Genomic DNA, 43726 nt, shown 5'->3' on the forward strand with positions numbered 1-43726 from the left:
TGACATCGACGAAGGTTCCTGGGACAACTGCAAACTGGCCTGGATTGCGGCTCGCCGCAACGTGCCTGATGCTTGCGCTGCTAGCTTCATCCAAAAAGGCTACGACACCAACAACAACGGCAAATTGGATCCGCTGCCAGCTGATGGCGATTGGACCAAAGCCGATGGCTTTGACCGCAACGGCGATGGTGATTTGGCTGACTTCGGTGAAACTTTCATTCTGAAGGGTGGCAAACTGATGTCTCCACTGGCTGATTTTGTAGAATTCTTCTGCTGCGACCTCGCTGAGCGTGTAACAGTTGAACTCTGGGGTGAAGACGTTTACGGCAACAGCAACTACTGCTGGATGGACTTGTTGATCGAAGACAAAGTGGCACCAACCTGTTTGGCTCCATGGGATGTCACCGTTTATTGCGATGACAAAAACTTGGCTTTGATCGATAGCAAAGTGACTTCTGCTGCTGTATTTGGTGACATCACCATCCCATCGGGCAACGACTGTGCTGCTTTGGATACCACCTACACCACGGTGAAAAGTTTGAAGTGTGGTTATGGCTACATCGACCGGATTTGGACTTTGACCAAACAAACCGTCAAAGGGCCAATCAGTGTCACTTGTAAGCAACGGATTAATATTTTACCAGTACACGAATACAACATTTGTTTCCCCAAAGATGTGTCTACCGATTGTAAGACGCCAATCATTGATACGATTATCACTGACGAATTGGGTTGTGACATCTTGTCTGTAAACGTTACCGACAAGCGTTACGATGCATCTGACGATGAGTGCTACAAAATCTTCCGTACTTACTCCGTGATCAACTGGTGCACTTACGACGATCGTTGTGGTGACCCACTGTTGCAAACCAACATCACGATCATTCCTCGCGATGTATTTGGCAACTATGGCAAAGCGCCAATCTATGTATTGGTTCGTGACCGCGAGCGTGGCGTTCGTGATGGCGTTGAAGAGTTCTACATTTCTAAGGACTTGATCCATGCTAACGCTGATGACATCCGCTTCACTCCACCTTACTGCTCAGTAGCTGGTGAATTCTACCACAGCTTCATCTATACCCAGATCATCAAGGTATACGACGAGACTCGTCCAGTAGTAACTGGTGACCCAGGCAAATTCTGCATCCGCGAGGGTGGCGATTGTTTGGCCAACATCAAAATGGTGATCACGGGCAAGGACAATTGTTCTGACAAAGTAACTTTGGAAACACAGTTCCTGATGATTGCTCCAGGTCAAACTTTGGATGCAAGCAAAATGATCCTGTACGCTACTCCACGCTGGAGCACCAAAGACTTGGGCAACGGCCAGTTCGAGATCAACGTAGCCAACTTGCCAGAAGGCAAGCATGACCTGATCGTAGTAGTACGTGATGAGTGTGGTAACTTGAGCGTGGCAACCCGGATTCCATTCACGGTTGAAGACTGCAAAGGTCCAGCACCAATCTGTATCAACGGATTGAGCACTGAACTGATGCCTGATGGCACTGGTGGTGGCATGATGGCCGTTTGGGCTTCTGATTTTGTTGCATCGAAAATTTACGACTGCAACGGTCAAGGACCAGAAACCCTGAATGGTTTAAAACTGGTGACCAAATATTCGATTAACCGGGTAGGAAGCCCAGTGGTATCTACTCAAACTGGTTTGAACCTGACTTGTGCTGACAAAGGCAAGGTCATTTTAGTCGAAATCCATGCATGGGACAATGCGGGTAAGGATGACTTCTGTGTCACCTTCATCGAAGTTCAGGACAACCGCAGTGTATGTGCAGGCAGCGCTTCTCCAGCTTCCATTGCTGGGGTAATTGCAACTGAAGGCAATGCTAACCTGCAAGGTGCCAACATCACTTTGAGTGGTGCTGCTTCTCAGAATGCAACTACTGCTGCCAACGGTGGCTATTCCTTCATCAACCTGAGCAAGGGTGGTGACTTCACGGTAACGCCACAGTTGGACAAAAACCACCTCAACGGGGTATCAACCTTCGACCTGGTATTGATCCAAAAGCACATCCTGAATGTACAGGCTTTGAACAGCCCTTACAAAATGATTGCTGCTGACGTGAACAACTCTAAGTCAATCACTACTCTGGACTTGATTGCCCTGCGCAAATTGATTTTGAACATCGATACCCACTTTGCGAACAATACTTCCTGGAGATTTGTGGATGCTACTTACAACTTCCCCAATGCCAGCAACCCATGGTCTGCTGCATTCCCTGAATTAGTGAGCATCAATGATATTGTCACCAATATGACAGCAAACTTTGTAGCAATCAAAATTGGAGATGTCAACGCCAGTGCAAGTGTTAATGGTGCAGCGAGTGCAGAAATCCGCACGAGAAGCAACTTCGAGATCAAGGCACTGGAGCAAAACTTGAAAGTAGGCAATGAATACAAAGTTAGCTTTCAGGCTGAAGACTTGCCAAACATCCAGGGCTATCAGTTTGCACTGAACCTGGATCAAAGCAAGGTTGAACTTGTGGACATCGAGTACGGCGTAGCGAAGGCTGAGAACTTCGGCATCTTCAAAAACGAGGGCATCATCACCACTTCGTGGAACAATAAATATGAACCGGGAGCTTTGTTCACTTTGATACTCCGTGCGAAAGCGGATGCGAAGTTGAGCAGCACCTTGAGTTTGAACCGAGTGGTATCTCCCGAGGCCTATGATCAGCACAACGAACACCTCGGGATAGCTTTGACCTACGAAGGGATCAGTGCTGCCGAAGCCTATGAGTTGAAGCAGAACACCCCGAACCCCTTCAGCAATGAAACGGTGATTGGGTTCACCTTGCCGAAGGCGACGAAAGCGACCTTAACGGTCAGAGATGTGAAAGGTGCCTTGATTTACAAAGTGGAGGGCAACTACACCAAGGGTAACAATCAGGTGACCTTGAAAAAGGAGCAACTAGGTGCCAGTGGGGTCTTGTACTACACTTTGAGAACCAACGACTTTACCGCGACCAAGAAAATGATTGTTTTGCAATAAAGTGATCAAAGTTAGCAAATAGCAAAGGGCGCTTTCCACTGTATGGAGAGCGCCCTTCGTTATTGACAGAATATGTTTTTTGATCAATGTGCAACACTGCCTTTCACCATTCGGTGAATATTGTACATCAATCCGATCGCCACAATCATGGTAACCGCCACTACATAGCCCAGCATAGGGTAGTTTTCCAAATGACCATCCGCAGCTTGGTGCACAATCATACCGGCTATACCCGAGGCAAAGCCACCTGAAATTTGAGAAATCGAAGCGTTAATGCCCATAAAAGCACCCCGATCCGCAGGTGCAGGAATCGCACTCACCAGGGCTGTCGACGAAATCATCCGCGAAGTAATGCCGATGAACATGATCACACTCATTAAAATGATGATCCAAAGAGGAGTTACCCCAAAATTGCAGTACACGACCACAATGATGATGGTGAGAATCGACCCCGCCGTAAATACCTTTATACTCCCTACTGAATCAGTTAAAATCCCAATCAATGGCCCCGCTATCATGGAACAAATGCCCGTTACCAAATAAATAATGGGCAACTGATCGAAGGTGACGCCCAGATTGTTGATGGAAAAAGCACTACCAAAAGGCATCAACATAAAGCCACCCGTTGCCAGCAAAATCGTACCCGCAAAACCTTGTAAATAACGGGGCTTGGAAACCGTTTCCCAAAGGTGACTAAAGGCCGAATTGTCTTTTTGTAAGGCCAGGTGTGCGTTGATGGGTTTTAGATACAAGACAATCAGTATGAACATCGGAATACAAATCCCTACAATCAGTAAAAATGGCGCGTGCCAATCAAACCGGTTAGCGAGGTACAAACTAATGGGCAAACCCAAAATCTGACTCACGGCAAAAGCCATTTGTACAAAACCCATCACCTTGCCCCGCATTTCAATGGCAAATAAGTCGGTGATGATGGCAAAAACAATGGAGCCAATCACCCCACCAAAAACTCCGGTAACAATGCGGGCCATCAACAAAAGAAAATAAGTGGGGGCAATCCCACAAAGCAAGGTGCCCACAATAAAACCGGCATAAAAGAACAGCAGCAATTTTTTGCGGTCAAAACGATCGGCAAAACCAGCAGCCAATATTCCCGAAGCTCCGGCACTAAAAGCATAGGCTGAAACAACCAGTCCAAACTGGGTAGTGGTAATGTTTAGTTCTTCCAACAATTGTGCACCCAAAGGGGAAAGCACCATAAAATCAAGGATGATGGAAAATTGCAGGAATGCTAAAATGGCGATTACAAACCATTGATAAGGTGTGAATTTTAACAATGCTGATGACATAGTAGATAGGGTGCCTAGGTGGTTAATCGGGTAGTTCCTCAATGAGAAAACCCATGGATTGAACAGCGAGTATGATTTCTGACCAGTTGGTTTTGTTGCTTACCGTGCGCAGGATGCGATCACAATCACTGAGATCCACGGTGGCACGGGTGACCAACCCAGCTATCTTGAGTTGGTTACAAACGCGATTTGCTTCCGGGCGTTTGTTGATGTTCGTTTTGAATACGCCAATCTTGGGTGGTGTTGGCGTTTGGGAAGCAGAACTCTTTGGGAAGGTGACGGGTTTTTTTGCAAGCAGATACATCGAAGCCGAATTAATTGGAACAAATATAGGACGGTTTCGTAAAGAATACAAATATTTCGATGTAGTTTTGATATTATTGTGACGAAACCGATATATTTGTGACATGAATAAAACAGTGCAAATAGTAAATGAATGGGGTGCCTTTGAAGCAGCTCATCCAAACGCTGAAATAGAGGAATTTTGTCGCTACTACCTCACCATGCAAAGATCCAAGTTGGACCTTGGTGAAAATTTTGCAGGTAAGGGAACTCCGCCTATGCCAGCTGCTTATTTTATGAAACTCATCGGGTACATCGCTCGATTGTTCGAAGTTTACATCACCAGGGCGTTGTCAGATTTGCCGGAAATCAAACAAGCTGAGGACTTTTTTTTCCTGAACAACATCTACCACTCTGGGGAATGTCGCAAAACTGAGGTAGCTCAGCAACAATTGATGGGAATTTCCACCGGAATTGATACCCTCAATCGCTTGTTGGCCAACGAACTCATCGAAGAAAGAACCGATCCCAGTGACAAAAGAGCTCGTTTGGTCAAAGTCACGGAAAAAGGAATTGAAATACTTCACGAGTGTTATCGTCGTGCTGGGGTAGTGAATAATTTAATCTTTCACGACCTAAGTGTTGATGACATCAAGTTGGGGATTCAATTGTTGCGTGGGGTAGAAGCTAAACATTCGGCTTTGGCCATTGATACACGTGAATTGCAGATTGTAGAAATGTACGAAAAAGTACTGGGGCACAAACCTGATCAGTGTAAGCACCAATAAGTGAATTTTAGTTCCACTGAGTTTTAAGAAAAGTTGAAAAGTTGAAAAGAAGCTACCGCAGCGTTTTTGACAAGGTCATTGTCTAAGTCGCTGCGGTAGCTTCTTTTCAACATTTCAACCCTTCAACTATTCAACTTCCAACATTTCTTTCATCGCACCCAGCAAGTATTGCCAGTTCTGCTCGCTGTGCTCCATCACTTCGGCGGAACGGATGTTGTCCTGCTCAATGGTGACCAAGGTGCCCTGTTCATTTGGCTCAAAGGTATAGGTAATGGTTTGGTAGTTTTCGGGCAGATCGGGCAGTTCTGCTGCGGCAAAACTACTCCAGTAATTGTACTTCATCATGTGCGGCGGATCGAATGCCAAAACGGTGCCGTGGTCTTCAAAGGTCTGTTCTTCCCACTCGCCCCGATAAATGATGGGCGTACCAACTTGCCAGGTAGTAATCAGCTCTGAGTCCCAAAAGAGGGTTTTTACGGATTCGGGTTCGCTCAGCGCCGCAAAGACTTTTTCAATGGGTGCAGCAATTTCCATACTGGTTTTAAGCACAAATGGATATTTCATCTGGATGATTTTTCTGACAAAGTTAATCCCATCCACTGACAACCCTATGGCAGTCGCACAATACCTTTTTTAAAACTTACCATTTATAAACATCAACCTGGTATTCGCTGAGGGCGATGTGATCGCATTTGCGGAAAGGCTCGTTAGTCGAAACCAGTTTTTGAATGCGCGACACCCGAAAATCCCGGTATTCCTCCCGCTTCCAGCACCAAGCGATCAAGTGCCAGTTGAGGGAGTAAAAAATGAGCCCGATGGGTTCGACCTCGCGGTAACTGGCCTCTTGCGCCGCATTTTCGTACTGCAAACGCAGGCTATTTTTGGAAACAATAGCTGTTTGAATTTTTGCCAAATAGTCGTAATCATTCTCCAGGCAACTCGGGCGCAGGGCTTGCACACTCTCGTGCATGTGTTCCATTTTGTCCTTTTGGGCACTTTTGAGCACCGCTTTGACCTTGTTAAGGGCTGAAGTGTAATGACGTCGGATCCCCTGATCGGCAAAACGCATCACCAGCGGTTCCATCAAAGACAGGGCATTGGCTTCTTCATTGCTGAAGATGACGGGCGGTAAAAAATATCCTTGCATCACAAAATAACCCTGGCCGGGTTCAAACCCGACCGGAATCCCAATCTCGTCCAAAGCTCGAATGTCGCGATACACAGTACGCACACTGATTTCGAAGCGTTGAGCGATGGCTTCGGCGCTGAGGTGTTTTTTGGATTGCAGGGCGGTGACAATGCCCATGAGCCGATCTACCCGATTCATGTCAATAGGATTTGCGGTGAAAATACCATGAAAATGCCAATGTAAAAAACGAAAAGTTGAAAGATTATTGAATTTACTCAAAATTATTTTGGTAAAAAAAAACATCCCGAATTTTGACTTCCATCAAAATCCGGGATGCTATAAAGGGAAACGGATAACAGTCGGGTGATTAAAAGTGATTCATAAATAAGCTCTTAATTGAGCAGTTCTTTACCAAAACGAGATTCAATGATGCTCTTCAGTTTTTGACGAGCACGAGCCAAACGGCTTTTGATGTTGGATTCAGAAAGGCCAGTTTGCTGGCAAATTTCTTCAATGGAGCGCTCGTGGAAGTAAAACAGTTGCAATACTTCACTGTCGCTTTCGGGTAATTGTTCGATGGCTTGGCGCAAGAAGAAGGAAGTTTCTTGCTTTTCCATGTGATGGGCACCTTCGGCACGAACGCCAATTTGGATGCCATCGTTGATTTCTCCACTTTCGGTGAGTCCTTTGCGGTATTGCTTGCTACGCAAGCGGTTGAGCGAAACAGAAGCAGCAATTTTGCAGAGCCAAGAGCTGAGTTTGGCATCGCCCCGGAACTCGGGCAAAGCCTGGAAGGCCCGCAAAAAGGTGTCTTGAAATACTTCTTCAGCGTCATCATGCGTCTGGATGTAGCGGCCAATGGTAGCTCTCACCAGCTTCTGGTGTTTAGCAATCAATTGGGCGTAAGCTTTCTGATCGCCACGGATCGATTGTTGAATCAACGCAGCATCAGTAATAAGAGTAGTGTGGGTTTTGGATGTAAAACTTGAAAAAACGGTTGTCATGAGTCGGGTGTTTAAATAAGATCCTTCAAAGTTGTTGGGGCAGCCCTATGTGGTTGCCCTTCTATGGGTTTCTTCAATATGGGCAACCACATAGGGTTGCCCGTACGGCGATTTCATAATTCAAATTTAGTCGGTGTTAGTATGACGGTAAATCCAGGTTTCACCGTTGGCGGTTTTGGGTTTATATTTGGCGGTTTTTCAAAAAAAAATGCCATCATTTGCAATAAATGACAGCACAATTCGGCAATAATTGCACCTAAATGCAAGATTTTAACTAAATTTTTGCAATCTTCTCCAAAAATTCTGCTTTTTTCTGCTTGGAAACGGGCACGGAATGGCCATTGCGGGTGATGATCTCGCCTCCTTCTCCGCGGATGTATTTTTTGATGTGATTGAGGTTGATCAGGTAGGAGTGATGTACGCGGAGGAAACCACAGGGCACCAACATTTCCCCCACATCCTTAAGGGGTTTGGACAACATAATGGTTTCGTTGTGGAGGAAAAAGATTTTGGTGTAACTGCCCTCACTTTGGCAATGTACAATATCGGCAACTTCAACAAAGGTCAAACCTTCGGACGTAGAAAGGGCAATGGTTTTGGGGGCTTGCTCCGGTGCTTTGTTCAGGTTTTCCATGACTTCAAATTGTCGCCAATCCGGTTTGGCGGTTTTATCCTTGGCTTTTTGGACGGCTGCCACCAATTCCTCGGTATCAATGGGTTTAAGCAGGTAGTCGAGCGCGCTCAACTTGATGGCTTGTAGTGCATATTGATTGTAAGCCGTAGTAAAAATGACCTGAAATTGGAGTGGGCGGCATTGTTGCAGCAAATCGATGCCATTGAGGTAAGGCATTTCAATGTCCAAAAAAATTACATCGGGCGCTTCTTTGCGCAAGTGTTCCAACGCCTTGCGGGAGTCGTTGTACTCAGCAATCACTTCTACTTCCGGGCAGTGTTTACTCAGCAGAGACGATAGTACTTCGGTGCAGTACAGTTCATCGTCGATGAGGATTGCTTTCATGTAATTTTTGTTTTAATGGAAAAAATAAAAGGCCTTATTCCAATGGCAAAGTCAAACGGACTTTGGTGCCTGCTGCTTTACCTTCGGGGGTTACCAAATCTTCAATCAAAATCGAAGCTTCGGTTTGATAAATCTGGTTGATGATTTGAATGCGCTCGGCAGTCACATCCATGCCATGCGATTTTTGCGCAGTGGCCGACTTGCTTTTGAAGGCTCGGGCTGCCTCGCGCCCAACCCCATTGTCTTCTACTTCTACAACTAGCGCATTGTTTTCTTGAAATACCCTGACCTCCAGGTGGCATTCTTCGCCAGGTTTGGCTTCCTTGTGCATCAATCCATGCCAAATGGCATTTTCTACATAGGGTTGAATGATCATCGGCGGGATTTCCAGACAGGTGGGGTCGATGGCCGGGGAGATTTTCACATGGTAGGTAAAGCGATTGACAAAACGCATAGATTCCAGTTCCATGTACAAACGTAGTGCTTCCAATTCATCGCGCAGGGTGACCAGGTTAGAGCGGGAATTATCGAGCACCAAACGAATCAAACGGCTGAACTTGGTCAAATAAGCTGAAGCCGCATCCGGTTCATTGCGTTGAATGAAACGATTGATCGAATTGAGGCAATTGAATAAAAAATGGGGATTCATCTGTGAGCGCAGGGCAGCCATTTCCACCTCGGCCAGTCTTTTGTTGAATTCTGCTTTCATACGTTCTTCTTTCCGGATCTGCCAGGTACGCAAGCGGTAGGCAGCATAAATGAGGCCTCCAATGGCCAGGTTAATCAGGGCTATGAACCAGGGGGTACGCCAAAACGGAGGTTTGATCACAATGTCCAAAGTTGTAATGTGTTTGCTCCAGATGCCGTCGCTATTCCTTGCTTTTAGACAAAATTTGTATTTGCCGGGTGGCAGGTTGGAAAAGGTGGCTACCTTATTTTGTAAGGGTTCGGACCAGGTTTTATCCAGGTTTTCCAGATAATAGCTGAAGTAGGTGTTTTCGGGAAGGGTGTAACTGGGTGTAGCGAAGGTGATGCTAAAGATGTTTTGATTGGGTTTAAGGACAATTTTTTCCTGCCAATTTCCAATTTGTCCTGCTTCTTTCCAGGTTCTGCCTTCCAGCCTGAAATCGGTGATGATGGGATTTAAAGCTGTAATTTTGCGCAGCACCGAATCGGGGTGAAAATAAATAAAGCCCCGTTTGGTGCCCGAACAGACCACCCCGTTGGGCAATAAGGAAAAAGCATCCAGCGTAGCGTCTAATTTTAAACCATGTCTTTCATCAAAATTACGGACTTCCAAGGTCCGTGGATCTACCATCGAAATGCCACTGGCGGTCGCCAGCCAAAGCCGCCCTTGCTGGTCTTTACCCAATCCCTCAATTTGGGAGTTGGCCAGACCATTCACTTCAGTGAGGATCACAGGTTTCCCATGGGGATTGATTGCGGCCAGGCCTTGGCGGGTAGACACCCAAATTTTGTCTTCAAAATCGCTCTCAATCCCGGTCACATCTTGTACACTGAAAGGAGAGCCATCTTTGTTTTTTACCTCAAGTATCCGTTTCGCCTTGCGGGTTTTGATGTCGTAATCAAACACCCCATCGCCCATGGTACACATCCAGATGTGGCGACGAGCACGGTCGGCACAAAGCATATAGGCTTTATTGGGGTCATCCTTGAAGTTTTCACCCTCTAAATAGCTCAGGAGATTGGCCTTGCGGTCGTAGAACAAGGGCCCAACTCCCCATTTGGCCAGCCAGATGTTGCCATCGGCGTCTTCTTCCATGTCCGGTACCACTGGGTCAAGCCAGACACCCTGGGGTGGGGGAGCACTTCGTGCGGGGGTAAAACGGTGATTCACAAAATCGGCTTCATATAAAGTGCCATTGGCGGTAATCCAGGTCTTACCTTTGCTGTCGCGTAAAATTTTGCAAGTACCTGCCAGTCGTTTGGGCAATTTGCTGGTTATGTCTTCCGATGTTTTTTTGACTGGATCATAGGCATAAACGCCTCCACAATAGAAAGAGGAAACGTAATATTTCTGATCCTTTGGCTCAAAAAACACATCAAATACTGAATTGTCATAGTCGTACACCGGGTGTGCTTCTATAAAGGCATGTTTAAAACCTTGCAAACGAGGATCGAGTTTGACCAACCCGGCAGTAGTACCCATCCACAAAATACCTTCCCGATCGGTGTAAGCGCAAAGGGCAGTCCCCGTAGGAAAAGAGTAGGGGTCGTCGGGGATGTGTTTGGCTACGTAAAAAGAACCCGTTTTGAGGTTGTACAAACCGGGTGTATTCAAAAATAAGTAGTCGGAACCAAACCGCGCCATACTTTGTCCCGCGGAAATATAGTCCTGGATGTAAATTTCTTTGGGCGGCAGTTGCCCCCATTTTCCGGTAAGCACATCGAGGTAAAAGAACCCACTGCCAAAGGCGGTCATCCACACCCGTTCTTTGCTCTTTTCATAAAATATTGCACCAGGCCCGAAATTCCAGGAGCAATTTTTGAGCGGATAGTGGGTGAAATGACCGTCTTTGAGCCGCAGACTAAACAAGCCATGATCGCTGCTGAGCCATACTTCGTCTTTCGATTTGGGCGTGCTGATGTATATTTTGTTGCCTTTTTGAGCGCGAAACATGATGGGGCGATCTTCAACAGGCACATCAGGAGGAGTGATGACGCGTTGCTTACCATCTGGTTCTACGATCAAAACTTTCGTATGCCCTGAACTAATCACCGCCCGACCCGTATGATCAAAAGTAATGTAGCACCCCATCCGAAAACTGTGGTCAACGGCCGTTTCATCGTCGAGGGATAAGGGGGAAAAATCGTCAGAGAGTGGATTGTAAATGTCTATGCCCTTGTTGTTGGTGACCCAAATTCGCCCTTGAGGATCTTCGCCCAGGCCTGTGATGGAGGCACCCTGAAGCGCATTTTTAACTTTGACATTGGGTAAATACACTTTGAATTCGCGGCCATCAAAACGATTTAAGCCATTTGCGGTACCTACCCACAAAAAACCACGCTTGTCGCACAGAATGGCACGCACTTCATTGTGCGAAAGCCCATTGCGGGTGTTGAAATTTTCAAAATGAAAATCCTTTTGCGCTACCACGCTGGAGCACATCAATAGAAAAAACCACAAACAGGTGTTTATTACAAAAGCTTTCATAGGCGTTGAACCATACTTACAAACCTACAAAATCGGAAGACTTTTGTAAAAATCAAATTGATGGATGGTGGGTTTGGGTTTATACTTGGAGCTTGTTTAGGCTCTTTGGCGAGAAAAACGGGGATGATCCTTCTCAACATCGGGTGATCACCCCCTCAAAATGCTTACTAAACCCCTATTTGTGAGGGTTAGACAAGGAGAGGGTGGGGGAGGTTGCAAGAGAATTAAGTCGTTTTTGAGGAAATGCTGGATTGGCTCATACCTCCACCAATTTCTCCTTCACCCGCTGCGCAATCAACTCCGCATGATCCCGCGTATTTTCAATGAACAACTTATTGATCCTTGCCCCGGCACAAACCACTCCTGCCAGGTAAACATTCGGCAAATTGGTTTCCAGTGTTTCCGCATTGTGTACGGGCAGACAATCCCCCTCTGGCTCAATCTCGATGCCCAATTTTTGGAGGAAAGGGTAATTGGGTTGGTAGCCCGTCATGGCGAGTACGAAATCATTTTCAATCGTAAACTCGCCCTCAGGACCTTTTAGCACCACTTCGTTGGGTCGAATTTCGAGCACTTCCGTATTGAAATACGCTTTAATGGAGCCTTCCTTGATGCGGTTTTCGATGTTCGGCAAAATCCAGTACTTCACTTTGTCGTGGATCGCTTCGCCCCGGATGGCCATGGTCACCTGGGCACCTTTGTAGTAGGTTTCCAAGGCGACATCGCAGGCAGAGTTGCGGGCACCAATGACCAGTACTTTTTGGCCAACATAGGGGTGTGGATCGTCGAAATAGTGTTTGACTTTTGGCAAATCTTCCCCCGGCACATTCAACAATCGTGGCGTATCGTAAAAGCCAGTAGCCACCACTACACTGTTGGCATAATAATCGCCCTTGCTGGTTTGGACGTGATAAAGGAGTTCCTCATTGCGCTCCATGGACAACACTTTCTCATAATACCGCATGTTGAGCTGGTATTTTTCCACCAGACGGCGGTAGTATTCCAGGGCTTCGCGGCGGGTAGGTTTGTCGCTGTGCGAGATAAAAGGGGTGTTGCCAATTTCAAGGAGTTTGGAGGTCGAAAAAAAGGTCATGTTGACTGGGAAATGGTACAAGGAGTTGACCAGCACCCCTTTTTCCAAAATCAAATGGCTGAGCCCAGCTTCCGCAGCGGCAATACCACAGTTTATTCCAGTTGGACCACCTCCAATGATGATGAGATCGTATGTATTTTGCATCTTTGCAGACTTCATTTTGCAATTCAAGAACAAAGATAAGGTCATTCCTGTTTTGCTATCCGCTTAAATTTGTGTTATGATTGAGTCCTATTTTAAAGCCTTTGAGGCTTACCGCGCGCAACATCCTTTTGATGGGGAACCAACAGCCTTGTACACACCGGTCAACTACATCATGGAATTGGGGGGTAAACGCCTTCGGCCTATTTTGGCCTTGATGGGCTATGAACTGTTTAACCCCAACTACGCAGCAGCTTTGCCCCTGGCCTACGCCATCGAGATTTTTCACAACTTTTCCCTCGTCCACGACGACATCATGGATGCCGCACCATTGCGGCGTGGACAAGCGACGGTGCACACCAAATGGAATCCGAATACGGCCATTCTTTCCGGTGACGTGATGCTCATTTACGCCTACGATTATCTGTTGAGACTGGACGCTCCAAGTCGCATTGCCGAGGTTGTGCGGGTGTTCAACCGGGTTGCCCGCGAAGTGTGTGAAGGGCAACAAATGGACATGGACTTTGAAACCCGTCAGGATGTGAGCATCCCTGAATACCTCAGGATGATCGAGTTAAAAACTTCGGTTTTGATTGCTGGTGCTTTGGAAATGGCGGGCTTGGCAGCGGGTGCGAATGCAGAAGACGTCAAACACCTGTACGAGTTTGGGCGCAATGTGGGCATCGCCTTCCAACTACAGGATGATATTTTGGACACCTTCGGGGATGCGGATGCGGTAGGCAAACAGATCGGAGGCGATATTGTGCAGAACAAAAAAACCTTCCTGATCCTCAAAGCACTTGAAATTGGCTCTGCCGATGATCGCCAAAAACTTGAGGCCTGGATGAATACACCCACGGTGGATGGCCCAGCAAAAATTGTGCAGGTCAAAAGTCTACTCCAGCAATTAAATATTCAGCATTTAGCCCAACAACACAAGCAAGAATTCCAGGATCTGGCTTTTGCACACTTACAAGCTTTGAGTGTACCTGAGAAAAACCGCGCAGCCTTGGAAGCACTTGCACATGGGTTATTGGATCGTGCATTTTAAAGAATCCGAAACTTATTTGTTTACTTTTGATTCATATAACGGAAACCAGTCCTTATGGCAAATACAGAAATCCAATTTTTAGAAGGCCCGCGTTCACGTTGGCAAGAACTCAAGTTTACCCTAAAAGTATTTTGGGAATTTATTCGGGGCTTTCGGGCTTTGCATTTTGTAGGCCCATGTATCACGGTATTTGGTTCAGCACGATTCAAGGAGGATTCTAAAGATTACCAAGCAACCCGAGTCTTGGCGGGAGAATTGGCCAAACTGGGTTTCACCATCATGACTGGCGGTGGCCCTGGAATTATGGAAGCAGCCAATCGGGGTGCTAAGGATGTGGGTGGCCGCAGTGTAGGTTGCAACATCCGTTTGCCGATGGAGCAAGGCCACAATCCCTACCTGGATCATTGGGTGACCATTCGCTACTTTTTCGTCCGCAAAACCCTGCTCATCAAATATTCTTATGCCTTCGTGATCATGCCAGGTGGATTTGGGACCCTGGATGAATTTTTTGAAACCATTACTTTGATCCAGACCCATAAAATTTTTGATTTTCCGATTGTCATTTTTGATAAAACCTACCATAAAGCTATACTGGAGCACATCCAAATCATGAAGGATTATGGGGCGATTAGTCCTGAAGACCTCAATTTGTTTTTGGCTACGGATGATATTGCTGAAGCGGTGGCTTACATTCGGGACAAGACCATTACTCCCTTCAATTTAAAACCAGAGCGAAAAGCTAAAAAATGGTTGGGTGAGCGGGCTTGAGTCGGGGGGAGTGTTTGAATTGATCAAAACTGCGAAACTTTCCGAGTTACTGGCACTATGCCCGATCGAAAACCAAGCGCTGATCAATGCCTTGTACTTGCCTTTGATGGAAAAATCCTCGGAGCAGCTGATCAACAATGTTCACATTGACGTTGAACTGTTAAAAATACCAGCGCGAATCCTGGGCCTGGTACTTCCTCAAACCCATACTGCCCATCCAGAAGAATCCTACGTCGCCTCTCCCTACGGACAATACGTAGATTATGGCCGCTATGAAACGGCACTGGAATTGGGTAAACTCCGCTGGCTCAATGTGCTGGCCAATCGGGTATTTGATGTGTTGGGAAAAATTTGCCATTGGGCCAAATTTGATCAAGTGGTTTTGGTCGACAACCTGCTGTTCTCCACCAACCTGTATCCGAAAAAGCCGGACTATAATCTCTTGGCACTACGCCAATTTTTACAAAAACACTTTCCCGACCGGGCCATCGTATACCGCTCCATTTGCCCACAAGTGTATCCTGAGTGGCTCGCCCAATTGAAAAGCAATGGCTTCAAAGTGGTATTTAGCCGCCAGGTGTACTTGCTGGATGCGCCTGGGGGAGCACACCGTCGCAAACGCGCTTTGGATATTGATTCTCGCTTGGCGGCCAAACAAAAACACCTGCGCTGGGCTTTTCTTGAAAATCCTGATGATCAGCAACTCACCCGGGTTTTAGACTTGTACAATCAACTCTATTTGGAAAAATACGCCCGCTTGAATCCCCAATACACGCTGGAATATTTAAAAAACCTGATCGAAGGTGGAGTCATTCAGCTCAAAGCCCTGTGGCACGAATCCAATATCGTTGCCTTTACCGGCTATTTTATATTGGATGGAGTAATGATCAACCCTTTAATCGGTTATGATCGCAGTTATCCGCAAAAAGAGGGATTGTACCGCTTGCTGACCATGGAAACCATGTTGGAAGCCGAAAAGCGGGGCATGTTGCTCAACATGAGTTCGGGCGCAGCCCATTTTAAACGTTTGCGTGGAGCTGAAGCCCAACTGGAATTCAACCTGGTGTACGATCGTCATCTCCCCTGGTGGCGGCGCTTGCCCTGGACTTTGACGCGGATTATATCAGTGCCGACGATTTGGTTGGTGCGGCGGTATGGACTTTGAAGCGCATACTACCGAACAAAATTCAATTTGTCAAGTACAAAAAACAAAAGGGAGCCTCTTCCGAAGCTCCCTCTTATTTTCCCAAGGTCTCAATGCAATTACTTCACTGCCTCCTCACCGTGCATGATGCGGATTTGGTGGTTGATGGATTCGTCGTGGATGGCTTTCAACACCACGGTCACGAATTCTTCACTCAAACCTTTTTTACCACCCTGCTTCACTGCCTTTCCAAGGATTTCATTCCAGCGGCTGGTTTGTAGTACGGCGATGTTGTTTTCTTTCTTGTATTCACCGATTTTTTCGGCAATTTTCATCCGGCGGCCCAACAAGTTGATCATATTTTCGTCGATCTCGTCGATTTCGTGGCGCAGGTCGTTCATGTGCTGCACAAAGATCGGGTCGTTGGAGTTGGGCTGTGGGAAAGTCATGGACTCGATCATGACCTTGTACTGCGCGGGGGTAATTTGCTGCGCAGCATCACTCCAGGCCTGGTCGGGCGTAGGGTGTACTTCGGTCATGATGCCATCGAAGTTCAGGTCCATTGCCTTTTGAGCCACCTCTTGCAACGTATCGCGGCGACCACAGATGTGGCTATTGTCACAGATGATCTGGATGTCCGGGAAATTGCGGCGCAATTCAATGGCGATCTGCCAGTGGGGAACGTTGCGGTACGTGGTTTCGCCATGGAAAGAGAAACCGCGGTGGATCGCCGCCAAGCGGGTGATTCCAGCATTGTAAAAACGCTCGATGCCACCCATCCACAATTTGAGGTCGGGGTTTACCGGGTTTTTTACAATTACCGGGATGTCGGTTCCCTTCAGGGCATCGGCGATTTCCTGAACGGTAAATGGGTTAACCGTTGTACGGGCACCAATCCAGAGCACGTCAATTCCGGCTTTGAGTGCTTCAAAAACGTGCTCGCGGTTGCCCACCTCAGTGGTCACTTTCAGGCCGGTTTCTTCCTTGACTTTTTTCAGCCAGGCCAGACCAGGTGCACCTACGCCTTCAAACTCTCCCGGGCGGGTACGTGGTTTCCAAATCCCTGCGCGGAACAGGTCAATCATGCCATCGCTGGCCAGCTCACGAGCAGTTTGTAGGACTTGCTCTTCGGTTTCTGCGCTACAAGGCCCCGCAATCAGAATGGGTCTTTTATCAGCGCGTTCCAAAACGGGACGAAATGTCATTGCCATGGTACAAGAACTTAAGAGATGATTTTACGAATTTGATTTGCTTCAGTAATGAGTTGGTGAAAAGTATCGAAATCCTTTTTGATCAAAAGGCTGCGAAACTGCGAAAGCCGACTGATGTGCTCGTCGAGGACGTCCAGCACATTGTCGCGGTTTTGGCGGAAAATGGGAATCCAGGTATCCGGTGAACTTTTGGCCAAACGCACCGTGGAACTAAATCCCGTGCTGGCCAATTCAAAAATGCGCTCAGCGTCCTTTTCTTTGGCCAAAACGGTCAAGGCCAAGGCGAAGGAGCTGATGTGCGAAATGTGTGAAATGTAGGCGGTATGGATATCGTGCTCTACACTGTCGAAATGGGTGATGCTCATGGGGATGGAATGGTAAAGGTCTTCAACAAGTTGCACGGCGTCGGGATCGCTGTCGGCGGTATCACACAGCACCGTGTATTTTTGATCAAAAAGGTTGGGAACAGCCGCTTCAGGGCCGGAGTACTCCGTACCAGCCATCGGATGGGTAGCCACAAAACGCCGCCGCATGGGGTGGCCTTGAACCGATTCCAAAATAGGAACTTTGGTCGAGCCTACGTCAATCACCACCTGTTTGTCAGTAATTTTATCCAGCACCAAGGGGAGGACTTTGGTCATGGAATCTACTGGAGTGGCTACAATGATGATGTCGGATTGGGCAATGGCTTCATCGAGGGGCATGTCCTCGTCGATGAGCCTGCGACGGTAGGCTTTGTCGATGTTGTCCGGATTGATGTCGACACCGATGATGCGCTGTGCAAAGCCATTCTCCTTGAGGGAGATGGCGAGTGAGCCGCCGATGAGTCCGATGCCGATTATTGAGATGGTCATTGTCTGCTTCTTTATCCCACGGCTAAAGCCATGGGTTGATCTTGTTTTGTGGCCTCCCACGGATAAATCCGTGGGTTGGCGTAAATTTTGGACGGTGGAAGGCCAACACACCCACACGTTCACACTCATTCTTACGGATAAATCCGTGGGGTGGCTGCGTTAACTTCTAGCTGGCAATCTGGAATGGCTGCAAGGCTTTGTACTTGGCGATGAGGGTGTGGGCTTCCTGGAATACCTTAGCATCGCTGCACAGGGAGACTCGGATGTAGCCATTGCCTTGGGTGCCGAAGATTCCACCGGGTGTGATGAACACATTGGTGGCTTCCAGGATCGCATCGGAAAGGGTGTAGCCATCAGGGTAGTAGTTGGGGATTTTGGCCCAAACAAACATCCCAACTTGATGGGGATCGTAGCTGCATTCCAGCAAGTCGAGTAGTGCAAAAACTTCCTTGCGCCGAGCACGATAAACATCGTTGAGTTCCGTGTACCAGGAAGGTGGGTTTTGCAGGGCTTGTACTGCGGCTTCCTGAATCGGTTTGAACATGCCAGAGTCCATGTTGCTTTTGAAACGCACCACGGGTTCCAGGTATTCAGCAGCACCAGCCAGCATGCCGACCCGCCAGCCCGCCATATTGTGGGCCTTGCTGAGCGAGTTGAGTTCCAGGGCAACCTCCATCGCGCCGGGTACATTCAACAAACTCATGGGGTTTTCATTCAGGATAAAGGTGTAAGGATTGTCGTTGACCAGCAAGATTTTGTGGGCTTTGGCGAAAGCAACCAGCTCTTTGAAATAAGCTGGGTCAACCTGGGCACCCGTAGGCATATTGGGATAATTGACCCACATGATTTTGACCTTGCTCAAATCCTGTTTAGCCAGAGCATCCAAATCAGCCTGCCAGTTTTTTTCTTCCACCAAATCGTAATCCCTTACCGTAGCACCCGTCAACAAACTCACCGAACGGTACGTGGGGTATCCCGGATTGGGCACCAAAACCTCGTCACCCGCTTCCAAGTAGCTCATCGAGATGTGCATGATGCCTTCCTTGGAGCCAATCAGGGGTAATATCTCCGTATCAGGATTGAGCCGAACGCCAAAATACTCCCAATACCAATCAGCAAAAGCACGCCTCAACTCTGGAATGCCCTGATAACTTTGATAAGCGTGGGTATCCTGCCGTTTGGCTGAAGCGATTAAAGCGTCAACGGTAGCTTCACTCGGAGGCAAATCAGGGCTACCAATGCCCAGGTTGAGCACGTTTTTGCCCTCAGCCCGCATTTGTGCGATTTGTTTGAGCTTAAGCGAGAAGTAATATTCTTCTACATTGCCCATTCTACTTGCCGTCGAAATTATTGGTGTCATGTTTTAAAAGTTCGGAGGTTCCATAGTTCCAAGTTCCAGGGTTCGGGGTTCCAAAGTTCCAGGGTTTGTGGGCTAAAATTCGAATAATGTCCCTTGTTTGTAAGCGCCCAACAACTTCAGGTTGTGCGTAACCGGACGTAGCGCTTCATAAGCCTGATCTACACTTACATGCCCTTCGGCTACATAATCGATGAACAAGCGGTATTCCCAGGGGTGACCAATGATGGGCGCCGACTGGATTTTGGACATGTTGAAGTTGTACGCAGAAAGGATGGCCAGTACCTTATGCAAACTTCCTACGGTGTGGCTGACCGCAAAACTGATGGAAACTTTATCGGCATCAGGGTCGGTTATCGCTTGATCTGCGCGTTGTAGCACGAGAAAACGGGTATAATTTTTCTTGTTGGTTTCGATGCTTTCCGCCAGAATTTCCATTTCATACAAATCGGCGGCCAAGCTGCTAGCAATTGCACCAACATTCGTCAGGCCTTTTTCACGAATGTTGCGTGCGGAAAGTGCGGTGTCTTCGGTACGGATCAATTGAATATGGGGGTATTGACGGAAAAACTCCAAACATTGCTCGATGGCAACAGGGTGGGAGTGGACCTCGGTCAGGTCTTCAATTTTGACGCCAGGTAGCACCATCAGATTTTGTTTGACCCGCAGGTAAACTTCCCCAACGGCTAAAAGATTGGCTTGATCCAGGAGTTTGTAGTTGCTCATTAAGCTACCTGCCAGAGAGTTCTCAATGGCCATCAGGGCTGCGTCCATTTCTTCGCCTGCTTCCAGTTTTTCAACCAGCTCTTCAAAGGTCAAACAGGGAACGATGTCGATGGGACGGCTTTCGAAGCACAAACGTGCGGCAATTTCGTGGAAGGCACCCGGGAACCCCTGGATGCCCACTCTTAGGTTTGCCGCCTCTTGGTCGGCTTCTTTTTCTGATTCTGCAAGTAGCGTTTGCATGTGCCTTTTTTTACCCACAGATAAATATCCATGGCTTGGTTTCCCACGACTAAAGTCATGGGCTGGTTATGTGTTTGTGCCTCCCACGGCTAAAGCCATGGGTTGGTGGTGGCTGGATAATTTGGTTGGAGCTGGTGTATGGGCAAAAAAAAAGTCCCGTTTTGCGGGACTCTTTGTTTGATCTTCAGTTGTTGAACAACAAAATTCAGCAGTCCCTTATGATTGACCATAAAAGTAAAAGCTGAAAAAATAAAAGCTGTTGTTCGAGCGCATGATGATGCCGTTTTTTAAATGCTTCACAAACCTAGAGAATTCTATTTGGAAACGCAACCCCTAAAGATCAATTTTTTTAATTTTTTTACGATTTCAGAAGAAAGGAAGCTGGAAATAAACGATTAGGACTGATTTTTGAACGATTACTGGTCGATAATTGCCGTCTTTTGCGAAAAAATCGGATTTTAATTTGTTAATTTCGCGACTAACCGTATAAAATTAGGATCGTATGCGCGCAATTGACTCTTTGCTGAGCGAATATGGCGAAAGCCATCAGAACAAAATCAATAAAGCTTTTCACTGGATTTGTATTCCAGCCATTGTTTTTAGCTTGATGGGATTGTTGACTGCTATTCCCTCTGCTTACCTGAGTGCTTGGTTACCAGCACAATGGGCACCTTATTTCAACTGGGCGACGATTTTTCTCTTCGTCAACCTGATTTACTATTTCCGCCACTCACTTACCATTGCGATTGGCATGTTCTTGTTTGCTTCTTTTTGCATCATCGGCAACGTTTGGCTGCAACAAAACGTGAACATGCCGCTTTGGCAAACCGCCTTGATCATCTTTGTGGTGGCCTGGATTGGCCAGTTTATCGGCCACAAAATTGAAGGCAAGAAGCCCTCTTTTTTCAAAGACATTCAGTTTTTGATGGTTGGGCCAGCGTGGTTGTTGCACTTTTTGTACAAGAAGGCGGGAATTAAATATTAAGTGAAAAGCGAAAAGTGAATAGTGAAAAGCAGGTACACCATTTGGATTTCACCGTTGGGTATGTTTTTTTCACTTTTCACTTTTCACTTTTCACTTTTCACTCATCACTCATCACTTTTCACTTTTCACTTTTCACTTATTTCCCTAGTTTCCCCATCAACCAATTCGCCACCAATTCATTCTCCTCCGGGAAAGTCCAGTGCCCAGTTTCCTGGAACAACTTGAGTTCTTTGGGTGCAGTGATGGAATTGTAGACGGCCCACATAGAAGTGGGGGGACAAGTTTCGTCGTTGAAGCCCATTGAATAGAAGGTGGGGACTTTGAGCTGTTTGGCAAAATTCACCACATCGTAATACGCTGCCGTTTTGATTTTGGCCTCAGTGTTGTTTTGTGGATTGTTTTTGTCAAAAACATGTGGCCAGCCTCCCGCGCGATTTTTCAAATAACCTACCATATCCGCTAAGGCTGGATAAATTGGTGCGGACCATTTCACCCGTGGATCGAGCGCTGCGGTAACAATGGATAAAGCCCCACCTTGGCTACCACCCGTAACCGCCAAATTACTGCCGTCGTACTGGGGCAAACTCACCAAAAAATCATTGGCACGTACACAACCCAGGTAAACTCGCTTGTAGTAATAACGATCGCGGTCATCCAGATTATAGGCCCAGTAGCCACTGAGGTTGCTGCCCATCATGTCGTTGTACACGCTGGTTTCCATGGTGACAGGTACGCCATGAATGCCAATTTCCAGGGTGATTACGCCTCTTTCGGCGGTACGCACATCACCACCGTAAGGACGAGCGCCAGCACCGGGTACCCGTAGCAATGCGGGATATTTCCCTTCGGCTTTTGGTATACAAAGGATACCATACACCCGGGCACCAAATCTAAAGTTTTGAATGTTGACATGGTACACGTTGACTTTTTCGGTGCAACGCTCGGGGAGCAAAGTCATTTTGGCATCGAGGGGCATTTTGGCCAGCTCGGCCTTGGCACTCTCCCAAAAGCTATTAAAATCGCTTGGCAATTCAACAGCAGGCTGGATTTTGTCAGGATCAATACCCGCCGTGGCCAGGCCTCGGTATTCTTTGCCATCCACCAAGGTAGTGACAATGCAGCGCAAAAAGCCAGGTGTACTCATGCTGCCGCCAGCAATGGTGGTCATGCCCGTTTTGAGCGTAATGGTTTCTTGTTTGGTGGCGGGCATTTTTTCCGGGCCAATTTCGTAACGGATTTTTGCATCCTTGACCAAGTTGCCATTGCGGAAGATCGATACGCTGAAATTGACGTTTTCGCCAGTGCGGTATGTCCAGTTGTCGTGGTCAGTACCCACGATCACTTTGATGAGCCTTTCGACGGGCTGGGCCTGCAAGCTGATGCTGCTCAGCAGCAGACTGAAGAAGAGAAAGGAAAAAAAGAACTGCTTCATGATTGTAGATGTTTTTGTAAAAGAAGTCAATTTCTTTTACATTTGATTAAAAGCATTACTGTTAAAACCCGAAAGTCATGTTTGGTCAAAAAACGGCATTTGATTATACTATTGGGATAATGGCACTTCTGTTGATGTGCTTACAGGTTTACCTTGTTGTGCAATACTGGCCGGATTTGCCCGAACGTTTGCCTACGCATTATAACTTTCAGGGTAAACCCGATGCTTATGGGGCCAAATCGAGTATCTTGTTTTTACCTCTGTTGGGGGTGGGTATATTTGTGATGACGACAGTTGTGGCCATGTATCCGCAAAGTATGAACCTGCCAGTAAAAGTGACAGATGAAAACCGAGAGCAGCTCTATGCAAAGGGAACTCGTTTTGTACACATTTTGCGCTTCTTGATCAGTGTCTTGTTTGCCTATATATTGTGGGGCACGATTGGAGTCGGCCTGGGCTGGCAAAACCAATTGGATAACCGAATTTTGATTGGATTTTTGGGGTTAATGGCTTTGACCATGCTGTGGTTTTTTGTAGGGAAGGCTAAAAAATGAAATTGAATACTTGTTGATTAAATCATCCCGTCATGTTAAAAAAACTCTTCCTCCTGTTTTTGCTGCCCATTGGTTTGGTGCAGGCTCAGCGCACCGTAATCGTAGGTAAGTTCCCATATCAGCGCGATGTTCCTTTTTCCGTAGCATTCATTTCCAATCAGGTAATCTTGATTGATGAATGGGGCAAAGTGGCCGATACCAGCGATGCCCAAGGTCTTTTTCATCTGGAACTAAAGGTGGATAAACCGAGCATCATTCGATTTACGCAACGTGAAAACGTTGAGCTGTACATCCGTCCGGGAGATAGCTTATTGATAGAAATGATCAATGGGCGCAACGTTAGCTTTGGTGGGACGGCAGGCCGTGAAAACAATTTATTGTTCAGCCTGAATCGGCCTTTTATCCCGATTGAAACACAGGAAAACCCCCAAGAATACTCCGCGTTGATTGACACGCTCTTCCAAAAACAGCGTCAAAATTTAAAAACCTACCAAGCAGAGCAAGTTGACGAGGGCTTTGTATCCCTTTATACTGCAAAGGCTCAAGCTCAGTTTTTGGAGGATAAAATTAGGGTTTTGGAATTCATGCAAAAAGAAGCTTGGGAAGGAACTTTAAAGGATCGGGTGGAAAGACAAATTCGCAATTTACCTTTGGTAGATGAAGTTCACGCCGAGGCTTACATCAATGCCTTGCATCGCTTGTTTACCTTGGAAGTGCAACAAATAATGGGGGTAGACTGGTCGGCAAATGAGCGCAACGCCGAGATCGCCTATCCGCCGGGCTATCAGGATGTGTTTCGTAGGCACTGGCAAGAACGTTTGGCTGAATTGCCTAAACTGAAACAGTATTTTGAAATAGAAGAGTGGGTCGCGGAAATCCAGTTTTGCACCAAACTGGAAAAATTGCCACTGGCAGCTACGGCTTTGGAGCGAATTAAACAGGTTAAAGATTATCCCACCCTCCATCAAGAAATGGAGTTGGCATATCGGAAAAAGGTGATTCTCCTAAAAATGAAAAAGCTTCCAGCAATGGCCTGGCAAACTGCAAGCGGACAAGCTGTTGAAATGAATCCGAGCTCAGACCAGCGCACTTTGGTGGTGTTCTGGGATGCCAACAAAGCAGAAAGTGTAGCCGCTTTCCGGCAATTTCAGGAAAAAACAAGCATCCAATTTCTAGGTCGCTTACAGGATAGTGTGCTCAATACAATAAATCGGCAAAAGATCATTTGGGTACAAGTTGGTGCTGACCTTTCAAAATGGAAGCAAGTCATCGAAGAAGTACCGGTCATTTACCAAACGGAACACTATCTTATGAAAGAAATTGGCACTTTACAGCCTTACCTCTACGAAGATAAACTCCCAGTCGCGTTTAATTTGAAAGCAGACCAAACGATAGAAAGCATTACTAACCGCCCAACTGCAATTGACGTTCCTTCTTGGGTAGTTGAAACAGTGGGAGGAAGAATTATTTGGAGGCGTCAAAAGGAGTAATTTCAAAACGATACCCAACGCCGTGTACACTCACAATTTTAATGTTTTCATCCTCTTGCAACAACTTGCGCAAACGGGAAATGAATACGTCCAAGCTACGCCCGACCAGCATGCCTTCATCTTGCCAAATCGCTTCGAGGATGCGTTCGCGGTCTAGTACCTGGTTGGCATTTTGGATCAAATAGTTGAGGAGTTTGGCTTCGCGGAAGGTCAGGTTTTTCAGCTGGCCATTTACCCACAGGGTTTGATTGGCAAAGTCAAAGCTACTTTGACCAAAGCGGAGTTGCTTAGGGTCGTTTTCTTCCAATTGGGCCTCTTCTGGGATTGGATGCGTTTTTCTACGGTACAACACCGTTCCCAAAGCGGCAAGAAAAAGAAAACCACTCAATAGTAAAAAACTGGTTTTCCAGGGATTGGGCTGGGGGATCACTTTATCCAAAAAACTCAATTCGATGTTCAGACAATCGGCTGCGAGGTCGCGGCCACCACATGGTACCTCGCCGTCTAGTTCCAAATCGCTGGCGGAATAGCCCAGTATCAATTCATTGTCCTTGCAGCGCAGCACTGCAACGTTGTAATCCATCCGAATGCTTTGGCGCAACAAGGCTCGGCGTAAAATTTGCGGCAAACTATCGTAGTTGAAGGGGTGCTCCAAACGCAGTAACCAGGTATGGGCATCTTTTCTGCGCACTGGAGCAATGGTTGAAGTGCTGTCACCAGCCAAATCCAGCAGTCGGTCTCCTGTTTCGCGCAGGGCTAAATTGACCCGAGTAGACTCCAATGGAGGTGTATCGCCTTTATTATCCGGCCACCAAACTGCCGAAAGGATAAACACCGCCAGCACCACCAGACTCAGCGGCAATCCCCACCTTTTGATTTTTTCTGTGTTCATGCTACAAAATTAAGGTCTTTTGAGCTTCCAAAAACAGGTTTTACATTTCATTTACATTGTTTTACCCCGCTTTTACCCCCTTTACACTCCCTGCCCTTAGGTTTGTGGCATTGGAAGATAATTCCTCAATCGTCACAACTTTAAAATCAAAAAACTATGCGCATTTTTCAAATCTTGCTGTTTTGCTCTTTTTTTAGTGCCACTGTGTTGGTAGGGCAAAACGATTCTATATGGGTAGGGCAAAACGATTTTACCAATTGCACCGCCGTATTGCTGAACGATAAAATGGTGGTCAACGAATACACCCCTACGGGGAAATGTGAATTGGCCATAGATGCTAAAGGCATCTTTACGATTCAACCGGTCAGTCTGCAAGACAAAGGTGTGGTGATTCCGCAAGGCAAGCGCCCTTTCAAAATCGCTATTAAGGATTTTAATACCAAAACCATGACTTTATTTTCGGATCAAACGTATACGGAAATAGAGGTAAGCAAGGTATTGAGCCAATGTAGAAAAGGGGATCATATTGTATTCATCACCCTGGATCGTGAATTGGCCTTGCAGCACAATGAGGTATTGGTGAAGTAATTTCCGAGTAACGCAATATTTAAAAACCAAAGCGACATTCTTTTTCACAAAGAAAACACAAAGGTACACAGAGGACACAAAGACCGTCAACGCCTAACTTTGTGTCCTTTGAGTTCTCTTTTTTATCCTTTGTGAAAAAGAATGTCGCTTTGGTTTTGAGAAACAGAGCTGCATCAAAATCCGAAATCGTTTCCTCAGCGACATTGAACTGTGCTCAAAGCCCTTAACTTCGTCAAAAAAAACATGAAACCATTCATCTTCCTTTGCTTCCTGCTGTGTTCCACCCTTCAGCTCAGCGCTCAAAAATTCCCCGGCTTGGACAAAAGCCCGCTGGACGTCAGTTATTACCCCCATGATTTTGCCCATGACCGCAAATTTGCGCCGGATAAAATTGGTGGTGCCGATGTAGCAGCCGTCGTGCGGGTCATTTACAGCCGTCCAGCTAAAAAAGAGCGGGAGGTTTTTGGGAAACTGATTCCCTTTGGCAAAGTGTGGCGATTGGGTGCCAATGAAGCCACCGAGATCAAGTTTTATCAGGATGTTACCTTAGGTGGTAAGCCAGTTAAAGCTGGCACTTATGCCTTGTTTGCAATTCCCGATCAGGAGGAGTGGACGATTGTGCTGAATGGAGAATTAGACCATTGGGGTGCGTATAGCTACAAGGAAAGCCTGGACGTATTGAGGGTCAAAGTGCCGGTTAAAAGCACCGCCGATGTGGTGGAAAACTTGGCAGTCGCTTTTGAAAAAGCAGATGCAAAAGCGGCAACCATGCGGATAGCATGGGATAAAACGATGGTAGAGGTACCTGTTGAATGGAAGTGACGGAACACTTAGTCGTTTCTAATTCAAACCAAAGCGACATTTTTAAGCACAAAGGACACAAAGGCAGCACAAAGTGCACAAAGGACCGTCAACGTCTAACTTTGTGTGCTTTGTGCTAATATGTCGCTTTAGTTTTGGGACAAAGTGGTATTCCGAAATCAATTGAGTGCATGACAAAATTGCAGGTCTTTTTCTCCGTGATTCAAGTCGTCCATTTGGTAGAACTTTTGGCCGTAACCACTGCTGCCGCGGTTATTGACGGCGAGCACGGCATAGCCATTGTTGACCAGATATTGGATCAATGGGTTATAACCTACCCGTGACTGCCCGCCGGGTCCACCATGTACCCAAACCAGTGCTGGAACTTTGTTTTGCGCCGAAGCTTGTTGTGGTTTGTAATAAATGGCAGGAATGTCGACGCCATCATAGGATTTGTAGCGCACAACCTCTACTGCCACCAAATCCTCAGGGTTGATTTCTTTGTTCAAGGTTTCGGTCAATTTTTTTAACTCCTTGGTTTTGAAATCATAGACGTAAAGATTGGAAGGAGCTTTGGAGGTTCCTACGGTCAGTCGCATTTTACTTTCACTAGGGGAGATGCTGACCGAAGCGACGTCGCCATCGGGGATTTCAGGCAACTCCACTTCTTTCCCACTCTTGATGTCGATGACTTTTAGTTCATTTTTGCCATCTGCATTTACAGCAACGACGCGGTATTTTTCATTTTCGGAATCATAGGAGTACATCACGTCCCAGTTGGTGGCAAAAACTTCCTTACGTTTGCCGTCAGCGAGGTTGTAGGCTTCGAGGGATTGAAATTCTTTGCTGGCATTGGAGAGGTCAAAAAAACGTTCGTCGCGTTAGTTCGAGGTGTAATACATCGTTTTTTTGTCGAGGCTCCAGCCAAAAAAACTGGCTTTTTCTTTGGGTGCGGGAGTGAGGTCTTGTAATGCCGATCAATGTTTTCTTTTTTGGAAAAAAAACAAGAATCTTTCTATTTTGTGGATCATCCGAATTCTATAGAGAAAACCTTGTAACATGAACATCAAATCCATCGAGGTCTGGCGGCAAAATCTGGCACTCTCCCGACCCTATACCATAGCATACCACACGACTACCGAGGTTGAAAATGCATTCCTCTTGATTGAGCTGGAAAACGGCATCCGAGGCATTGGCGCAGCATGCCCGATGGATTATGTGACGGGTGAAACCCTGGAACATACCATGGCTGTTTTGCACTCGGAACCCATCAAAATGTTGGAAGGCAAACCCATCGAGTTGTTTCAGGTGTACATCAAATGGTTTCGGGAAACTTTTGGGAAATACCCGGCTGCCCTGGCCGCATTTGACATGGCCTTGCACGATGCTTTTTGCCAATCAATCGGAATGTCAGTGGTGGATTTTTTGGGCCGGAGGATCGAAAAATTGCCCACTTCGGTGACCATTGGCATCAAGGATGTGGAAGGTACCCTGGCCGATGCACAGGAATTTGTAGAAGCTGGATTTAAGATCTTAAAAGTCAAACTGGGGCAAAACCTGCAATTGGACATCGAACGCCTCGTCAAACTGCGCGAGCGCTTTGGCTACCTCATCGGCATTCGGGTCGACCCCAATCAGGGCTATTCCTATAAAGATTTATTGTTGTTTGATGCTTTGACGGAGTCACTGCACATCGAACTGGTCGAACAACCTGTCAAAGTGAGTGACATGCACTTGCTCGGCGGCCTGCCTGCGGATATGCGCGACCAGATTGCTGCCGACGAGAGTTTGTTGCAACTGCCTTCTGCGCTGCAATTGCTCACGCCCGATCGTACCTGCGGGATTTTCAACATCAAATTGATGAAATGTGGGGGCATTCAAGCGGCCCAGGAAATTGCCAATGTGGCTCAATCGGCTGGCATTGACCTGATGTGGGGTTGCAACGATGAGAGCATTGTGAGCATTACGGCTGCGCTGCACGTGGCCTTTGCGCAGCCGCATACAAAGTACATCGATCTGGATGGTAGTTTTGATTTGGCGCAGGATGTGGTGAAAGGGGGATTTGTGTTAGAGGATGGGTATATGTGGCCGAGTGATAAGGCGGGATTGGGTTTGGAATTATTGTAGGGGCGCCCCTAGGTGGGCGCCCACAGATACAATCGAGACCGTTAGGTCGCCTGCGAATGTGTTTCAATTCGTGAGTAAAACCACAAATGTGTTCCCTCGATAGAGGAAAGCCACAAAGGGCTTTCCCTACACGATATCCACATTCCGCTCCACCCGTTGCGCCTCCAACTTCTTGGGTAGCGTAATGATCAGTACACCTTCCTCCTGCTTCGCTACAATCCCTTCCGTCTCGATCTCTTCATTCAAGTGGAAGACCTTCTCAAAAGACTTGATCGGAAACTCCTGACGGATAAAATTCGGCCGATAATCCTCGGGAATTTCGCGGGTACCACTTACATACAGCACGTCGTCGACTACCGTAATGCTAATGTTGGCCTTGTCGTAGCCGAGGGCGTAGAGGTGAATTTCGTAGTACGTATCCGTTTCCGCTACGTTGGCTGGAATGTTGTACTTAGGCCGACGGTGCATGCCTCCACCGTGCTGGTGGCGGCCCTGATGACGACCATGATGTTGATGTTTTGGGGCACAGTTTGCCCACTTGGCCATTGCGTGTTGCCAATGCATAATGAATGGTTTTGAATGGGCGACCACCCTGGCCGCCCTCAATGAATAATTGATATGGAATGAAATGGTATTTGTGGGGGTACCCACGTAGGGGCACCCCTACGTGGGTGCCCGCAATGCGGATTTTACACCAAATCCCGGTCGTTGTACAAGGGCCGGTTGTCGTCCTGGATTTCTACCTTTCTGGCTCCACATCCCCGGCTGAATTTGTGGCGGAATGCCTCGTATTCTTCATCGCTCATGCCGCGGATGCGGTCGGCAAAAGCGGGGACATGGTGGCCCCAAAAATGTCGACGCCACTTGCGCCGCATCATGAATTTAAAGATGGCCCCAAAGATGAAAAACATCAAAAAAGCTTTGAACAGGAAAAAGGGTACCAGCCACAAACCCATGAACAGTAGCAGGGCTGGTGCAAAAAATAGCACTTTCATTTCTTTATGTTTTGAGATTTAACAATCGGTGATTTCTCGTCACATTTGGGTAGACGGGGAGGCGGGGAAATTACTTTAAAAAATGTGGGATTTTTTTGAAGATATTTTTAAGTCGCTGGATACCAGGCTTTTTACCCACGAATAAATTCGTGGGTTGGTGCGGTGGGGTGGCCTCCCACGGATAAATCCGTGGGTTGGCGGAAACTTCTGAGGGAATGGAAGGCCATCACACCCACACGATCACACTTCACACACCCACCCTATCTTGGTGGCCTCCCACGGATAAATCCGTGGGTTGGCGATCTCTTGGGCATGGGGCAGCCACATAGGGCTGCACCCTATCTCGGGGGCTGGCAGCGTTTTTTCCATTCCGATTTGAAGCGCTCGCGTTCTTCGTCGTTCATGCCCATCCATTTTTCACGCCAGTGTTGGGCTTTGGGGTGGTTGGGGCCTCCGCCGCGACCTCCAGGGCCATTGAAGCGAAAACCGCCGAAGAGAATGCGGCAGAGGAGCAGGAGGCCTACGGCTTGCCAAAAATTGATGCGCTGGAGTGGAGTAAACTCGGCCAGGGTGTAATTCCACAACAGCATCACTACATAACCCATCAGCATAAAGAATAGCGGGAAGGCGAGGATGAAGAACCCTATTTTTCTTTTCCAGTATGGTTTCATGGCTTAATCGTTATTGAGTTCATCGTACAAGGCTTGGAGGCGTTGGCGCAGGTGTTGCACCGCGTAGCGCTTGCGCGAGATGATGGTTTTTAAATTTTCCTGGGTTTTGTCGGCAATTTCTTGCAAGGTCAGGTCTTCCAGTTCATTCCACACAAAAACCTGGCGTTGGTTTTCGGGTAGTTCGTCGAGGGCACTCATGAGGGTTTGCCAGAAGACTTCTTTAAAAAACTCGTCTTCGGGCGAATGGCTGTCCGAGAGGAGGATTTCTTTGACGTTGAGGTTGCCCTCTTCGTCTTCGTAACTCAAGTCGTCCAGGGATTCGGTGCCCTTTTGGCGATAGGTATCGGTGATGCGGTTGCGCGCCACCTGGTGGAGCCACCCGCTAAGGCTTTCAATTTCGTCCAAATTGCCGAGGCGACTGAGCTGCACCCACACATCCTGGAGGATGTCCTCGGCTTCTTCCTCTGTACGTACGCGCCCACGGATGAAGCGGAATAAGCGGCTCCCGTAGTTGCGGATGGTGGAGAGGATGGTGGTTTTTTCGCTCACAAATCGAATTTGAGGATAAATGTAATAAAAATAGTAAAAGGCTCAATACCCCAGCACTGTATCATCATCCGCTCGATTGTCCGCCACACCTTCCAGCTTTCCATCCTTGCGCAGCAAGATCGACTCCACCAATCCAATGCCTGACCATTCCACGATTTTATGCCCCATCGCCTGTAGCTTTTTACGGGTTGCGTCGTTAGCCGCACCCTTTTCCAGGTACAACTCGTCGGGCGACCATTGGCTATGGAAACGTTTGGCGTGGGTCGCGTCGGTCATGTTCATCTTGAAGTCGATGACATTGGTGATGACTTGAAACACTGAGGTGATGATGGTTGTACCGCCGGGAGTGCCTACCACCATACAGAGTTGACCATCTTTGGTGACAATGGTGGGGGTCATGCTGCTCAAGGGCCGTTTGCCGGGCACAATGGCGTTGGCATCGCCACCGATGGCACCGTAGAGGTTGGGTACACCGGGTTTGGCGCTGAAGTCGTCCATTTCGTTGTTGAGCAAAAAGCCAGCACTACCAACTACAGTCAGGGCGCCGTAGCCGCCGTTGAGGGTCGTGGTGATGGCAACAGCATTACCCTCCATATCCACGATGCTGTAATGCGTGGTTTGTTTGCTTTCTTTCCCCGTAAATTCTCCGCCCTCGATGGCCTTGCTGGGTGTCGCTTTTTGGGGATCAAAATTGGCGAAACGCTGTTGGATGTATTGGCTATCCAACAAATTGGGAATCGGAACACTGTAAAAATCTGCATCCCCCAGGTGTTTGGCCCGATCGGCGTACACGCGACGTTCTGCTTCGGTAAAGAGGTGGATGTGCTCAGGTGAATGGAACCCCATTTTACCAAAATCATAAGGCTCAACCATGCCCAAGAGCTGAAACAGCGCAATCCCGCCGCTGGAGGGTGGAGGCATAGAAATCAAGTCATAACCCCGGTATTTACCCAACATGGGTTTACGCCAAACGGCATGGTAATCGGCCATATCCTGAGCCGTGATCCAGCCGCCGCCGCGCTGCATTTCCGCTGCGACCAAATCGGCAGTTTTGCCTCCGTAAAAACCATTTCGTCCCTGGTCGCGGATGCGTTGAAGGGTTTCGGCCAGTTCGGTTTGGATCAACAGGTCGCCCACTTTCCAGGTTTGGGCGCTGTCTGCTTTGACAAAAGCGCAAGCCTTGGTGTTGTTGAGGAGGAAGCCTTTCCGATATTCATTGAGCCCAGCGGCCTCGGCTTCGGTGATGTGAAAGCCTTTTGCTGCCAGATCCATCGCTGGCTGGACCAGTCGCTTCCAATCCTTGAGTTTGGAATACTTTTGAAACATTTGCCAACAACCTTCCACACTGCCGGGCACCCCAGCGGCCAGATGTCCTTCGATACTTTTGCCGTTGACGACATTGCCTTCGGCGTCGAGGTACATGTCGCGGTGGGCTTTGGCGGGGGCTTTTTCCCGAAAATCCAGGGTGGTTACCTCCTTCCCATCCCCGCTGCGGTAGACCAAAAAGCCTCCTCCACCGATGTTGCCTGCGGCTGGGTAGACTACCGCCAAGGCCAGGTGTACTGCCACGGCGGCATCGATGGCGTTGCCACCATCTTTGAGCACGGCAAGTCCTACTTCGGAAGCTAGAGGGTGAGCAGTGCTGACGATGGCACTATCGGCCAGGGTGGATTTTTGGATGGAATAGCCGCTGAATGCTGGTTTTTGTTTGCAGGCGACCAGGGTTAGGAATAAGAGGGCAAAGAGGTAATGGTTGAGGCGCATGGATGAAGGGTTGAATGAGTCGAAAATAGGGGTATTGCAGCTCCGCTGCTGGGGTTTTCACCACCTTAGAAACTTTAGGCACTTAAGATACACCTCAGGAGAAGTTACATCTAAAGTGTGTCTTAAGTGCCTAAGGTTCCTAAGGTGGTGAAAAAAAAATCAAGCAACGCGCAAACCGTTAGGCACTGCCCGCTCTGGTTGCAACAAAGTAATGGTTTTATCCGCACCGACCAAACCCAGTACCAAACACTCCGAAAAGAAATTGGCGATTTGTTTGACCGGAAAATTGACCACCGCGATGACTTGTTTGCCGATCAGACCTTCCTTTTGGTACAACACGGTGATTTGGGCCGAACTGCGTTTGATGCCCAGTTCTCCAAAATCGATCGTGAGTTGATACGCTGGATTGAGGGCTTTTTCAAAATCCCGGACTTCAAGAATGGTTCCGACGCGCATTTCTACTTTTTCAAATTCTTCCCAAGTGAGCATTTCTTGTCTAATTTGGTTTTGAATCGGATGAAAATAGAGAATTGATTTTAGAATCAGGTTATTTTTTTCACTCATCCACCCTCATCCGCTTTCTATCCACAATCCCCTCCATTTGGCGACTCCAATGAAAAGTTCCCGACAAATATCATTTTATTTGCCTTGCAGAACCCAAACGTAAACACACCATGAAATTTGTCATTTCCCTAGTCATCACCACGCTTTGTTTGGGATTGCCCGCCGTTGCACAAGCGCAACACGATACCATTCAGGTAAACAAAATCCCCAACCCCATCAAAATAGATGGCGTACTGGATGAAGCATGGGCCAACGCAGCCGTAGCAACTGATTTTTGGCAGTATTTTCCGATGGATACTTCCCTGGCCGGGAATCCAACCGAGGTGCGTTTGTTGTACGACGATAACTTCATCTATTATGTAGCCATTGCCAAAAATCGGCTTCCAGATGTGATGGGTGCTTACGTTACCCCTTCGCTTCGCCGTGATTTCCGGGGCGAAGCCAACGACGCGGTTACTTTTACCATCGATCCCTTTCAGGATGAAACCAACGCTTTCCAATTTGGGGTCAATCCCTTTGGCGTGCAGCGCGAGGGTTTGCTCGTCAATGGGGCGAATGGCTCCTCAGATTTGGATCAAGCCTGGGATAACAAATGGTTTGCTGCGGCCAAACAATACAAAGGTTACTGGATTGCCGAGATGGCCATTCCCTTCAAAACCCTGCGTTACAAGGAGAACAGTCGGTTTTGGAATGCCAAATTTTACCGAATCAGCAGTGATGGCCCCGAACGATCGAGCTGGCCCAAGGTGCCCCGGCAATATCCCATTATCAATCTGGCTTATCATGGCGTGATGGCTTTCGATCAAGCTTTGAAAAAGCCAGGGGCCAACGTTTCGATCATTCCCTATACCCTGGCCAATTATACTGAAAATCGGGTTGATGTTCGCAATTTTCAAAGTGGATTTAGTACGGGTGGTGATGCTAAAATTGCAGTAGGCCCGGCCTTGAATCTGGATTTGACCATCAATCCCGATTTTTCACAAGTAGAAGTGGACCAGCAGGTGGCCAACCTGGATCGGTTTGAAATTTTTTTTCCGGAAAGGCGGCAATTTTTCCTAGAAAATGCTGACCTCTTTGCGGGCTTTGGAAGTGATAATTTGCGCCCGTTTTTTTCTCGCCGCATCGGCATTGCGAGAGATACAGCTACTGGGCTCAATGTGCAAAATCCCATTTATCTGGGTGCCCGCCTGAGTGGAAAGCTGGATAAGAACTGGCGTATGGGGCTCCTAAGCATGCAATCTGCTCGCGATTACGAGATTGCTCAACCTTCTACCAACTACACGGTTGGCGTGCTGCAACGCAAGGTTTTTTCAAGATCCAATATTGGCTTTATTGCCATTAACAAACAAGCCATTCGGGATAAGCTGTTGGAACAGGCACCCTACGATTACAATCGGGTCGTGGGTGTAGATTACAATCTGGCTTCCAAAGACAACCGCTGGACGGGCAAGTTTTTTCATCATCAAAGTTTTGATCCTGGATCAAAAGCAGGCAAAAACAGCGTATCGGCAGCTACCTTGTCTTATACGGTGGTCAATTGGGATTTTGATTTGACGGTACAGGATGTGGGGGCCAATTTTAATCCGGAGGCGGGCTTTGCGCGGCGCACCGATTACCGCCGGGCTGCAGGGAATTTCAACTGGAAGTTTTATCCCAAAAAAGGAAGTTTGCAAAGTCATGGCCCCGGCATAGACTTTGACGTGTTGGGCAATGATACCTATGGCACTACCGATTGGGATTTAAACCTGATGTACAACTTGCGTTTTCGCAATTCCACCATTCTGGATTTGCGCCTTCGTCGGGAGTTCGTCTTTTTGTTTGATGCTTTTGACCCTACCAATTCCGGTGGACTCAAACTCCCGGCGGGTACGGGTTATGCGTACAACCTGCTGCGGTATCACTTGGTTACGGATGCTCGGCAACCTATTTACGCAGATATTGCGGGGCGAATAGGCCAGTACTTCAACGGTTCTCGAATCAATGTAGAGGGCACCCTGAATTATCGGCGGCAACCTTTTGGGATTTTTGGCCTTAGTTTTAGTTACAATCGCATTCGTTTGCCCCAACCTTATGCCGACGCTAATTATATTTTAATTGGCCCCAAGATTGACCTTTCTTTTTCCCGGAGCCTCTTTTGGACTACCTTCATTCAATGCAACAACCAGATCAACAACGTCAACATCAACTCTCGGTTGCAGTGGCGTTTTCGGCCAGTATCCGATATTTTCCTGGTGTATACCGACAACTATTATTCCGAGACTTACGTCAATAAAAACCGGGCTTTGGTGCTTAAATGTACTTATTGGTTGAATCTGTAACGTTTAGGAAGGTTTAGGAGGTTGAGGCTACTGCAGTGGCGTTGACAGTCAAGCTACTGTAATGGTTTAGTCGATTTTTAGGATGAAAATCAGAAAAATTTGAACAATCGTTCAATAAAAAGTGTATTTTTGTACAAAACCTAAAATCGATGAGCAATCTCGACTCTGCAAGCCAAGCCTTAGCCGAAGCTTTTTCGGCAGTAGAAGCCCTGTTTACCCAGGTAGACGATGAAAAAATCAACTTTAAACCCAGCGAAAAATGGTCTTTTGGCGAAGAAATGGTACACCTGATCATGTCCACCAATGGTACTGCATTGGTGCTGGCGAGCCCCGATGAACGGCTTTTACCCAGCGATCACGCTTCGCGTGGCTATGACGCAATTGTTGATGAGTACAAAGCCAAGTTGCTGTTGAACCCCACCATTGGTCAAGCTATTGCAGATAAGGCCGGGAAAACCTACCAGGGGGAAGAATTGAAGGCCAGTTTTGCCAGAGCGGCGCAAAATACTTTGCTGGCGTTGAAATATTGGGACGAAGCCAAGGTCGACCAATGGATGGTTTGGAAACACCCATTGTTGGGCAAAATGACGGCGCGGGAGATGGTGTATTTCACCGTTTACCACACCCGGCATCATTTGGCTACGCTGAGTGTAAAGGCAGCTTAACTACTGCTTCTTCTCGCCTAAAAACTGCTTTTCCCCCACCAAAATACTCACCTGAAGATGGTTTTCATCAGGTGGAATGGGGCAGGCGTAGCCGTCGCTATAGGCGCAATACGGATTGTAAGCCTTGTTGAAATCGAGCATCAATTCGTTGTCGACGATGTCTTTGATCCGCAAGTCAAGGTAGCGGCCCCCGCCGTAAGTGCTCTCCCCATTGCTGAGGTCTTTGAAGGGCACAAAGAGGTAATCCCGGTACTGGGGCAGGGTATTGCTCAAGCTGCGGTAAATGCTGAGCTGGTGTTCCACGCCATCCAATTTGAATTTGGCGATCCCGTATCGGACATAGGGACGGGTGACACCACTATAGGTTGGTAGTTCAAATGGCTCGGCATCGGGTGTTAGGCTGAACTGGCAAGGCACAAAGTAGCGTTCGTCGACTGGGAAGAATCGTACACTTTTAAGCGCCTTTTTACTCAAAGGGGAAGTTGGATTGGTTTTAAAAGCAGCTAGATAGGCTTTGCGGTGCTGCGCAATAGTTTTGACATACATCGGGTCTGATTGGCTCATCAATTGTAGCCCGACAATGTTACACAAGAGTACAATGATTATTTTTTTCATCTCTTTTCATTTAGCAACTACGCCCTGAAACCAGGGTCGATTGGCGCTATTTTGAATATAGCGATAAGCCCCGCTAGGGGCGAAATTTGGGTAGCAAATGGTGATTCCAGATGTTTTCAAAGTCCCGTCAGGGACGAAATGTGGGTATTAACCCCTCGAGATACCCACATCGCGTCCCTACGGGACTTCGGAATACTTCGGGGCTATTGTTTTCTACCTATATTGCGCCCCTAGCGGGGCTCCCGCTGCTCAAAAACAGAGCCAATCGACTCCAGGAACCCAGGAACCTTGGAACTTAGGAACCTTTAATTGGTCTGCCCCACAAACACAATCTTCCCATTGTCCGGACTTACCTCGATGCGGGTGATTTTTTGGATGTTGTAATACGAAAAATCGGCCATTTTTTTCCAGGTGCGATCCACACCCGGGCGAAAGCGATACAAAATCGGGCCATTGCCCATGATGAGGGAACCGTCGCTCATCAGCGCAAAATCTTCACTGCCGTTCAAGGTATTGACCACCTCACTGACCTGAATGCGGCCTACTGCCCGCTGATCCCACTTCATGATTTTCCAGGGCTGGCTAAAGCTGGAGCTTTTTTGCACAAAATAAGCCCCTAAGCCAGTGATTCGGCGGATGCAGCGGCCCGGGTTGACCGCAATGACTTCTTTGCGTGAACTGCCCACATCCACCCTGGCCAACTGGCTGGGTTTGCCGACCAAAAATAGCAGCAATTCACGGGTGCTGAGCCAGAGGTAATACCCCACATTGTCGATATCGGTAAAAACGGGTTGGCCTTTGCTGGAGCGATTGATCGGAAACTGCCAGAGCCGTTGCAAGGTGTCGCCCTGAGTAAATTCCATCCGCACAGCCGAAAAATTTTGTCCATCGCCAACTGGTCGAGGTGAATATTCCCCATCGGGAGTCTCGGTTACCCTGCTGCGCACTCCTGTGCTCAGGTTGAGGCTGTACAACTCCGGCTGGCTTTCCTTTGGCGATTGGGAAGAGATGTACAACTCATTGTTGCTGAAAAAGAAAGGGTGGTTGTTGTATCCCTTTAGGTTGAAGGCCGAAAGAAACTTGGGGGCCGAAAACTGGAACAAGGTATCGCCCACTTTTTGTACATTGAATACATACAAATGAGAGGCGGGCGGCTGAGCCGATATGCTCAAGCACAAACCAGAGCTTAGGAGCAATAAGAGAAGTGTCTTCATGGTAAATACTATTAAGCGAAGATAGACAAAAGTTTAGACCTTAAATTAGAGTACTTCATCTAGTTTTTTTCTATAGATAGGGATGGCACAATATTTTGCTAAACCAAACACCTCCACAAAATCCAAATCCTGATGAAAACCAAAGACTTTTACGCCTTACTCATTCGGCTATTTTTGGGCTATGTTTTTGCTTCGGCTGGTTTGTGTAAACTCACCGATGGCCAATTTGGGCAATTGATTGGCCCGCCCTTATTGATCAAACAATTGGCCGAATATGACCTCGAACTCTTTGGTCAATTCATCGCCCTTTCTCAGGTGTTGGTTGGGATGATGGTGATGTCACAGCGCTATTCCGTGCTGGGACTGATCATGCTGGTACCCGTGAATGTCAGTATATTGATGGTGACCATCTCTCAAAACTGGAAGGGAACTCCTTATGTAGATGCAGTTTTGGTGGCACTGAATATTTTGGCACTGTTGTATGAATGGAAGAGCCTGAAATTTTTGTTGCTGCCAGATACAATGGAGATCAAAGCGCCAGCGAAAGTAAATGAGTTATTCCCTAATGTATGGTGGGGCACTTTGGGCATTGGGTTTGGGGCATTGGGCGGTCTATTGGGCGTTTGGTCTTTCCCGGCGACTTTGGCTTTTGGCAGCCTGGCTTTTGTGAGCATGTACGTCAATGTATTTACTTTTCAATCGTATTATTTGCTGGAAAAAATCATTCTGGCCTTATCCGGTCTGGCGATTTTGTCGGTTACTTTCGTGGGCTTTTTGCAAAAAGCCATGTGGGTTTTATTGGGTGGTTCAATCCTGTTGGTGTTTGTTTTGTTGTTGGTTCGGACTTTTTTATACAAAAAATGACTCCGGAAGAATGGGATAAGTTAATGAGCAAACACCTGGATCACCATTTACGGCAGTTTGGGGCCTAGAAATGTAATTTTACACCACTTTGAAATAAATGACATCAAAAGATGTTGTAATGTTGTGTATTAATATTTAACACTAAAAGAGGATCTATGAATCGTTTTGCATTTTTCATTTTGTTGCTGGGGATGGGCGTAGGCCTGATCGCCCAGGAAAATGCGGCAGGAATCAGCTTTCAGCAAGGCGAGTTCCAGGCGATGTTGGATAAAGCCAAAGCAGAAAACAAGCTCATCTTTATGGATGTGTATACCACTTGGTGTGGCCCTTGTAAAATGCTGGACCGCAATACTTTTTCAGATGCACAAGTTGGCAGCAAATTCAATGCTGGGTTTGTCAACTACAAACTGGATGCTGAAAAAGGTGAAGGCATCGCCATCGCCCGCAAATATGCAGTAAGAGCCTATCCGAACATGCTCTTTATCAATGGCCAAGGCGAGGTTGTACACCGTGTAGTGGGGTATCGCCCTCCGGAAGAATTGCTGAAGGAAGGAGATGCTGCTGCACAAAAGGCGGCTACGATGAAGCCATTGTCCTGGTTTGATGAAAACTATGCCGCCAAAAAGACCGACAAAAGCTTCATGCAGGCCTATGCGACCCAGCTTAAAATTGCCAACAAGGACAATAGCAAAGTATTGGGCGAGTACCTGGCTTTGTTGTCTCCTGAAGAAAAGGTAGCTGAACCAGCAGTAAAACTTGCTGCGGATAACCTTACCCAATTGGAGGGTCCAGCCTATGAATTGCTAGCGGGCATCATGCGCGAGGCCAGCAAACACCCCCGGGGCGTATTGCAGGCCGCTTACTCCGGGCTGATGCAGGTGAAATCTTCAACGTTCCAAAAGGCGGTGTTGAACAAAGACCGCAAGCTGTTGGACAAACTCATTCAAGTCAGTAAAGAAACGGATGGTCCTGGCGCAACGGCTCAGATTGAACAATACGAGATGGAGTTTGCCAAAGCGACTGGAGATTTGGGCATGATCCGCAAATCCTCGGAGCAAAAGGCCGAAACCTTCATGAAATACAAAAAGGAGGAACTGGCTAAAATGGACGTAGAACAATACGCCCTTTTTAAAAGACAAGCCTTGGCAGAAGGGGTAGATACTACCGCTGCACAGTTCAAGATGATGGAAGACATGATGAAAAATTCTGCCAGCCAAGGCGCAGCCCAGGAGCTGAACAACCTCGCCTGGAGTTACGTCGAAACCATGACCGATAAAGCGGATTGGACCAAAGCGCTGGCCTGGTCGGCGCGCTCACTGGAACTGGACCGCGATGCCAATTACCTGGATACTTATGGCAACTTATTGTACAAGTTGGGTAGAAAACCCGAAGCCATCAAAATCGCCACCGAAGCACTGGAAAAAGCCAACCCAGAACAGCGTGAAGGGTTTATGGAGACTTTGGATAAAATGAAAAAAGGAACCCTGTAGGGATTTCGGAATGGGGATTTCGGATTTCGTTGGATGCCAAGCTTGGAATGCACCGAAATCCGAAATCCCCATTCCGAAATTAAGCCAATTTTTTATGTAAGCCTGTACTGACAAACAACAGCAATAGCGCTCCCAAAAGCGCAAAGAACAATACGCTCAGCCAAAAATTATACACTACAATTGCGATCAGACAAAGCAAGGATAAAATCAAGGCTATCGCTGGTAAAATAGGGTAGAAGGGGGCTTTAAAAGGCCGCTCCAAATCCGGCTCTTTCCGCCGCAATACAAACAAACTCACCATACTCATCACGTACATCACCACCGCACCCAAAGCGGAAAGGATAATCAGTTGCTGCGTTGTTCCCGAACATACCGCGATGATGCCAATCAGCCCTCCAACTAGCAATGCCACATGCGGCGTGTGAAAACGCGGATGGATACGGGCCAATCCACGCGGCAAATAACCTCCACGAGCCAGGGCAAACAATTGCCGGGAATACCCCAAAATGATGCTGTGAAAGGAAGCAACCAGGCCAAACAAACCGATGCCTGCAAACAATTTGGTTAACCCACTGTCCTTCCCCATCACAATGCCAATGGCCTCGGGTAAGGGATAATCGATGGAGGATAAGCGGTGCCAATCGGTAATGCCCCCGGTCAGCAGCATCACGCCGATGGCCAATAAAGCCAGCGTAACAATGCCGGAGATGTAACCTAGCGGAATGGTGCGCTTAGGGTCTTTGCTCTCTTCAGCGACCATCGCGACACCCTCAATGGCCAGGTAAAACCAGATGGCGAAGGGTAAAGCAGCGAATATACCCATATATCCATGCGGCATGCTGTCCCGCATGAAGTTTTCCATCCGAAAATGGGGCGCCACGATGCCCATAAACAACAACAATTCCGCCACCGCCAACAAGGTAACCCCCAAGGTAAACATCGCCGATTCCTTGATGCCCCAAAAATTGATTAGGGAAAAAATGAAATAACAGCCGATCGCAGTGTACAATACATTGAACCCGGGATGCAAAAAATGCAGGTAGCTGCCTAGGGCGTAAGCAATGGCGGGCGTAGCAAATAAAAACTCTACCAAGGTGGCAAAACCAGCGACCAAGCCGCCAATTGGCCCCAGCGCACGCCGGGCATACTCGTATGGCCCACCTGAATGGGGAATGGAAGTGGTCAACTCTGTAAAACTAAAGATGAAGGCCAGGTACATGACCGTTACAATCAAAGTTGCAATAAGGAAACCGACGGTGCCTGCGGCCTCCCAGCCGTAGTTCCAGCCAAAGTATTCGCCGGAGATGACCAGGCCGACGGCAATGGCCCAGAGATGGAGAGGGGTTAGGGCGCGAGTGAGGGAAGTGGTGTTGGACATTTAGAGTTGGAATTGATTGGATTTTGCCTCAATTTAGTTATTTAAGGTTATTTGGCGAGTGTAAATAGTGGCTGTAAGTCTTGATTCGAGAAATCTTTGTTTCACTGCTCGCCGTTAGCCAGTGTGAGAGTAGCAGCTCGCTGAAAATTTTGGCCTAGGTATGATTAGGGGGCAACTGATGTTGGTGAATGTATTGAGCCATTGTTGCCTCCGCCAGGTGCTGTTGTATTTGCTAGTGCTACGAATTCCGGTGCTGAGGGGACGTTTTTCTTGGGGGATTTTGAATAGAACCAGGACACAGGTGTGGTGGTTTTTGTGGCGAGCTGAGGGGGAGTAGTTTACTAATTTCAGAGGCGTTGTTGCATGAATCTCCGCTAAAAAAATAGGCTGATCCGGTTAAATTTGCTTTTGCGAAGAAAAACCCAACCAAAACCAGCCCATGTCAAAGATAGCAAAAGCAGATCAGGGAAGCAACAAGCCAAAGCAAAAATACCAGATTGAAAACTGGTCAAGCTACAATCAGAGCTTAGTCAAGCGAGGCAATATCACCTTATACATCTCGGACGCAGCCATAAAAAGCTGGAATGAGAGTGGGCCCAAACAACGTGGAGGGCAATATGTATACAGTGATATATGCATAGAAACGATCTTCATGCTCAAGACAGTGTTCAAGTTGGCGTATCGTCAAGCCACCGGTTTTACTCAAAGTCTGTTGGGAATAATGGGTTGTAAAGAGCTTAAAGTACCTTGTTACACCCAAGTGAGCCGTCGGGTCCGGGAACTAGATATTCAACCTATGGTCATTAAAACAAAAGGCTCTATCACTATTGCAATCGATTCTACCGGGATCAAAGTGTTTGGGGAAGGAGAATGGAAAGTACGCAAACATGGGTATTCCAAGCGTCGAACCTGGCGTAAGCTGCACTTGGGTGTAGACCCTCAAACTGGCTTTATACATTGCCATACCTTAACCCTTAATGACATTGATGATGGTTCCCAACTCAAAGATTTGCTTGCACAGATCAAGCCTAAAGTCAAAGAAGTGTACCTTGATGGAGCCTACGACCACTTTGAATGCTGGGAAACTTTGATTAAGCAACAAACCAATCCGGTCATTCCCCCACGTGCCGATGCCGTGATTTGGTATGCCAAGGAGCCTGGTGATTCCCCCTATTACCCTCGTAATATGGCCATCGAACGGATCCATGAAGTAGATCGGGCAAACTGGAAAAAGGAGAGTAATTATCATCGACGAAGTTTAGCGGAAACGGCCATGTTCCGTTTCAAAACTATCCATGGCCCCAGCTTTTTCTCCCGGAAATTTGAAACCCAGCAAAAAGAGACCGATATAAAAATTAAGCTCCTCAATATCATGGCAGCCCAAGGTATGCCTGTTTCTAAACCGATAATGACAGTTTAGTTTGTCTAGCAATGGTCTTAGATATTGGCTTTTTATTCATGCAACAACGCCA

At 47.4% G+C, this 43726-nt stretch carries 39 protein-coding genes and 1 pseudogene; 16 read left to right on the forward strand and 24 right to left on the reverse strand.

Annotation, left to right across the window (positions count from 1 at the left end):
• On the forward strand, nt 1-3007 hold a 3007-nt coding region (locus ACEW9O_RS12980; protein ID WP_373550596.1), incomplete at its 5' end, for a T9SS type A sorting domain-containing protein.
• An 83-nt stretch (nt 3008-3090) separates the two neighbouring features.
• On the opposite strand, the gene ACEW9O_RS12985 is transcribed toward ACEW9O_RS12980, so the two are convergent.
• Together ACEW9O_RS12985 and ACEW9O_RS12990 are read right to left on the reverse strand one after the other, a co-directional pair.
• Nucleotides 3091-4317, reverse strand: coding sequence for an MFS transporter (locus ACEW9O_RS12985; protein ID WP_373550597.1), 1227 nt, complete (start codon nt 4315-4317; stop codon nt 3091-3093).
• Between the two features lie 22 nt (nt 4318-4339).
• A complete protein-coding gene (locus ACEW9O_RS12990; protein WP_373550598.1) occupies nt 4340-4621 on the reverse strand; it encodes a hypothetical protein in 282 nt (93 codons plus the stop codon).
• A gap of 103 nt (nt 4622-4724) precedes the next feature.
• Here ACEW9O_RS12990 and ACEW9O_RS12995 point away from each other — a divergent pair, with 103 nt between their 5' ends.
• On the forward strand, nt 4725-5387 hold the full coding sequence (locus tag ACEW9O_RS12995; RefSeq protein ID WP_373550599.1) for a MarR family winged helix-turn-helix transcriptional regulator: 663 nt from the start codon (nt 4725-4727) through the stop codon (nt 5385-5387).
• A 126-nt stretch (nt 5388-5513) separates the two neighbouring features.
• On the opposite strand, the gene ACEW9O_RS13000 is transcribed toward ACEW9O_RS12995, so the two are convergent.
• The 6 genes from ACEW9O_RS13000 to ACEW9O_RS13025 all read right to left on the reverse strand — a co-directional run bounded on the left by ACEW9O_RS13000 (nt 5514) and on the right by ACEW9O_RS13025 (nt 12950).
• Nucleotides 5514-5951, reverse strand: a complete 438-nt coding sequence (locus ACEW9O_RS13000) for an SRPBCC domain-containing protein (RefSeq protein WP_373550600.1) — start codon at nt 5949-5951, stop codon at nt 5514-5516.
• Nucleotides 5952-6027: 76 nt separating this feature from the next.
• Complete coding sequence (locus ACEW9O_RS13005; RefSeq protein ID WP_373550601.1) at nt 6028-6714, reverse strand: helix-turn-helix transcriptional regulator; 687 nt, start codon at nt 6712-6714, stop codon at nt 6028-6030.
• 194 nt (nt 6715-6908) lie between these two features.
• Nucleotides 6909-7520, reverse strand: coding sequence for an RNA polymerase sigma factor (locus ACEW9O_RS13010; protein WP_373550602.1), 612 nt, complete (start codon nt 7518-7520; stop codon nt 6909-6911).
• 274 nt (nt 7521-7794) lie between these two features.
• Nucleotides 7795-8538: a LytR/AlgR family response regulator transcription factor gene (locus ACEW9O_RS13015; protein ID WP_373550603.1), complete on the reverse strand. Its 744-nt coding sequence runs from the start codon at nt 8536-8538 to the stop codon at nt 7795-7797.
• 34 nt (nt 8539-8572) lie between these two features.
• A complete protein-coding gene (locus tag ACEW9O_RS13020; RefSeq protein WP_373550604.1) occupies nt 8573-11713 on the reverse strand; it encodes a histidine kinase in 3141 nt (1046 codons plus the stop codon).
• A gap of 256 nt (nt 11714-11969) precedes the next feature.
• Nucleotides 11970-12950 carry a YpdA family putative bacillithiol disulfide reductase gene (locus ACEW9O_RS13025; protein ID WP_373550605.1) on the reverse strand — a complete coding sequence of 327 codons (981 nt, stop codon included), beginning with the start codon at nt 12948-12950 and terminating at the stop codon, nt 11970-11972.
• A gap of 76 nt (nt 12951-13026) precedes the next feature.
• On the opposite strand from ACEW9O_RS13025, the gene ACEW9O_RS13030 reads away from it, so the two are divergent.
• The 3 genes from ACEW9O_RS13030 to ACEW9O_RS13040 are packed head-to-tail and all read left to right on the forward strand — an operon-like array spanning nt 13027 to nt 15931.
• Nucleotides 13027-13998: a polyprenyl synthetase family protein gene (locus ACEW9O_RS13030; RefSeq protein ID WP_373550606.1), complete on the forward strand. Its 972-nt coding sequence runs from the start codon at nt 13027-13029 to the stop codon at nt 13996-13998.
• A gap of 54 nt (nt 13999-14052) precedes the next feature.
• Nucleotides 14053-14766 (forward strand): TIGR00730 family Rossman fold protein, encoded by a 714-nt coding sequence (locus ACEW9O_RS13035; protein ID WP_373550607.1) that lies wholly within the window; start codon nt 14053-14055, stop codon nt 14764-14766.
• The gene (locus tag ACEW9O_RS13040; RefSeq protein WP_373550608.1) at nt 14753-15931 is read left to right on the forward strand and encodes a GNAT family N-acetyltransferase; all 1179 of its coding nucleotides are present in this window, start codon (nt 14753-14755) and stop codon (nt 15929-15931) included. The genes ACEW9O_RS13035 and ACEW9O_RS13040 overlap by 14 nt, the downstream gene beginning before the upstream one ends.
• 98 nt (nt 15932-16029) lie before the next feature.
• Here ACEW9O_RS13040 and ACEW9O_RS13045 read toward each other — a convergent pair whose 3' ends face one another.
• The 4 genes from ACEW9O_RS13045 to ACEW9O_RS13060 form a co-directional block, all read right to left on the reverse strand.
• Nucleotides 16030-17115 carry a chorismate mutase gene (locus ACEW9O_RS13045; protein ID WP_373550634.1) on the reverse strand — a complete coding sequence of 362 codons (1086 nt, stop codon included), beginning with the start codon at nt 17113-17115 and terminating at the stop codon, nt 16030-16032.
• A gap of 17 nt (nt 17116-17132) precedes the next feature.
• Nucleotides 17133-18104 carry a prephenate dehydrogenase gene (locus ACEW9O_RS13050; RefSeq protein WP_373550609.1) on the reverse strand — a complete coding sequence of 324 codons (972 nt, stop codon included), beginning with the start codon at nt 18102-18104 and terminating at the stop codon, nt 17133-17135.
• Nucleotides 18105-18141: 37 nt separating this feature from the next.
• Nucleotides 18142-19335, reverse strand: coding sequence for a pyridoxal phosphate-dependent aminotransferase (locus ACEW9O_RS13055; protein WP_373550610.1), 1194 nt, complete (start codon nt 19333-19335; stop codon nt 18142-18144).
• 72 nt (nt 19336-19407) lie between these two features.
• The gene (locus ACEW9O_RS13060; protein WP_373550611.1) at nt 19408-20298 is read right to left on the reverse strand and encodes a prephenate dehydratase; all 891 of its coding nucleotides are present in this window, start codon (nt 20296-20298) and stop codon (nt 19408-19410) included.
• 502 nt (nt 20299-20800) lie between these two features.
• Here ACEW9O_RS13060 and ACEW9O_RS13065 point away from each other — a divergent pair.
• Complete coding sequence (locus tag ACEW9O_RS13065) at nt 20801-21283, forward strand: DUF962 domain-containing protein (RefSeq protein WP_373550612.1); 483 nt, start codon at nt 20801-20803, stop codon at nt 21281-21283.
• 136 nt (nt 21284-21419) lie between these two features.
• Here the strand turns inward: ACEW9O_RS13065 and ACEW9O_RS13070 are convergent, their stop codons facing one another.
• Nucleotides 21420-22715 (reverse strand): acetylxylan esterase, encoded by a 1296-nt coding sequence (locus ACEW9O_RS13070; RefSeq protein ID WP_373550613.1) that lies wholly within the window; start codon nt 22713-22715, stop codon nt 21420-21422.
• 77 nt (nt 22716-22792) lie between these two features.
• Between ACEW9O_RS13070 and ACEW9O_RS13075 the strand changes: the two genes are divergently transcribed.
• Nucleotides 22793-23269, forward strand: coding sequence for a DUF1648 domain-containing protein (locus ACEW9O_RS13075; RefSeq protein ID WP_373550614.1), 477 nt, complete (start codon nt 22793-22795; stop codon nt 23267-23269).
• A gap of 32 nt (nt 23270-23301) precedes the next feature.
• Nucleotides 23302-24759 (forward strand): hypothetical protein, encoded by a 1458-nt coding sequence (locus ACEW9O_RS13080; protein WP_373550615.1) that lies wholly within the window; start codon nt 23302-23304, stop codon nt 24757-24759.
• On the opposite strand, the gene ACEW9O_RS13085 is transcribed toward ACEW9O_RS13080, so the two are convergent.
• A complete protein-coding gene (locus ACEW9O_RS13085) occupies nt 24734-25651 on the reverse strand; it encodes a winged helix-turn-helix domain-containing protein (protein ID WP_373550616.1) in 918 nt (305 codons plus the stop codon). The two genes, ACEW9O_RS13080 and ACEW9O_RS13085, sit on opposite strands and share 26 nt — an antisense overlap.
• Before the next feature lie 156 nt (nt 25652-25807).
• Here ACEW9O_RS13085 and ACEW9O_RS13090 point away from each other — a divergent pair, with 156 nt between their 5' ends.
• Nucleotides 25808-26239 (forward strand): hypothetical protein, encoded by a 432-nt coding sequence (locus ACEW9O_RS13090; protein WP_373550617.1) that lies wholly within the window; start codon nt 25808-25810, stop codon nt 26237-26239.
• A 243-nt stretch (nt 26240-26482) separates the two neighbouring features.
• A complete protein-coding gene (locus ACEW9O_RS13095; RefSeq protein ID WP_373550618.1) occupies nt 26483-27061 on the forward strand; it encodes a DUF2911 domain-containing protein in 579 nt (192 codons plus the stop codon).
• 158 nt (nt 27062-27219) lie between these two features.
• Here the strand turns inward: ACEW9O_RS13095 and ACEW9O_RS13100 are convergent.
• Nucleotides 27220-27888, reverse strand: a pseudogene (locus ACEW9O_RS13100) (prolyl oligopeptidase family serine peptidase); the annotation flags it as partial.
• Nucleotides 27889-28099: 211 nt separating this feature from the next.
• Between ACEW9O_RS13100 and ACEW9O_RS13105 the strand changes: the two are divergent.
• A complete protein-coding gene (locus tag ACEW9O_RS13105) occupies nt 28100-29167 on the forward strand; it encodes a mandelate racemase/muconate lactonizing enzyme family protein (RefSeq protein ID WP_373550619.1) in 1068 nt (355 codons plus the stop codon).
• 126 nt (nt 29168-29293) lie between these two features.
• Here ACEW9O_RS13105 and ACEW9O_RS13110 read toward each other — a convergent pair whose 3' ends face one another.
• From ACEW9O_RS13110 to ACEW9O_RS13135, 6 genes are all read right to left on the reverse strand, one after another.
• Nucleotides 29294-29731 carry an Hsp20/alpha crystallin family protein gene (locus ACEW9O_RS13110; RefSeq protein ID WP_373550620.1) on the reverse strand — a complete coding sequence of 146 codons (438 nt, stop codon included), beginning with the start codon at nt 29729-29731 and terminating at the stop codon, nt 29294-29296.
• Between the two features lie 125 nt (nt 29732-29856).
• Nucleotides 29857-30162 (reverse strand): hypothetical protein, encoded by a 306-nt coding sequence (locus ACEW9O_RS13115; protein ID WP_373550621.1) that lies wholly within the window; start codon nt 30160-30162, stop codon nt 29857-29859.
• A 338-nt stretch (nt 30163-30500) separates the two neighbouring features.
• A complete protein-coding gene (locus ACEW9O_RS13120) occupies nt 30501-30833 on the reverse strand; it encodes a hypothetical protein (RefSeq protein WP_373550622.1) in 333 nt (110 codons plus the stop codon).
• A gap of 3 nt (nt 30834-30836) precedes the next feature.
• On the reverse strand, nt 30837-31382 hold the full coding sequence (locus ACEW9O_RS13125) for an RNA polymerase sigma factor (RefSeq protein WP_373550623.1): 546 nt from the start codon (nt 31380-31382) through the stop codon (nt 30837-30839).
• A 42-nt stretch (nt 31383-31424) separates the two neighbouring features.
• Nucleotides 31425-33146 carry a gamma-glutamyltransferase gene (gene ggt, locus ACEW9O_RS13130; protein ID WP_373550624.1) on the reverse strand — a complete coding sequence of 574 codons (1722 nt, stop codon included), beginning with the start codon at nt 33144-33146 and terminating at the stop codon, nt 31425-31427.
• A gap of 159 nt (nt 33147-33305) precedes the next feature.
• Nucleotides 33306-33635, reverse strand: coding sequence for a tRNA-binding protein (locus tag ACEW9O_RS13135; RefSeq protein WP_373550625.1), 330 nt, complete (start codon nt 33633-33635; stop codon nt 33306-33308).
• A 185-nt stretch (nt 33636-33820) separates the two neighbouring features.
• On the opposite strand from ACEW9O_RS13135, the gene ACEW9O_RS13140 reads away from it, so the two are divergent.
• Both ACEW9O_RS13140 and ACEW9O_RS13145 read left to right on the forward strand, forming a co-directional pair.
• Complete coding sequence (locus ACEW9O_RS13140) at nt 33821-36028, forward strand: DUF5916 domain-containing protein (protein ID WP_373550626.1); 2208 nt, start codon at nt 33821-33823, stop codon at nt 36026-36028.
• A 149-nt stretch (nt 36029-36177) separates the two neighbouring features.
• The gene (locus tag ACEW9O_RS13145) at nt 36178-36693 is read left to right on the forward strand and encodes a DinB family protein (RefSeq protein WP_373550627.1); all 516 of its coding nucleotides are present in this window, start codon (nt 36178-36180) and stop codon (nt 36691-36693) included.
• Here ACEW9O_RS13145 and ACEW9O_RS13150 read toward each other — a convergent pair whose 3' ends face one another.
• A complete protein-coding gene (locus ACEW9O_RS13150; protein WP_373550628.1) occupies nt 36694-37308 on the reverse strand; it encodes a DUF1684 domain-containing protein in 615 nt (204 codons plus the stop codon).
• 305 nt (nt 37309-37613) lie between these two features.
• Nucleotides 37614-38522 carry a hypothetical protein gene (locus ACEW9O_RS13155; RefSeq protein WP_373550629.1) on the reverse strand — a complete coding sequence of 303 codons (909 nt, stop codon included), beginning with the start codon at nt 38520-38522 and terminating at the stop codon, nt 37614-37616.
• A gap of 132 nt (nt 38523-38654) precedes the next feature.
• On the opposite strand from ACEW9O_RS13155, the gene ACEW9O_RS13160 reads away from it, so the two are divergent.
• Both ACEW9O_RS13160 and ACEW9O_RS13165 read left to right on the forward strand, forming a co-directional pair.
• Nucleotides 38655-39386, forward strand: coding sequence for a hypothetical protein (locus ACEW9O_RS13160; RefSeq protein WP_373550630.1), 732 nt, complete (start codon nt 38655-38657; stop codon nt 39384-39386).
• A gap of 155 nt (nt 39387-39541) precedes the next feature.
• Entirely contained in the window at nt 39542-40876 is a 1335-nt protein-coding gene (locus ACEW9O_RS13165) for a thioredoxin fold domain-containing protein (RefSeq protein WP_373550631.1), read from the forward strand.
• Between the two features lie 79 nt (nt 40877-40955).
• Here the strand turns inward: ACEW9O_RS13165 and eat are convergent, their stop codons facing one another.
• Nucleotides 40956-42254 carry an ethanolamine permease gene (gene eat / locus ACEW9O_RS13170; RefSeq protein WP_373550632.1) on the reverse strand — a complete coding sequence of 433 codons (1299 nt, stop codon included), beginning with the start codon at nt 42252-42254 and terminating at the stop codon, nt 40956-40958.
• A 439-nt stretch (nt 42255-42693) separates the two neighbouring features.
• Between eat and ACEW9O_RS13175 the strand changes: the two genes are divergently transcribed.
• Nucleotides 42694-43674, forward strand: a complete 981-nt coding sequence (locus tag ACEW9O_RS13175; protein WP_373550633.1) for an IS5 family transposase — start codon at nt 42694-42696, stop codon at nt 43672-43674.
• Nucleotides 43675-43726 lie beyond the last annotated feature (52 nt).

This window comes from Haliscomenobacter sp. (assembly GCF_041740695.1).
Classification (GTDB): domain Bacteria; phylum Bacteroidota; class Bacteroidia; order Chitinophagales; family Saprospiraceae; genus Haliscomenobacter.

Excerpts from the sequence above, each read along its gene's own strand:
- ACEW9O_RS12985 (WP_373550597.1), bottom strand. The coding sequence starts at position 4,317 with ATGTCATCAGCATTGTTAAAATTCACACCTTATCAATGGTTTGTAATC.
- ACEW9O_RS12990 (WP_373550598.1), bottom strand. The coding sequence starts at position 4,621 with ATGTATCTGCTTGCAAAAAAACCCGTCACCTTCCCAAAGAGTTCTGCT.
- ACEW9O_RS12995 (WP_373550599.1), top strand. The coding sequence starts at position 4,725 with ATGAATAAAACAGTGCAAATAGTAAATGAATGGGGTGCCTTTGAAGCA.
- ACEW9O_RS13000 (WP_373550600.1), bottom strand. The coding sequence starts at position 5,951 with ATGAAATATCCATTTGTGCTTAAAACCAGTATGGAAATTGCTGCACCC.
- ACEW9O_RS13005 (WP_373550601.1), bottom strand. The coding sequence starts at position 6,714 with ATGAATCGGGTAGATCGGCTCATGGGCATTGTCACCGCCCTGCAATCC.
- ACEW9O_RS13010 (WP_373550602.1), bottom strand. The coding sequence starts at position 7,520 with ATGACAACCGTTTTTTCAAGTTTTACATCCAAAACCCACACTACTCTT.
- ACEW9O_RS13015 (WP_373550603.1), bottom strand. The coding sequence starts at position 8,538 with ATGAAAGCAATCCTCATCGACGATGAACTGTACTGCACCGAAGTACTA.
- ACEW9O_RS13020 (WP_373550604.1), bottom strand. The coding sequence starts at position 11,713 with ATGAAAGCTTTTGTAATAAACACCTGTTTGTGGTTTTTTCTATTGATG.
- ACEW9O_RS13025 (WP_373550605.1), bottom strand. The coding sequence starts at position 12,950 with ATGCAAAATACATACGATCTCATCATCATTGGAGGTGGTCCAACTGGA.
- ACEW9O_RS13030 (WP_373550606.1), top strand. The coding sequence starts at position 13,027 with ATGATTGAGTCCTATTTTAAAGCCTTTGAGGCTTACCGCGCGCAACAT.
- ACEW9O_RS13035 (WP_373550607.1), top strand. The coding sequence starts at position 14,053 with ATGGCAAATACAGAAATCCAATTTTTAGAAGGCCCGCGTTCACGTTGG.
- ACEW9O_RS13045 (WP_373550634.1), bottom strand. The coding sequence starts at position 17,115 with ATGACATTTCGTCCCGTTTTGGAACGCGCTGATAAAAGACCCATTCTG.
- ACEW9O_RS13050 (WP_373550609.1), bottom strand. The coding sequence starts at position 18,104 with ATGAGTGTGAACGTGTGGGTGTGTTGGCCTTCCACCGTCCAAAATTTA.
- ACEW9O_RS13055 (WP_373550610.1), bottom strand. The coding sequence starts at position 19,335 with ATGACACCAATAATTTCGACGGCAAGTAGAATGGGCAATGTAGAAGAA.
- ACEW9O_RS13060 (WP_373550611.1), bottom strand. The coding sequence starts at position 20,298 with ATGCAAACGCTACTTGCAGAATCAGAAAAAGAAGCCGACCAAGAGGCG.
- ACEW9O_RS13065 (WP_373550612.1), top strand. The coding sequence starts at position 20,801 with ATGCGCGCAATTGACTCTTTGCTGAGCGAATATGGCGAAAGCCATCAG.
- ACEW9O_RS13070 (WP_373550613.1), bottom strand. The coding sequence starts at position 22,715 with ATGAAGCAGTTCTTTTTTTCCTTTCTCTTCTTCAGTCTGCTGCTGAGC.
- ACEW9O_RS13075 (WP_373550614.1), top strand. The coding sequence starts at position 22,793 with ATGTTTGGTCAAAAAACGGCATTTGATTATACTATTGGGATAATGGCA.
- ACEW9O_RS13080 (WP_373550615.1), top strand. The coding sequence starts at position 23,302 with ATGTTAAAAAAACTCTTCCTCCTGTTTTTGCTGCCCATTGGTTTGGTG.
- ACEW9O_RS13085 (WP_373550616.1), bottom strand. The coding sequence starts at position 25,651 with ATGAACACAGAAAAAATCAAAAGGTGGGGATTGCCGCTGAGTCTGGTG.
- ACEW9O_RS13090 (WP_373550617.1), top strand. The coding sequence starts at position 25,808 with ATGCGCATTTTTCAAATCTTGCTGTTTTGCTCTTTTTTTAGTGCCACT.
- ACEW9O_RS13095 (WP_373550618.1), top strand. The coding sequence starts at position 26,483 with ATGAAACCATTCATCTTCCTTTGCTTCCTGCTGTGTTCCACCCTTCAG.
- ACEW9O_RS13105 (WP_373550619.1), top strand. The coding sequence starts at position 28,100 with ATGAACATCAAATCCATCGAGGTCTGGCGGCAAAATCTGGCACTCTCC.
- ACEW9O_RS13110 (WP_373550620.1), bottom strand. The coding sequence starts at position 29,731 with ATGCATTGGCAACACGCAATGGCCAAGTGGGCAAACTGTGCCCCAAAA.
- ACEW9O_RS13115 (WP_373550621.1), bottom strand. The coding sequence starts at position 30,162 with ATGAAAGTGCTATTTTTTGCACCAGCCCTGCTACTGTTCATGGGTTTG.
- ACEW9O_RS13120 (WP_373550622.1), bottom strand. The coding sequence starts at position 30,833 with ATGAAACCATACTGGAAAAGAAAAATAGGGTTCTTCATCCTCGCCTTC.
- ggt (WP_373550624.1), bottom strand. The coding sequence starts at position 33,146 with ATGCGCCTCAACCATTACCTCTTTGCCCTCTTATTCCTAACCCTGGTC.
- ACEW9O_RS13135 (WP_373550625.1), bottom strand. The coding sequence starts at position 33,635 with ATGCTCACTTGGGAAGAATTTGAAAAAGTAGAAATGCGCGTCGGAACC.
- ACEW9O_RS13140 (WP_373550626.1), top strand. The coding sequence starts at position 33,821 with ATGAAATTTGTCATTTCCCTAGTCATCACCACGCTTTGTTTGGGATTG.
- ACEW9O_RS13145 (WP_373550627.1), top strand. The coding sequence starts at position 36,178 with ATGAGCAATCTCGACTCTGCAAGCCAAGCCTTAGCCGAAGCTTTTTCG.
- ACEW9O_RS13150 (WP_373550628.1), bottom strand. The coding sequence starts at position 37,308 with ATGAAAAAAATAATCATTGTACTCTTGTGTAACATTGTCGGGCTACAA.
- ACEW9O_RS13155 (WP_373550629.1), bottom strand. The coding sequence starts at position 38,522 with ATGAAGACACTTCTCTTATTGCTCCTAAGCTCTGGTTTGTGCTTGAGC.
- ACEW9O_RS13160 (WP_373550630.1), top strand. The coding sequence starts at position 38,655 with ATGAAAACCAAAGACTTTTACGCCTTACTCATTCGGCTATTTTTGGGC.
- ACEW9O_RS13165 (WP_373550631.1), top strand. The coding sequence starts at position 39,542 with ATGAATCGTTTTGCATTTTTCATTTTGTTGCTGGGGATGGGCGTAGGC.
- eat (WP_373550632.1), bottom strand. The coding sequence starts at position 42,254 with ATGTCCAACACCACTTCCCTCACTCGCGCCCTAACCCCTCTCCATCTC.
- ACEW9O_RS13175 (WP_373550633.1), top strand. The coding sequence starts at position 42,694 with ATGTCAAAGATAGCAAAAGCAGATCAGGGAAGCAACAAGCCAAAGCAA.